We start from the raw sequence: 42,013 nt of genomic DNA, 5'->3' as shown, positions 1-42,013 counted from the left end.
TCCAACTCTACGCCGGTTTCCAGCAGCCCGTCTAGCGGGGGCTGGTCCGGCGGCCCTTCCGGGCCGCGCGGCGCAAAGAGAAAGTTACACGCCCCCCGCGGCCCCGTGCAACCCGCCCCTCCGTGACGGCCGACACTCCCCAGCCACACCCCCGAAACCTGCTGGTCATCCGGGCGACGGGGCGGTCAGGCGCCCCGGCGGACGCCGGCGATGGCGCGCCGCCCGCGCCGCAGGACCAGCCACCCGCCGGCCAGCCACGCATCCGCCGGGGGCACGGCCTCCGCGTCGGTCACCCGCTCGTTGTTGAGGTAGGCGCCGCCCTCCTTCACCGTGCGCCGGGCCTCGGAGAGGCTGGCGACCAGGCCGGTCTGCTGCAGCAGCTGCGCGACGGTGGGCACGTCGCCGTCCACCGTGATGGCCCCGGCCTCCTCGAGCGCGGCCGTCAGGGTCGCGGCGTCGAGCGAGGCGAGGTCCTCCCGGCCGAACAACGCCCGGCCGGCCGCCTCCGCCTGGCGCAGCTGGTCGGGGCCGTGCACGAGCAGGGTCAGCTCCTCGGCGAGCGCACGCTGCGCGGTCCGGGCGGCCGGGCGCTCCAGGCTCTCGGCCACCAGCGCCTCGAGCTCCTCGGCCGGGCGCTCGGAGTAGAGGGGCAGCCACATGCGGGCGTCGGCGTCATCGGCGTTCAGCCAGAACTGGAAGAAGGCGTACGGGGACGTGAGCGCCGGGTCGAGCCAGACGGCGCCGCCCTCGGACTTCCCGAACTTGGTGCCGTCGGACTTCGTCACCAGCGGGGTGGACAGCGCGTGGACGGTTGCGCCCTCGGTGCGGCGCACGAGGTCGATCCCCGCCGTCAGGTTGCCCCACTGGTCGGACCCGCCGGTCTGCAGCGTCACCCCGTGCCGGCGGTGCAGCTCGCGGAAGTCGTTGGCCTGCAGGATCTGGTAGCTGAACTCCGTGTAGCTGATGCCGGCCTCGGAGTTCAGCCTCGCGGAGACCGCCTCCTTGGCCAGCATCTTGCCGACCCGGAAGTGCTTCCCGAGCTCGCGGAGGAAGTCGATCGCCGAGACGGGCGCCGTCCAGTCCAGGTTGTTCACGTAGACCGGGCTCTTGAGGCCCGCGCTCTGGGCCGGCACGTCCAGGAACGGCGCGACCTGCTCGCGGATGCGCTGGACCCAGGTGGCGACGGTGTCGCGGTCGTTGAGCTGGCGCTCGGACGACGGCCGTGGGTCCCCGATCAGGCCGGTGGCGCCGCCGACGAGGACGACGGGCTGGTGACCGGCCCGCTGGAGCGCGCGCAGGACCATGAACTGGAGCAGGTGCCCGACGTGCAGGCTCTGCGCGGTCGGGTCGAAGCCCGCGTAGTACGCGACCGGCCCCTCGGCGAGATGGGCGCGCAGCGCGGCCTCGTCGGTGCTCTGGGCGATCAGCCCGCGGCGGTGCAGCTCGTCGATCACTCCGGGCTCGGTTGAGGGGGTCACGGGAGCCCATCCTGCCCGGCGCTCCTGCGCCGCGGCTTCCCGCCCGCCCGGAACACGCTCACCGACGGGGCGCCGGTCTCCCAGAACCGCCACGGCAGCTCTACGGCCTTGCTGATGCCGACCCGCGGACCGGCCGACACGGCGGACGGGGGGCCGCCGTGGTGCAGCCGGACGGGGCCGGCGGCGTCGAGCAGGTCCCTCCCTCGGTCCTCGGGGCCGATGCCCAGCGCCTGGGTGAGCCGGGCCGGCCCCCGCGCCAGGTCCCTGGCGACCCGGGCGGCGGGACGGCGCGACCGCGCCAGCTCCTCCCCCACGACCACCTCGCCGGCCCGCATGAGCACCGCCGAGCCACGGCCTTCCGGCCCGACGACGACGTTGGCGCACCAGTGCACGCCGTAGCTGAAGTACACGTAGAGCCGGCCGGGCGGGCCGAACATGATCTCGGCGCGCGGGGTCGGCCCCGCGTGGGCGTGCGAGGCAGGGTCCTCCCCCTGCCCGGAGTAGGCCTCGACCTCGGTGAGCCGGAGCGCGACCCGGCCCTCCGGCCGGTCGGTCACCACCCAGCACCCGAGGAGAGCCGGGGCCACGACGTCGACCGGCCCGAGCAGCTCGTCGGCGCGGACGAGCGGCCCGGGCCCCGGGGCGTCGGACGACGGCACGATCAGAGGACCGGCGCCACCGGCGAAGACGACGCCCAGCGGCCGTGCGCGGCCGCCAGGTCCGTGAGCGAGGCGATCTGCTCGGCGACCCGCTCCGGCGCGGTCCCCCCGCGGGTGCTGCGCGCGGCCAGCGCGCCGCGCACGGAGAGCACCGAGCGCACGTCCGGCGTCAGCCGCTCGTCGATGCCGGCCAGCTGGTCGTCGTCGAGCTGGTCGAGCTCCAGCCCGGCCTCCTCGCAGAAGGCGACCATCGCGCCGCTGATCTCGTGCGCCGAGCGGAAGGGCACGCCCTGCCGGACCAGCCACTCGGCGACGTCGGTCGCGAGCGCGAAGCCCTGCGGCGCGGCGGCCTCGAGCACCTCGGGGCGGAGGGTGAGCGTCGCGATCATCCCGGTGACGGCGGGGAGCAGGAGGAGCAGCTGCTCCATGGAGTCGAAGACCGGCTCCTTGTCCTCCTGCAGGTCACGGTCGTAGGCCAGCGGCAGGCCCTTGAGCATGGTGAGCAGGCCGGTCAGGTTGCCGACGAACCGGCCGGACTTGCCACGCGCGAGCTCGGCGATGTCGGGGTTCTTCTTCTGCGGCATGATCGACGACCCGGTCGCCCAGGCGTCGTCGAGACGCGCCCAGCCGAACTCCGTCGAGGTCCAGAGCACGACCTCCTCCCCCAGCCGGGAGAGGTGGACGCCGAGCAGGGCGGCGACGAAGCAGAACTCCGCCGCGAAGTCGCGGTCGCTGACCCCGTCGATGGAGTTGTCCGAGGCCCGGTCGAAGCCGAGCTCGGCGGCGACCGCGTCGGGGTCCAGCGGCAGCGACGAGCCGGCCAGCGCACCGGAACCGTAGGGGCTCACCGCGGCCCGCTTGTCCCAGTCGACCAGCCGGTCGACGTCGCGGGCGATCGAGTGGGCGTGTGCCAGCAGCTGGTGGGCGATGAGCACCGGCTGGGCGTGCTGCAGGTGGGTCATCCCCGGCGCCGGGACGTCCTGGTACCGCTCGGCCAGGCCCACCAGGGCGAACTCGAGCGAGGAGAGCTCGCCGACCAGCGCCCGCACGTGGTGGCGCAGGTAGAGCCGCAGGTCGGTGGCGATCTGGTCGTTGCGGCTGCGGCCGGCGCGCAGCTTGCCGCCCAGCGCGCCGAGCTTCTCGGTGAGACCGCGCTCCAGGGCCTCGTGCACGTCCTCGTCGGAGTCGATCGCGGTGAAGGTGCCGGCGGCGACCTCCGCGGAGAGCTCGCGCAGGGCCCCGATCATCTGGTCGAGCTCGTCGTCGGCCAGCAGGCCGGCGCGGTGCAGGACGCGGGCGTGGGCCCGCGAGCCGGCCAGGTCGAAGGGCGCCAGCTGCCAGTCGAAGTGGGTGGACTTGCTCAGCGCGGCCATCGCCGGCGACGGGCCGCCGCCGAAGCGTCCGCCCCAGAGCCGGGTCTGCGATCCAGGTGCGCTGCTGCTCACGTGCCGGGTTCCTCTTCCAGGTCGGCGCTCAGTTCGGGGTAGACGGCGGGGGTGCGCTGCGCGAGCGCCCGCAGCCGGTCGGCCAGGGCCGGCCCGCCGTCGGGGTCGCGGGAGACGACCAGCAGAGTGTCGTCCCCCGCGATCGTGCCCAGGACATCGGGGAGGCCCACCTTGTCCAGCGCCGAGGCCAGGAACTGCGCGGCGCCGGGCGGTGTGCGCAGGACGGCGAGGTTCGCGCTGCCCTCGGCGCTGGTGAGCAGGTCGGCCAGCAGCCGGGTCAGCCGCGCGGGCGCCGTCTGGGCGGGGCGCAGCGGGGCGTTCTCCGGCGGCAGCACGTAGGACGCCGGGGCGCCGTCGGAGCCGCGCATCTTGACCGCGCCGAGCTCCTCCAGGTCCCGGGAGAGGGTGGCCTGGGTGACCTCGATGCCCGACTCCGCCAGCAGCGCGGCCAGCTGGGTCTGCGAGGTCACCGGCTGGGCCTCGATCAGCTGGCGGATGCGGGCCTGCCGGGCCGACCGCGTGAGCGCCTGGGTCATACCGACCGCGGCCCAGGACGTCGGCGGCGCACCGGGTGGCCGGCCGTCACGAGTTCTTCTCCAGCAGCCAGACGAGCAGGGCCTTCTGGGCGTGCAGCCGGTTCTCCGCCTCGTCCCAGACCGCGCTCTGCGGGCCGTCGATCACCTCGGCGGCGATCTCCTTGCCGCGGTAGGCCGGCAGGCAGTGCAGCACGACGGCGTCGTCGGCGGCCCGCCCGAGCGCGGCCTCGTCGACGGCGTAGGGCAGGAAGGGGGCGACGCGGGTGTCGTACTCCCCCTCCTGGCCCATGGAGACCCAGGTGTCGGTGACCAGCACGTCGGCGCCGTCCGCGGCGGCATCGGCGTCGGCGGTCCAGCCCACCGAGCCGCCGGTGGCCGCCGCGATCGTCGCGGCCCGCTCCAGCACGGCCGGGTCGGGCCGGTAGGACTCCGGCGACCCGATCCGCACGTGCATCCCGGCCGTGGCGCCGCCGAGCAGGTAGGAGTGCGCCATGTTGTTGGCGCCGTCGCCCAGGTAGGTCATCGACCGCCCGGCCAGCGAGCCCTTGTGCTCGATCACCGTCTGCAGGTCCGCGAGGATCTGGCACGGGTGGTAGGTGTCGGTGAGGGCGTTGACCACCGGCACCCGGCTGACCGATGCCATCGCCTCGATCCGGTCCTGGCCGAAGGTGCGCCACACGATGGCGGCGGCCTGCCGGTCGAGCACCCGGGCGGTGTCCTCGATCGGCTCGCCGCGGCCCAGCTGGCTGCTGCCGGCGTCGATGACCAGCGGGTAGCCGCCGAGCTCGGCCACCCCCACGGAGAAGGACACCCGGGTGCGGGTCGAGGGCTTGTCGAAGAGCACCGCCACCGCCTGCGGCGTGCCGTTCGGGGTGCGCAGCGGGGTCGGTGCGTCGGCCGTGTGCCGGCTCGCCTTGAGCGAGGCGGCCAGCGCCAGCACCTCCGCCTGTTCCTCGGGCGTGAGGTCGTCGTCCTTGAGGAAGTGCCGGGTCACTGGTCGTTCTCCTGGAGAGCCGTGTCGAGGGCGGCGGGCAGGGCCGCGACGAAGGCGTCGACCTGCGCGTCGGTGAGGACGAGGGGCGGGGCGAGGCGCAGGACGCCGGGCGCGACGGCGTTGGTGAGGAAACCGGCGGCCCGCAGGGTGGTCTCCAGCTGCGCGGCGACGTCGGCGGTGAGGACGACGCCGAGCAGCGCACCCCTCCCCCGGACGCCGCTGATCCCGGCGTGGCCGAGCCCCTCGATGCCGGTGGTGAACCGGTGCTCGAGCTCCTTGGCCCGCTCCAGCAGCCCCTCGTCGCGGATGGTGTCCAGCACCGCCAGCGCGGCGGCGGCGGCGATCGGGTTCCCGCCGAAGGTGGAGCCGTGCGAGCCCGCCGTCAGCAGGTCCGCGGCCTCGCCGAAGGCGAGCATCGCGCCGATCGGCAGACCGCCGCCGAGCGCCTTGGCCAGCGTGATGACGTCGGGGCGCAGCCCGTCGGCCTGGTGCGCGAACCAGTGGCCGGTCCGGCCGATGCCGGTCTGCACCTCGTCGACGGCGAACAGCGCGCCGGCGCCCGACGCCGCGGACGCCGCGGCGGCGAGATAGCCGGCCGGCGCCGGCAGCACGCCCCCCTCACCCAGCATCGGCTCGAGCAGGACCATGGCGGTGTCCGCGGAGACGGCGCCGGTCAGCGCGGCCTCGTCCCCGTAGGGCACGTACTGGACGCCTCCGGGCAGCGGCGCGAACGCGGCGGCCTTGGACGGCTGTCCGGTGAGCGCCAGCGCGCCCATCGTCCGGCCGTGGAAGGCGCCCTCGGCCGTGATCACCCCTGGGCGGCCGGTGAGCCGGCTGAGCTTGAACGCCGCCTCGTTGGCCTCGGCGCCGGAGTTGCAGAAGAAGACCCGCCCGGGCCGGCCGGCGAGCTCGAGCAGCCGCTCGGCCAGCAGGACGCCCGGCTCGTGCATCGCCAGGTTCGAGACGTGGCCCAGCTTCGCCGCCTGGGTGGTGATCGCCTCGACCACCTTGGGGTGGGCGTGGCCGAGGATCGTCGTCGCGATGCCGCCGAGCAGGTCGGTGTACTCGCGCCCGTCGAGGTCGGTGACGGTCGCCCCGGAACCGGAGTCGAGCGCGACCGGCGGCGCCTTGTAGTTGTTCATCATCACGGCCGACCAGCGGCGGGCCAGCTCCTCGGTGTGCGTCGTCATGCTGTGCCCTCCTTCTGGTCCTTCGCCGGGACGACCATCGTCCCGGTGCCTTCGGTGGTGAACGTCTCCAGGAGCAGGGCGTGCGGCGTCCGGCCGTCGACGACGGTCGCCCGCTTCACCCCGCCCTCGACCGCCCGCAGGCAGGCGGCCATCTTCGGGATCATCCCGGCGTCCAGCGTGGGCAGGATCTCGGCCAGTTCCCGGGCGTCGATCTGCTGGACCAGCGAGTCGCGGTCGGGCCAGTCGGCGTAGAGGCCCTCCACGTCGGTGAGCACCACGAGCTTGACCGCGCCCAGCGCCGCGGCCAGCGCCGCCGCCGCGGTGTCCGCGTTGACGTTGTGCACGACGCCGCCGGCGTCGGGGGCGACGCTGGCCACGACCGGGATGTGGCCGGCGTCGAGCAGCGCGGTGACCGGGGTGGCGTCGACCGCGACGATGTCCCCGACCAGCCCGATGTCCACCGGCTCGCCCTCCACGACCGCGGTGGTCCGCTGCGCGGTGAACAGGCCGCCGTCCTCGCCGGAGAGGTGCACCGCCAGCGGGCCGTGCTGGTTGATCAGCCCGACGATGTCGGGGCCCACCTGGCCGGTGAGCACCATGCGGACGACGTCGATCGTCTCGGGGGTGGTCACCCGCAGGCCGCCGCGGAACTCGCTGGCGATGCCGAGCTTGGCGAGCATGGCGCTGATCTGCGGACCGCCGCCGTGGACGACGACCGGCAGGATGCCGCAGGTCCGCAGGAAGACCATGTCCTCGGCGAAGGCCCGGCGGCACTCGTCGTCGACCATCGCGTGGCCGCCGTACTTGATGACGACGACGTTGCCGTGGAACTCCTTGAGCCACGGCAGCGCACCGGTGAGCACGGCGACCTTGGCGGCGTCGCCCTCGGGGTCCTTGCGCCGCATGACCCGGCGGGTGCCGACGGTCCTCGGCCGCGGTGGGGGGACGGGCTCGTCGATCCGGACGTCGGGGGGCGTCGGGTCCTGGGGGGCGGGGTCCTGGGGTTCGGGGTGCTGGTGCTCGCTCATGTGGAGTAGGCCGAGTTCTCGTGGACGTAGGCGATCGACAGGTCGTTGGTCCAGATGGTCGCCGTCTCGTCGCCGGCCCGGAGGTCGACGTCGATGGTGATCTCCCGGCCGGTCAGGTCGACGCCCTCGCGCGGGTCGCCGATCGCGCCGCCGCGGCACACGGTGACCCCGTTGATGGTCACGTCCACCTGGTCGGGCTCGAACGCTGCGTCGGTGGTGCCGATGGCCGCGAGCACCCGGCCCCAGTTCGGGTCGTTGCCGAACAGCGCCGTCTTGAGCAGGTTGTTGCGGGCGCAGGCCCGGCCAGCGGTGAGCGCGTCCTCGACGCTGGCTGCGTTGCGGACGGTGATCGCGATGTCCTTGGTGGAGCCCTCGGCGTCGGCGAGCAGCTGCATGGCGAGGTCCGTCGCCGCGGCGGTGAGCGCCTCGGTGAACTCCTCCACGCTCGGTGTGACGCCGCTCGCCCCGCTCGACATGACCAGGACCGTGTCGTTGGTGGACAGGCACCCGTCGGAGTCGACCCGCTCGAAGGACAGGCTCGTCGCCTGCTTCAGCGCGGACGAGAGCACCGAGGCCGGGACGACGGCGTCGGTGGTGAGGACGACGAGCATCGTGGCCAGCGACGGGGCGAGCATGCCGGCGCCCTTGGCCATCCCGCCGATGCTCCAGCCGTCCCGCTCCTGCACGGTCGTCTTCGGGACGCTGTCGGTGGTCATGATGGCGCGGGCGGCGTCGGCCCCGCCGTCCTCGCTCAGGGCCTGCGCCGCGGCGCTGACCCCGGCGGTCAGCCGGTCCATGGGCAGCCGCGTGCCGATCAGGCCGGTGCTGGCCACGGCCACGTCGATCGCGCCGAGGCCCAGCTCGACGGCCGCGTGCTCGGCGGTGGCGTGGGTGTCCTGGAAGCCCTCGGGACCGGTGCAGGCGTTGGCCCCGCCGGAGTTGAGGACGACCGCGCGCGCCCGCTCGCCGGCCAGCACCTGGCGACTCCACAGCACCGGCGCGGCCGGGAAGCGGTTGGTGGTGAAGACGGCCGCGGCGGCGTCGTCCGGACCGTGGTTGAGGACGACGGCGACGTCGGGGTCGCCGGAGGACTTGAGCCCGGCGGCGACGCCGGCGGCGGAGAAGCCGTTCGGGGCGGTGACGGTCACGGTGCTACTCCAACCAGGGGAAGTCCGGTGGTCTCGGGCAGGCCCAGGGCGAGGTTGGCGCACTGGATCGCCGCTCCCCCGGTGCCCTTGGTGAGGTTGTCGACGGCGGCGACGACGACCAGCCGGTTCGCGTCGGCGTCGACCGCCACCTGCAGCGCGACGGTGTTCGCCCCCAGCACCTGCGCCGTGGTCGGCCACTGGCCCTCGGGCAGCAGGTGGACGAACGGCTCGTCGGCGTAGGCCGTCGCGTAGGCGGCGCGGGCGGCGTCGGCGTCGACCCCCGGCCGCAGCGTCGCCGAGCAGGTGGCGAGGATGCCCCGGCTCATCGGCACCAGGGTCGGGGTGAAGCTGACGGTCACCGGGGCGCCCGCCGCCTGCGACAGCCCCTGGATCATCTCGGGCGTGTGCCGGTGCGCTCCCCCGACGCCGTAGGCGCTCGCCGCGCCCATGACCTCGCTGCCGAGCAGGTGCGGCTTCGGCGCCTTGCCGGCCCCGCTGGTGCCGCTGGCGGCGACCACCACGACGTCGGGCTCCACCAGCCCGGCGGCCAGCGCCGGCGCGAGCGCGAGGGTGACCGACGTCGGGTAGCACCCGGGGACGGCGATCCGCGTGGCGCCGGACAGCTGCTCCCGCTGGCCGGGCAGCTCGGGCAGGCCGTAGGGCCAGGTGCCGGAGTGCACGCCGCCGTACCAGCGGGCCCAGGCGGCGGGGTCGTTCAGCCGGTGGTCGGCGCCGCAGTCGATGACCAGGGTCTCGGCCGGCAGCTGGTCGGCGATCGCGGCCGACTCGCCGTGCGGCAGGGCCAGGACGACGACGTCGTAGCCGGCGAGGGCCGCCGCGTCGCTGGGCTGGACGGTCAGCTCGGCGAACGGGAGCAGGTGGGGCTGCAGCTCGCCCAGGCGTCGGCCGGCGCTCGAGTTGGCGTGCACCCCGGCCAGCCGGAGATTCGGGTGCCCGGCCAGCAGCCGGCACACCTCGCCTCCCGCGTACCCGGTGGCGCCGGTGACCCCGACCGTCCACGTCTGCGCTGCGCTCACGATGCATGACCATACACGGCCATGCATGACCGTTCACTCGGATATCGGTGTCGCGCTTCGGAGGCCGGTACCTGTCGTCTGGGACGAGGCGGACGACACCCGCTGCGCTCAGCGACGCACCAGGGCCCGCGCTGCCACGAACCAGGTGCCGGCCATCAGCACCTCGCCGCCGAGCTCCGCAGCCAGCTGTTCCGGCGCCAGGTACCGCTTGTAGACCCGGTGGCGCGACCCGTCGTTGAGCTCCCGTTCCTGCCACTCCTCGGCCGGGACGCCGGGCCGGAGCGCCGAGTCGACCACGACGAGCTCGGCGGCCACGCGCCCCGCTTCGGCGAGGAAGGCCGTCCGTTCGTCCGGCGGGAGGTGGCCGTAGAAGTGCCCGGTGAACAGCCGGTCGAAAGCAGCGTCGGGAAAGGGCGACGCCAGCGCGTCGCCGACGAGCGCCGTGCCGCCCGCGAGGCGCGACCGCGTCAGCGCCGCCATGGCCGGGCTCCGGTCCAGCCCGACCACCGGACCCCGCAGGTGTCGCGTGAGGAACCCGCTGCCGCAGGCGATGTCCAGCGTGCGTGCGGGCGGGAGCCGCTGGACCAGGTGCAGGAGGTCCGCGACCTCGCCGTCCCACCCCGGACGGTCGCGGGCGGCGAAACCCCCCTGCCCGAGGTACCACTCGTCGTACTCGGGTGCCCGCTTCTCGTAGTAGTCGGAGGTGGCGGCGTCTCGGGCGAAGACCGGCTCCGGGGTCATGTCAGACATGCTTCCCGGGGGAGCCGGGCGAAGGCGACGGCGGTGAGGAGCGCCAGCACGGCCGTCGCCGCCCACGCGACCACCGGCGTCCCGGTGGTGGCGCTCGGGACGCCCGTGGTGGCTGCCGCCACCAGCAGCACGAGCGCGGTGCCGATCGCCGTCCCGAGCTGGGCGCTGGTGTTGATGACGCCGGACGAGGTCGCCCTGCGTGCCTCCGGGACGTCGGTGCCCAGCGACGTCGTCGCCACGGCGACCAGGCCGAGCCCGACCCCGGCGAGCGCCATGCCGGCCCCGACGAGGACCGGGGCGGCCGGCGATATCAGGGGCACGGCGATGCCGACCCCGATGAGGGCCAGCCCCGCCGCGGTCACCCCCTCCCGGGGCCGTCGCACGATCAGCCGGGCGGCGACGGCCGAGCCGGCGATCACGGAGACGCTCAGCGGCAGCAGCGTGGCCGCCGCCTCCAGCGGGGTGCGCCCCAGCGTGGACTGGAGGTAGAGCGTGATCAGGGTGGCGACACCACTGGTGGTGGCCGTGTTGACGAAGGATCCGGTGGTACCGCGCAGCACCTGCGGCCGGCGCAGCAACGGCACCGGCAGGAGCGGCGCGGCCGTCCGGCGGTCCACCGCCGCGAACGCACCGCCGACGACGACGGCGGCGCCGGCGGCGAGCGCTCCGGGCAACCGGGAGCCGTCCTCGCCGAGGAGCGTCGTGCCGACCACGAGGAGCATGACGGCGGCGGTGAGCAGGACCGACCCCGCGGCGTTGAGCGGCGTCCGGTCGGCGGGGCGGGCGTCGCGCGGGACGAGCGCGGCGATGGCTGCGGCCTGGGCGGCCGCCATGACCAGCAGCCCCCAGAAGATGACCCGCCAACTGGTCACCGCGGAGACGACGCCGCCCACGACGAAACCCGCCGCCCCCGCGGCCGCGCCGGCGGCGCTCCAGGCGGCCACCGCGCGCGCCCGGGCCCGGTCCCCGTCGGCGACCGTGGTCAGGATCTTCAGGGCGGAGGGAACGGCCGCGGCGGCGGCCGCTCCCTGGACGCAGCGGCCGGCGGTGAGCGCCAGCACGGAGGTCGCCGCAGCGGCCAGCAGCGAGCCGGCCGCGAAGAGCGCGAGGCTTCCCAGGATCGCGCGCCGGTGGCCGAGCCGGTCGCCGAGGCGGGCGCCGAACATCAGCAGGCCGCCGAAGAACATCGCGTAGCCGGTGGCCACCAGCGTGCTGTCGGCCGCGCTGCCGCCGACGTCGGCCAGCATCGGCGGCAGCGCGGTGACCACCACGGTGACGCCGAGCACGTCGACGAACTGGACCAGGCAGAGTGCGGCGACGACGCCGCCCAGCCGGCTGCTGGTGGGGGCGCTGCGAGGCTGCGGGCTCACGGCGGGGCAGTGTGCCGGACACCACCGACAACCCGCCCGGGTGAACGCGGTGACTGCGCACCTCGCGCGCTGGGCAGTGGCCGCAGGTGACCTCGTTCGACCGGATCGTCATCGTCTTCAACCCGCAGAGCACCGGTAACGCTCCCGAGTCGGCCGAGGAGCTCCGGAGCGAACTGGCGGACCGGCTCGCGGCCGTGCCGCTGGAGCTCTCCCCCACCCAACACGCCGGCCACGCCCGGGACCTCGCGCGGGAGGCCGCCGGCTCGGGCAGCCCCCTCATCGTCTCGGTGAGCGGGGACGGCGGCTACAACGAGGTGGTCAACGGGGTCATGGACGCCGGCAACGACCGGGCGGTCTGCGCGGTGCGCGCCGCGGGCAACGCCAACGACCACCGGCGGACGACGCGCGAGCGGCCGCTGGCGGACGCGGTCGTGGCCGGCGACGTGCGGCGGATCGACCTGCTCCGGCTGACCGTCGGCAACGGCCCCGACGCCTGGGTCCGCTACGCGCACTCCTACATCGGCGTCGGCCTGACACCCGTCGTCGCCGTCGATCTCGAGAAGGGCGGCAAGGGGTCGTGGCGCGAGATCGTGTCCGTGGTCCGGGGGTTCTCCCGCTTCCGGCCCTTCCCCATCCGGCTCGAGGACGGCCGCCGCCGCCGGATCGACAGCCTGGTGTTCGCCAACATCGCCCAGATGGCCAAGTACGCCAAGCTCAGCGACGACGGCACCCCGGACGACGGCCGCTTCGAGGTGATCACCGAGCGGCGGACCGGCAAGCTCCGCGTGCTCTCCATGGCGATCCGGGCAGCCACTCGCGGCCTCGGCCGGCAGCCCAGCGCCACCCACTACGCCTTCACGACGCTGGCGCCCATGCCGCTGCAGCTGGACGGCGAGCTGGTGGAGCTGGACGCGGACACGCTGGTGACCGTCGACATCGCGCCAGGAGCACTGGCCACGATCTTCTGATCGGCTCAGCGCTTCCGATCGGGCCGGCGGCGATGCGGTCGGCGGCGATGCGGCCGGCGAGGCTGGGACCGGAGGACGAACCGGGCTCAGGTACGCAGCGGCCGGGCGCGGTCCGGCCCGCGGTCCACCCACGAGACCGTCGCGGCGACCAGCAGGAGCAGCGACGGCAGCAGGAAGCTCCCACCGAGCCCCAGGCCGGTGATCAGCGACCACGTCACCGACACGGCCCCGAGAAGGGCGACCACCGCGGAGGCCGCCCGGGTCGTGCTCCCGCTCTCCACCCACAGGGCGAGGGCTGCGCAGATCAGCGGGATGCCGAACAGCACGAGGGCGAACGCGCCGCTGTCCTCCCACGCCGCCCGGCCGTACCAGGTCGCGAGGACGACGAGAGCCACGAGGGAGACGACGATCAGCCCGCGGGGCACGGGCGAGCGGGTCACCATGCTGGACTCCTCCTCGCTCGGCACCACCACCGCACCGTGGCACGGCGGCCCCGCGGGGTCAACGACGCCGGACCGCTCCCGCCGCAGCCGGGGCTTCAGCCGAGCGGGTCGCCGTCGCCGTAGGGGCGCAGCCGAAGCTGCCGGGCGGCGTCCCCCGGCGAGGTGGCGCGGAGGACGTCCAGGTCGTCCTTGCCGGCGCGGACGAAGCGGCCCGACCACTGGTCGAGCTCGCCGGCCGCGATCGCCGCGACGATCTCCACCACCTGCTCGGGCGGCGTCCAGTCGCTGAAGCCCTGCCACATGTGCATGGAGCGGGTCATCGGGGTGTCCACCACGCCGGGGGCGACGTCGAAGGCCCGCACGTCCGAACCCTCCAGCGCGGTCGCCAGGCTCTCGGTGAGCCGCATGAGCCCGGTCTTGGCCACCGAGTAGGCGGAGTAGTCGGGGTTGGCGCGGGTGCTCATGCCGCTGGCGATGTTGACCACCCGGCCGCGGTTGCGCAGCACCATCCACGGCACCACCGAGCGGATGGTCAGCTGCGCGCCCCGGACGTGGCTGGACACGACGTCCCACCACTGGTCGGGGTCGGCCTCCCAGACCGGGACCTCGAACTCGTCGATCAGCCCGGCGTTGTTGACCAGCAGCTCGACGGGTCCGAGCTCCTCGCGGACCCGCCCCACCGCGTCCTCCACCGACGCCCGGTCGGTGACGTCGGCGGCCACCGCCAGCGTGCGGGCCCCGGTCGCGTCGGCGACCTCGGCCATCGCCGTCCGCAGCCGGTCCTCGGTCCGGGCCAGGCCGGCCACGGCCATCCCCCGGGCGGCCAGCCCTTCGACCAGGTGCCGGCCGATGCCGGTCGACGCCCCGGTGACGAGAGCGACGCCCTCCAGCTCAGGCACGGAGGGTCGCGCCGGTCGCCGCGGCGGCGGCCGCCACGGCCGCGTCGCGCACCGCGGTGGCCTCCTCGCCGGTCAGGGTCCGGTCCGGCGCGCGCAGCGTGAGGGCGTAGGCCAGCGAGCGGGCGCCCGCCGGCACCGGTGCGCCGGTGTAGACGTCGAACAGCCGCACCGACTCCAGCAGCTCACCGGCACCTTCGCGGAGAGCGGCGTCGACGTCGGCGGACGGGACGTCGTCCCGCACCACGAGCGCGAGGTCGAGGAGCACCGGCGGGAAGGCGGAGATCGACGGGGCCTGCGGCACGGCCGGCGTGGGCAGCGCGTCGGCGTCGAGCTCCATCACGGCGGTGCGGGCGGGCAGGCCGAGCACCTCGCAGACCTTGGGGTGCAGCTCGCCCGCGTACCCGATCACCCGGTCGCCGATCAGCAGCGCGGCGCACCGGCCGGGGTGCCACGGGGCCCGCTCGGCCTGCTCGACGGTGAGCTCGGCCCCGGCGGCCGCGGCCACCACGCGGGCGGCCTGCACCGCGTCGGCCCACTCCGCCGGGCGGCCCGGCCCCCACCAGCCACGGGGCTCGCGCTGCCCGGTGAGCGCCACGGCCACGTGCCATGGCTGCGGCGGCACCGCACCCAGCAGCGCGGCGAGGGTGGCGTCGTCGGGGCGGCGGTCGACGCCCGGCAGCGGGGCGGAGGCGCGCTCCCCGCCGGGGAACACCGTCCCGTGCTCGAAGAGCGCGACGTCGCGCCGGCCACGGGCCAGGTTGCGCGCGAGGGAGGCGAGCAGGCCGGGCAGCAGCGTCGTGCGCAGCAGCGGCGCCTCGTCCGAGAGCGGGTTGCGCACGGTGTGCACCCGGCGGCGCTCGTCGTCCCCGGGGAGACCGAGCGCGTCGAGCTGCGCGGTGCCCAGGAACGGGAAGGCGGGGGCCTCGACGTAGCCGGCGTCGGCCAGGGCGCGGCCGATGCTGCGCCGCCGGCGCTGCCGCTCGGTGAGCCCGCGGCCGGGCGGGGCGGTCGGCAGGATCGAGGGGATCTCGTCGAAGCCGCGGAAGCGCACGACCTCCTCGACGAGGTCCGCGGGCTCGCGCAGGTCACCGCGCCACGAGGGCGGGGTCACCGACAGGGCGTCGCCGTCGCCGTCCACCTCGGCGCCGATGGCCGTCAGCACCTCGAGCACCTGGGCGCGGGTGTACGGCACGCCGGCGATCCGGCCGGGCAGCCCGGCGTCCAGGCCGACGACCGGCCGCGGGCCCCGGGTGTCGACGTCGACCGGCGCACCGGTCACCCGCGCACCGCCGTGCTCGACGAGCAGGGCGGCGGCGCGGGCGAGCGCGACCACCGTGACGTCGGGGTCGGTGCCGCGCTCGAAGCGCTTGCCGGCCTCGCTGGGCAGCCGGTGGCGGCGGACGCCGCGGGAGATGCCGTTCGGCTCCCAGTGCGCGGCCTCCAGCAGCACCGCGCTCGTGGCGTCGCCGATCTCGGTCGACGCCCCGCCCATGACCCCGGCGAGCCCGATCGGGCCCGACCCGTCGGTGATGAGCAGGTCGTCGTCGGTCAGTGCGCGGTCGACGTCGTCCAGGGTGGTCAGCCGCTCCCCCGCCGTCGCCCGGCGGACGGTGATCGGCCCGGTGACGGTGGCGCGGTCGAAGGCGTGCATCGGCTGGCCGAGCTCGAGCATCACGTAGTTGGTGACGTCGACGGCCAGCGAGATGCTGCGCACGCCGCACTGGGCCAGCCGCCGACGCAGCGACCACGGGCTGGGCGCGGTGGGGTCGAGCTCCTCCAGCGCCAGCATGGAGAACCGATCGCACCGGTCGGCGTCGGCGACGGTGACGTCCCACGCGGGCGCCCCGGACCACTCCGGCAGCGGCAGGTCGGCCGGGTCCCGCCAGGAGACGCCGAGCACGCCGGCCAGGTCGCGGGCGATCCCGCGCATCGACATGGCGTAGCCGCGGTCCGGCGTCACCTCCAGGTCGAAGACGACGTCGTCCAGGCCCAGCACCTCGGCGGCCGGGGTGCCCGGCACGTAACCGCCCTGCCCCAGCACCAGGATGCCGGCGTGGTCCTCGCCGATGCCCAGCTCGCGGACCGAGCAAATCATCCCGTCGGAGACGTGGTCGTAGGTCTTCCGCGCGGCGATGGCGAAGTCGCCGGGCAGCACCGCACCGGGCAGCGCGGCGACGACGAGGTCGCCGACGGCGAAGTTGCGGGCACCGCAGACGATCCCCCGCGGCTCCGCCTCACCCACCTCGACCTGGCAGTAGCGGATCGGCTTCTTGAAGCCGGTGAGCTCCTCGATCTCCAGCACCCGGCCGACGACGAGCGGGCCGGTCGTGACCGGCGGGCGGACGACGTCCTCCACCTCGAAGCCGAGCCGGACGAAGGCGGCGTCCAGCTCCTCGACGGTGATGCCCGCCGGGAGTTCGACGAGCTCGGACAGCCAGCTGACGGGGACCTTCACTGCTCAACTCCGAAAACCGTGGTGAACCGGACGTCGGCCTCGGCGATGTCGTGCATGTCCGAGACCGCGGAGCGGAACTGCAGCGCCCGCTCGATGCCCATGCCGAAGGCGAAGCCCGAGTAGACGTCGGGGTCGATGCCGCAGGCGCGCAGCACCCGCGGGTTCACCATCCCGCAGCCGCCCCACTCGACCCACTGCGGGCCGTCGCGGTGCTCGGGGAACCAGACGTCGAACTCCGCCGACGGCTCGGTGAAGGGGAAGAAGTGCGGCCGCCACCGGGTGCGGGCGTCCGGGCCGAACAGCTGGCGGGCCAGGTGGTCCAGGGTGCCGCGCAGGTGGGCCATGGTCAGGCCGCGGTCCACGGCGAGGCCCTCGACCTGGTGGAAGACCGGCAGGTGCGTCGCGTCCAGCTCGTCGGTCCGGTACACCCGGCCCGGCGCGACGACGTAGATCGGCGGCTGCCGGTCGAGCATCGTTCGCGCCTGCACCGGGCTGGTGTGCGTGCGCAGCACCAGCCCGGAGTCCTCGGGCGCGACGAAGAAGGTGTCCGACATCCACCGGGCGGGGTGGTCCGGGCCGAAGTTCAGCGCGTCGAAGTTCAGCCACTCCGCCTCGAGCTCCGGGCCCTCGGCGACCTCGTACCCCATGCCCACGAAGGTGTCGGCGATCCGGTCCATGAGCGTGGTCAGCGGGTGCCGGGCGCCCCGCGGTGCGCGGTCCCAGGGCAGGGTCACGTCGACCCGCTCCTCGGCCAGCACACGGGCGTCGCGCTCGGCCTCCAGCGCCACCTTGCGGGCCTCGTAGGCCTCGGTGACCGCGATCCGGGCCGCGTTCACCCGCTTGCCGGCGTCGGACCGGGCCGCCGGCGGCAGCGCGCCCAGCTCCCGGCGGGCCAGCAGCACCGGCGCCCGATCGCCCAGGTGCGCCGGGCGGACGGCGGCCAGGGCCGTCAGGTCGCCGGCGGCCCCGAACGCCTCGAGCGCGGCACGGACGGCCTCGTCGAGGGCCTCGGGCGAGAGCGCGGCGACCTGCTTGGGGTCGTAGGGATCGTTGGCGCCAGACACGGGAGGCCATTCTGCCCGGCGACCGCCCCGGCGCGCGCCCGGGTTCGGGTGCGAGGATCGCTCGGCGTCGCCGACCTCCGCATCCTGGCTCACCGCACCGGGTCCTGGCTCAGGGTCGACGCCGAGCCAGGACCCCTGTTGATCAGGTGACCTGATCAACAGCGAGCAACCGGAGGTACGGGTGGCGGTCGTGCTGGCGCTGGCATCGGCGGTCGTCTACGGCGCCTCGGACTTCCTCGGCGGGCTGGCCAGCCGCCGGGCGTCCGTCTTCGGCGTCGTCGCGCTCTCCCAGCTGGCCGGGCTCGCCGCGCTCCTGGTCCTGCTGCCCTGGCTCGGCGGGCCGGCGACGTCGGCGGACCTGGCGTGGGGCGCGGCGGCGGGGCTCGCGGGCGCCGCCGGGCTGCTGGTCTTCTTCCGCGCGCTCGCCGGCGGGGTGATGAGCGTGATCGCGCCGGTCACCGCGGTCACCGCGGCCGCCGTCCCGGTGCTGGTCGGGATGCTCGGCGGGGAGCGGATCGGCCCGTGGGCGCTGGCGGGCATCGTCCTCGCACTGATCGCCGTCGTCCTGGTGTCGGCCGAGGCCGGGCTCGCCGCCCTGCGCGCCGCCCGCCCGGCGAGCCTGTTCCCGGCGCTGGTCGCCGGGGCGGCCTTCGGGCTGTTCTTCGTGCTCCTGGACCGCACCTCCCAGGACGCCGGGCTCACCCCCCTGGTGACCGCCCGACTGGCCTCCGTGGCGCTGGTGACCGCCGTCGCGCTGAGCACGCGGCAGTCGCTGCGGGCGGGGCGGGCGGCGCTGCCGCTGGTGGTGGTCTCCGGCGTCGGCGACATGACCGCCAACGGCCTGTTCCTGCTCGCCACCCAGGAGGGCGGCCGGCTGGCCATCACCGGGGTGCTCGCCTCGCTGTACCCGGTCAGCACCGTCCTGCTCGCCCAGGTCGTGCTGCGCGAGCGCCTGGTGCCGGCCCAGCTGGCCGGTCTGCTCGCCGCGGCGGCCGCCGTGGTGCTCATCACGATGCCGGGCTGACTCCCCCTCTGGGGTGAGCGCGGCCGGCTCGGCTCCGGCCCGGCGCCCCTCCGGCCGATGCCTGGTCCGTGGACTCAGCGCTCCCCGAGATCGACGCTGCCCTCTCCGCGGCTCTCCGCCCCGGTGGGGTGCGCAGCGTGTTCCAGCCCATCGTCGAGCTCGACACCGGCTCCGTGGTGGCCTACGAGGCGCTCGCGCGCGGCCCCGAGGGCCCGCTGAAGCGCCCGGCCCTGCTCTTCGCCGCCGCCCGCGGGGCCGGGCTGCTCGCCGAGCTCGACGCCGCCTGCCGCGTGGCCGCGTTCAGCGGTGCGGTGCAGCACGGCCTGCCGGCGCCGCTGGCGCTGTTCGTCAACGTCGAGCCCGAGGTGCTCGACACCGCGCCGATGGACGAGCTGCTGGCCATCGCCGAGACCGCTCCGGGCGGGTTGCGGGTGGTCCTGGAGATCACCGAGCGGGCGCTCGCCACCCGGCCGGCCGAGCTGCTGCGCACGGTGGCGCGCGTGCGCGAGCTGGGCTGGGGCATCGCCCTGGACGACGTCGGGGCCGACGCGATGTCGCTGGCGTTCATGCCGATGCTGCGCCCCGACGTGGTGAAGCTCGACCTGCGGCTGGTGCAGGAGCGCCCCGGCCCGGCCATCGCGCAGATCATGAACGCGGTCAACGCCTACGCCCAGGCGACCGGCGCCGCAGTGCTCGCCGAGGGCATCGAGGACGACACGCACCTGGCCATGGCCCGGGCGCTCGGCGCCACCCTCGGGCAGGGCTGGCTGTTCGGCCGTCCCGCGCCGGAGCCGACCTGCGACCGCCCCCTGGGGTCGCTGCCGCCGCCCGTCGAGGACGGCGGGGCCGACGTCGATCCCGGCTCGCCGTTCGCCTGCCTCCCCGAGGGGACGGCGCTGCGCAGAGCACCCAAGGCGCTGCTGATCGAGCTGAGCAAGCAGCTGGAGCGGGAGGCGCTGCGGCTGGGCGAGACCTGCGTGGTGACCGCGACGTTCCAGGAGGCCCGCCACTTCACGCCGTCGACGACGCAGCGCTACCGCGACCTGGTCGAGCGCACCGGCTTCGTCTGCGCGCTCGGCGAGGGGCTGCCCGCCGAGCCCCTCCCCGGCCTGCGCGGCACCGACCTGGCCGCGGACGACCCCGTGCGCGGCGAGTGGGACGTCGTCGTCCTGGCCCCGCACTTCAGCGTCGCGCTGCTGGCCCACGACCTGGGCACCACCGGACCGGACCTGCAGCGCGAGTTCGAGTACGCCCTGACCTACGACCGCGACGTCGCCGTCCGGGCGGCCCGCAGCCTGCTCGGCCGGGTCGCGCCGCGCACCGGCGCCCCGGTGCGGCGGGCGTTCGCCGCGGCCCCGGCCCCGGAGGTCACCGCCGCGGCGGCCGCAGTGCCCGAGCTGCTCGGCGACGCCGGCCTCGTCCGGCGGGCCCTCGAGGCGACGCCGAGCGGGGTCTGCCTGGTCGACGTCCGCCTGCCCGACCAGCCGCTGGTCTACGTCAACCCCGCCTTCGAGCGCCTGGCCGGGCTGACCCGGGAGGAGCTGCTGGGACGCAACTGCCGCTTCCTCCAGGGCTCCGACACCGACCCCGGCGCGCTGGCCCGGATCCGGGCCGCCGTCGCCGCGGGCGAGGAGTGCCGCGAGGTGCTGCTCAACCACCGCGGGCCCGAGCGCACCCCCTGGTACAACGAGCTGCACCTGGCGCCGGTCACCGACGCCACCGGCGCGGTCGTGCAGTACATCGGCGTGCAGGTCGACGTCACCGAGCGGGTGGCGGCGCAGCGGGCGCTGGAGCAGGAGCGGGACCGGGCGCGCGGCTACCTCGCCCGGATCGAGGAGCTGACGGTCACCGATCCGCTCACCGGCCTGGCCACCCGCCAGCACCTGCAGGAGCAGGCGGAGACGGCGCTGTGGAACGCCCGCGCGGCCGGCGACGCCGTGGCGCTGGTCGTGGTGGCCGTCGACGACCTCGCCGCGGTCGAGGACCGGTACGGCTGCGCCGCCGCGGAGGAGCTGGTGACCGCCACGGCGCAGCGGCTCCGCGCGCGGCTGCGGCGCGGCGACCTGGTCGCGCGCTGGAGCCACGACTCGTTCGTGGTGGTGCTGCCCGGCCTCGCGACCGGCAGCGCCGCCCGGGAGGCCGACCGGGTGCGGGCCGAGCTCGCCGACGCCGCCCGCGGCCCCGCCCTCGTGGGCGGCGTGCCGGTGTCCGCCGGCGCGCGCACCGGGGCGAGCTGCTTCCCGGCCGACGCCGACGACGTCACGGGGCTGCTGGCCGTGGCCGACCGGGCCGCCGGCCGGCTGCCCGCCGCCCGCTGACCCGGGCGGCGGTCGTCCGCCCGGTCAGCTCCGCGGCGGGAGCAGGGTGCCCAGGCCGCCGTCGGCCAGGTCGGTGAGCTGGTCGACCAGGTCGGCGGCGGAGACGGTGCGCGCCCCCGACCACCAGTGCGTGGCCAGCTGGACCATGCCGACGACGCCGTAGGCCCACGTCATCGCGCCCTCGGCGGGGCGCCCGGCGTCGGTGAGCCGCTGGCGCAGCAGACCGCCCAGGGCGCCGGCGACGGCGTGCTCGGTGGCCGCCACCAGGTCGGCACGGCCCGCGCGACCCGCCTGCGCGTAGGCGAAGCGGTAGAGCGCCGGCTCGTCCTCGATCAGGGACACGAACGCGGCGATGACCGTCCGCAGCTGCTGCCGGTCGTCGCCCCGGCCGGCGGCCAGCTCGCCGAGCAGGCGGGGCAGCAGGATCGCCTGGGAGATGCGCTCCAGGACGGCGTCGATCAGCTCGTCCTTGTCGCTGAAGTACCGGTAGATCACCGTCTTGGAGACCCCCGCGCTGCGGGCGACGTCGTCGACGGAGAAGTCGGGACCGGCGAGGCGGACCGCCTCGACGGCGGCCCCGACGAGGTCCTCCCGCCGGGCGCGACGGTGCTCGGTCCAGCGGGACCGGCGCCCGTCCGTCGCGGGCGCCGCCGGCGCATCGGCGACCCGTTGCCTGTGTTCCACGGTGATAGCCACCTTCTTCCAGATCCCCGACGCCTCCACGGCATCTCTCGAATACTGCTCGATCCCGGGCGTCCGCATCCCCTCCGCGCACCGCCGGATCCGGCGAGTGCCGCGCGCCGTCCGCGGTGACGACCCGGCCGGCGGCACGGGGCGCCGGCTCAGCCCTGGGCGAGCTGGGTGGTGTAGAGGCAGATCGCGGCGGCCGCGGCGAGGTTGAGGCTCTCCGCCCGTCCCCGCATCGGGATCCGCACCCGCGCGTCGGCGAGCGCCGCCAGCTCGGCCGGCACCCCCCGGGCCTCGTTGCCGAACAGCCACAGCACCGGCCCGGCGAGCCGGCCCTCGGCGACCAGATCGGGCAGCTGCGCCGCTCCCCCGCCGTCGGCGGCGAGCACGGTCACCCCGACCGCGCGCACCGCGGGCAGCAGCTCCGCCAGCGGCGCCCCGCGGACGACGTCGACGTGGAAGAGGCTGCCGGCGCTGGCACGGACGGCCTTGCCGCCGTAGGGGTCGGCCGAGCCCGCGCCGAAGACGACCGCCCCGGCGCCGCAGGCGTCCGCCGTCCGCAGCACGGTGCCGGCGTTGCCCGGATCGGCGAGCTCGGCGAGGGCGACGGAGAGCCGGGGTGGCGCCGTCGTCAGCGTGTCGGCGGGGACGTCCCGCAGCGTGCAGACGGCGACCAGGCCCTGGGGGGTCACGGTCTCCGACAGCCCGGCCGCGGCCTTCTCGGTGACCGGCCGCACCGGCACCCGCGTCTCGGCCAGCAGGTCGCGGTGCGCGGCCGCGGCCGCCTCGGTGGCGAAGACCTCGCGGACGCCGTCGGGGTGGGCCAGCGCCTCGACCACGGCCTGGCGCCCCTCGGCGAGGAAGAGCCCGGCCGCCTCCCGCCCGGCGCGCCGGGTGAGCTTGCGCGCGGCGGCGATGCGGGCGGAGCGCTCGGTGAGCGGCTCGGTCATGCGTTCCCCCTTCTGCCCGGAACAGACGCCGACGCCGCCGGCGCCGGCCCGCGAGGGCCGGTCACCGACGGCGTCGGGACGTCGGTACCGCCGGGATCAGGCGGCGGCGTCGTTCGCCGGGGCGGCGGCGACCGCGGCGCGCGCGGTCTCCACCAGGGCGGCGAAGGCGGCCGGCTCGTTCACGGCGAGCTCGGCGAGGACGCGACGGTCCAGCTCGATGCCGGCCAGCTTGAGCCCCTGCATGAACCGGTTGTAGGTCATGTCGTTCAGGCGGGCCGCGGCGTTGATGCGGGTGATCCACAGCTTGCGGAAGTCACCCTTGCGCGCCTTGCGGTCGCGGTAGGAGTACGTCGCCGAGTGGAGCAGCTGCTCCTTGGCCTTGCGGTACAGCCGGGACCGCTGGCCGCGGTAGCCGGCCGCGGCCTCCAGGGTCGTCCGGCGCTTCTTCTGGGCGTTGACCGCCCGCTTCACGCGTGCCACGTGAGTGCTCCTGTCTTCCTAAAGGTCAGTGGAGGGGACGCTCAGATGCCCAGGAGCTTCTTGAGGTTCTTGGCGTCGGCCGGGGAGACGACCTGGTCCTGGTCGAGCCGCCGCTTGCGGGTGCCGGACTTGTGCTCGAACTTGTGCTGGTTGTTCGCCTGCTCGCGCATGAGCTTCCCGGTGCCCGTGACGCGCACCCGCTTGGCGGTGCCCTTGTGGGTCTTCTGCTTCGGCATGTCCCTCGCCTGTCCTGGTCGTCTTCATCTGGGTCGTCCGGCAGCACGGAGCTGCCGTACGCACCCGCTGGTCTCGGTGGTGCGGTCCTGCGGAACGGGGGGTCAGGCGCTGGGCGCCTGCTCCGCCTCCTGGCCCTTCTCGCCGGCCTTGGCCTCCCGGCCCTTGGCGGACTGCGCCGCCTGCTGGAGTGCCTGGGCGTTCCGGTGCGGGGCGATCACCATGACCATGTTCCGGCCGTCCTGCTTCGGGTTGGACTCGACGACGCCCAGCTCGGACACGTCGGCAGCCAGCCGCTGCAGCAGGCGGTAGCCCATCTCCGGGCGCGACTGCTCGCGGCCACGGAACATCACGGTGATCTTGACCTTGTCGCCGCCCTTGAGGAAGCGCTCGACGTGGCCCTTCTTGGTCTCGTAGTCGTGCGGGTCGATCTTCAGGCGCAGCCGCATCTCCTTGATGACGGTGAGCGCCTGGTTCCGCCGGGCCTCGCGGGCCTTCTGGGCGGACTCGTACTTGAACTTCCCGTAGTCCATGAGCTTGGCGACGGGCGGCCGGGCCATGGGAGCGACCTCGACCAGGTCGAGTTCGGAGTCCTGTGCCAGGCGCAGCGCCTCGCCGATCGACACGATGCCGACCTGCTCGCCCTCGGGTCCGACCAGGCGGACCTCGGGGACACGGATGCGGTCGTTGATGCGGGGCTCGGTGATGGCCTCTCCTTACGCTGCTGCGTGGGAGGAGTCGCTGGCCCACCCGGGCGCCGACGCAGCGAAGGCCCCGCGAGCGACTGCTCACGGGGCCCACTCGGCCGGTGCGCACGACCCTGCGGGTACGTGCGTACGCGATCACCGGCCTGTGGCCGGCTCTCGCGATCCGGGACCTGGGCGCCTGGACGGCGTCAGGTGGGAGCGGGCTCCTCTTGGATCAACGGCCCGGGGCGGGGCCGCTGGTGGTTCGCGCGCCTCGATGTAGCGGGGAGGCACGCCCACGATACAGCGTCCCTGCCGGGAGGAACATTCCCACCCCCACGGACGGGCGGATCGGCAGGGAACCGCGCCCGTTCGGTCCGTCCGCTCAGTCGTCGTAGAGCAGGGGCGGCCGGACCGGGTCCTTCGCCCGGGCGGAGGTGTGCAGGGCGCGCAGCCCTTCGACCGCCCGGACGGCGGCCTCCCCGTCGACGGCCTGGAGCGCGTGCAGGGAGACCTCGTCACCGTTCTCCAGCAGCAGCGACCCCCAGGCGGAGGTGCGCTCGAAGCGCACCGCCCGCACCGCCGTCCACGGCAGCCGGTGGTGGACCACCACGTTCACCGCGTGGATGCCGTCGGCGTCGGCGTCGAGCCGCGACCGGCCGAGGAACAGCAGCCCGGCGCCAAGGACCAGGCCGAGGCCGACCATCGCCACCTGGTCCACCACGCCGTAGTCGATCACCGTGTTGGTGGTCGAGGGCAGCGACAGGGCGACCAGCACCATCACCCCGACGACGACGGCGGCCAGGACGGCGAGGAGCAGCCGCATCCGGCGGGGCACGACGGAGACGGTGGACACGTCGGGCTGAGGACCGCTCACACCCCCATGGTGGCAGCACCGCCGCCGGAGGCGGCTGGCAGAGTGCGACGGCGTGGAGATCACCGGTACCGCGCAGCACGCGGCGTGGCAGGCGCGCACCCTGCCCCCGGTCGAGCAGCTGCAGGCCGATCTGTGGTCGGTGCCGGTCCCGATCCCCCACAACCCGCTGCGCTACGTGAGCGTGTACGCCTTCGCCCTCCACGGCGGCGGGCTGGGGCTGATCGACACCGGCTGGGAGAGCGACGCGGGCTGGCGCGCGCTCACCGACGGGCTGGCCTCCCTCGGCGCCTCGGTCGAGGACGTCCGGGGCGTGCTCGTCACCCACCTGCACTTCGACCACCTGGGCCTGGCCTCCCGGGTCCGGGAGGCCAGCGGCGCCTGGCTCGCCATGCACCCGGCCGACGCCGGCGCCGTCGAGCGGCTGACCCGCACCGAGGCGCGGGCCGCCGTGGCCGAGGAGGTGGAGTTCCTCGTCGGGCTCGGCGCCCCCCGCGAGGACGCGCAGGCCGACGTCGGTGCCGCCGAGGACCTCGCCGGCTTCATGCGCATGGCCGTCCCCGACCGGCTGCTCGAGGACGGCGACCACGCCGCCTTCCCCGGGTGGTCGCTGCGCGCGGTCCACACGCCCGGGCACACCCCCGGCCACCTGTGCTTCGCCGAGGAGCGCACCGGGCTGCTCTTCTCCGGCGACCACGTGCTGCCGCGGATCAGCCCGAACATCTCCAGCACCGCCAACGGTTCGGCCGATCCGCTGCGCGACTACCTGGACTCCCTCGCCGGGGTGCGCGACCTGGCGCCCACCGAGGTGCTGCCCGGGCACGAGTGGCGCTTCCGCGGGCTGGCCGACCGCGTCGACGCGCTGAGCGCGCACCACGAGACGCGGCTGGCCGAGCTGCTGGCCGCCATCGCGGCCCGCCCCGGCTCCACCCCGTGGGACCTGGCCGCGCACCTGACCTGGTCGCGTCCTTGGGAGCAGTACGAACGGCGGATGCGGATCTTCGCCGTGACCGAGACCGATGCCCACCTGCGGCTGCTGGCCAGCCGAGGGCTGGTGACCGGCAGCGGCGGAGCGGTGCCCACGTGGACGCTGCGGCCCCGCTGACCGTCGCCGACCTGGCCGGCCGGCTGCTCGCCGCTCCCCCGCGGCTGGGCGGCACCCGGCTGGTGTGCGTGGACGGGCCTGCCGGGTCGGGCAAGACCACGCTGGCCGCCCGGCTCGCCGCCGTCCTCCCCGACCCGGCCACCGTGCACATGGACGACCTGTACGCCGGCTGGACGCTCACCGGCGCCGCGGCCCGGTTGGCCGCCGGCGTGCTCCGCCCGCTGGCCGAGGGGCGCCCGGGGGCCTACCACCGCTACGACTGGGCGGCGGGCCGCTTCGCCGCCCGCACCACCCCGGTGCCGGTGCCCGCCGTCCTGGTCGTGGAGGGGTGCGGCAGCGCCTGCCGCGCCACCGATCCCTGGGCGAGCCTGCGGATCTGGGTCGAGGCCGACCCGGCGGTGCGGCTGGCGCGGGGCCTCGCACGGGACGGCGATCAGCTGACCGGCGAGTGGCAGCGCTGGCAGCGGAGCGAGGCCGCCCACTTCGCCGCGGACGGCACCCGGGCGCGCGCCGACGTGGTGGTCGACGGCGAGACGTGAGCCGCGTCACCCCGGCCGGTGCGGCTCCGGCCCGGGACACACGTCGGTAACGCCCGGCCGGGAAGATGGGGGCCGGACCGCATCCGAGGGGGACACGTGACCGACATCGCCGGGGACCAGCCGGCCGGGCTCCCGCTGGCCGGCTACACCGTCGCGGTGACCGCCGCCCGCCGCAAGGAGGAGCTCGGCGCGCTGCTGGACCGGCGGGGCGCCCGCGTCGTGTACGCCCCCGCCATCCGGATCGTGCCGCTCTCCGACGACGCGGAGCTGGTGGCGGCCACCCGCCGGGTGCTCGAGGCGCCGGTCGACCTCGTCGTCGCCACCACCGGCGTCGGCTTCCGCGGCTGGCTGGAGGCGGCCGACGCCTGGGACCTCCCACTGGTGGAGCACCTGAGCGGAGCCCGGGTGCTGGCGCGCGGCCCGAAGGCGCGCGGCGCCATCCGGGGCGGCGGCCTCGTCGATGCGTGGTCGCCGGAGTCGGAGTCCTCCGCGGAGGTGCTCGAGCACCTGCTCTCCGGCGCGGAGGGCCCGCTGGCCGGCCGCCGGATCGCCGTCCAGCTGCACGGCGACCCGCTGCCGGACCTGGTCGCGGGGCTGCGGGACGCCGGCGCCGACGTGCTCACCGTCCCGGTCTACCGCTGGGTGCTGCCCGAGGACGTCGCGCCGGTGCGCCGCCTCATCGGCGCGATCACGAGCGGGGGCGTCGACGCGGTCACGTTCACCAGCGCACCGGCCGCCGCGAGCCTGCTCCAGGTGGCCGGCGAGCTGGGCCGGCGCGACGACGTGGTGGCGGCCTTCGCGACCCGGGTGCTCGCCGTCGCCGTCGGCCCGGTGACCGGCGGGCCGCTGGACGCGGCGGGCATCCCCTACGCCCGTCCGGAGCGCGCGCGGCTGGGTGCGCTGGCGCGCGAGGTGGTCGCCCGGCTGCCCGAGCGCGACCCGGTGCTGCAGGTGGGGCCGCACACCCTGCAGGTCCGCGGGCACGCCGCCGTCGTCGACGGGCAACTGGTGGAGCTGGCCCCGGGGCCGCTGGCCGTCCTCCGGGAACTGGCCCGCCGGCCCGGCCACGTGGTCCCGCGGCCGGACCTGGTGACGTCGCTGCCCGGTGGCGGTGACGGGCACGCGGTGGAGATGGCGGTGACCCGGCTGCGGGCCGCGCTCGGGACGCCGCTGGTGGAGACCGTGGTCAAGCGCGGCTACCGGCTCGCGGTCTAGCCCCGACCCACCGGACCCGAACCGTGCTCAGCCGAGGTCGAGCCGCATGAGCACGCGCGGGAAGCCGTTGAGCACCGAGTCCGTGTCGGCCGCGTGCACGAACCCCGCGCGCTCGAAGAGCCGCCGCGTGCCGACGTAGGCCATCGTGAGGTCGACCTTCCGGCCGTCGTTGTCGACCGGGTACCCCTCGACGACCGGCGCGCCGTGGGCACGGGCGAACTCGACCGCACCGTCGACCAGGGAGTGGCTGATGCCCGCCCCCCGGTACCCGGGCCGCACCCGGAGGCACCACAGCGACCAGACCGGCAGGTCGTCGATCCGCGGGATCTTCCGGTTGCGCGCGAAGGTGGTGTCGGCGCGGGGGTGGATCGCCGCCCAGCCCACCGGCTCGTCCCCGTCGTAGGCGAGCACGCCGGGCGGCAGGTCCTCGCGGAGCAGCTCCCGCACGCGCTCCCCCCGGGCCGGGCCGGCCAGCGCCTGGTTCTCCCTGGACGGGATGCGGTAGCTCAGGCACCAGCACACGTTCGCGTCCGGCCGCTTCGGGCCGACCAGCGTCGCCACGTCGTCGAACACGGTCGCGGGACGCACCTCGATCGCCATGCCGCCATCGTGGCAGCGCCCTCCGACGACTCCTGCCGTCCCGCCCCGGGAGGCCGGTCGTCGTCCCGGGCCTCACAGTGGCGGGACGGTGCGGTGAGCGGACTGTTCCCGAGAGGTCATGCGCGCGCGGCGCCGGGGAAACGGCCCGTTCCTAGCGTCGCGCCATGACCTCCACCCCGACCGTCCGCCCCGACGGCGACCTGGCCGCACCCGTCGTCGCTCCGCCGTCGGGAACCGGGCCGGTGGCCCGGCTGGGCTCCCGCTGGATCGACGACTTCAACCCCGAGGACCCGGCGTTCTGGGCCTCGCCGCAGGGACGGCCGGTGGCCCGGAGGAACCTGGCGTGGTCGGTGCTGGCCGAGAACATCGGCTTCAGCGTGTGGCAGATGTTCAGCATCGCCACCGCCGTCCTGGCCTCGATCGGCTACGGCTTCACCAGCGACCAGCTGTTCTGGCTGGTGGCGACCGCCGGCCTGGTGGGCGCCATCATGCGGGTGCCCTACACGTTCATGCCGGCCCTCGTCGGCGGCCGGAACTGGACCGTCGTCAGCGCCGCCCTGCTGCTGGTGCCGGTGACCCTGCTGACCGTGGCGGCGACGACGGACCAGCCGTACTGGTTCTGGGTGCTGACCGCGATCACCTGCGGGTTCGGCGGCGGCAACTTCGCCTCCTCGATGGCGAACATCTCGTTCTTCTACCCCGACAAGGAGAAGGGCTTCGCGCTCGGGCTCAACGCCGCCGGGGGCAACATCGGGGTCGCGATCATCCAGCTGGTCGGCCCGCTCGCGGTCACGGCGGGCGCCATCGCCGTCGTCGGCGGCAGCTCGGGGACGACGGAGGCGGGCGACGCCCGCTACGTGCAGAACGTCGCGCTGATCTGGCTGCCGTTCATCGCCCTGGCGATCGCCGGCGCGTGGTTCGGCATGAACAACCTGTCGGGGGCGCGGGCCAACATCGCCGACCAGGCCGCGATCGCGCGCCGGAAGCAGACCTGGGTGATGTCCTTCCTCTACATCGGCGCGTTCGGCTCCTTCATCGGGTTCTCCGGCGCCTTCCCCCTGGTGCTGGCCAACGAGTTCGCCGCCGACACCTACCGCTACGCCTTCCTCGGTCCGCTGGTCGGCTCGCTGTCCCGGCCGTTCGGCGGGTGGCTGGCCGACCGCGTGGGCGGCGCGAAGATCACCGTCGTCACCTTCGTCGGGCAGGCGGTGGCCATCGGCACCGCCATCGCCTTCCTGCGGGTCGGCAGCTTCGGCGGCTTCCTCGCCAGCTTCCTGGTGCTGTTCGCGATCGTCGGCATGACCAACGGCTCGACCTACCGGATGATCCCGATCATCTACCGGGCCGAGGCCGCCGCCGACCACCCGGGTGACACCCCGGCGGCGGTCCTGTACCGGGCCCGGCGGGACACCGCCGCGGCCGTCGGGATCATCTCCGCGGTCGGGGCCCTGGGCGCGGTCTTCATCCCGCGGATCGTCTCGGAGTCCTACGGCGCCACCGGCGGAGTCGAGACGGCGCTGCTGTCCTTCTGCGGCTTCTACATCGCCTGCGTGGCGGTGACCTGGTTCGTCTACCTGCGCCGCGGCACGCTGATGCAGCGGGCCGGCGTCTGACCACCTTCCCGACCCGCCGGGACCGGCCCCTCGGGGTCGGTCCCGGCGGCGTGCCGTGGCCCTCGGGGGTGAGACCGCCACGTCCCGGGGTGCACGCGAGGCGCCGGAGCGACGAGGATCACCGCGTGACCGCAGCCGAGCAGACGAGCACCGGGCGCGCGCTGATCGAGGCGGGCGGCCCGGTCGCCGGATCGATGAGCACCGCCGCCGCCACCGTGGTGTTCGAGCCGGCGACGGCGCGGGTGCAGGTGGACGACCGGTTCGCCGCCGCGCTGCGCACCGCGGCCGGGGAGGCGTCCGGCATCGCCGTCGAGCGGGAGCGGGTGCGGGCGGGTGCGGCGCTGGCCTTCGCCGTCGAGTACGCCGCCACGCTGCACCGCGCCGGCCGGCCGGTGCGCTCCGACGGCTTCTTCTCCGACCGGCCGGGCAGCCGGCCGGTGGCCGACGAACTCGTGGAAGCGGTGGTGGCCGCCGCCCGGCGGTCTCCCGACGAGCGCCGGGTCCGCCACCTGGGCTACCTGCTGGCCGAGGTCAGCGTCTCCCCCGACCTCGACGCCGAGCTGGTCGGCCGCGCGCTGCGCCTGGCCGGCGAGCTGCGCTGGCGCCAGCTGGCGCTGCTGGCCGCCGTCGGCCGCCGGGACCGCGTTCCGCTGCCGATGGCGCCGCTGGAGGACGAGCCGCGGGGCTGGACGGCCTGGGGCGCCCGCGAGGACGTCGCCGACCTGCAGCGCACCGGCCTCCTCGACCCGCCGCCGGCGCTGCCGCGCCCGGGCGGCTCGGCGCTCCCCCGGCTGCGGATGGCCGACCTGCGGCTCACCCGCCGCGGCGTGCTGGTGCACCGGCTGCTGGTGCTCGAGCTGCTGCGCGACGACGCCGTCACCGCGGCCCTGGCCGACCTGGGCCTGCCCCGCAGCTGACCACCGCCGCGATCGTTACCGAGCCGTGACCTGCCGCGGTGGTCGATCTCGCCCTCCCGACGCGTCTTACGTGCAGAGGGACGGGAAGGGGAACCAGCGGTGCGCAGCAGCCACGACGAACGGCCGGAGAGCGCGTCGCTGATCGCCGCCCGGCAACTGGCCGAGGAGGCGCACCGCCGCCGGCGCCCCGGCCGCCGCCGTCTGCGCCCGCTCGTGCGGCCCCTCCCCACGGACGACGACTGGGGGCACACCTCCCGCACCGCGGACGCCGAGCGACGTCCGGCCTAGGTTCGTCGCCGGGCGACCAGCACGGTGTCCGGCACCGGGTTGCCCGTCCGCTCCGCCGCCCCGCGATCGCGCTGCCGGGTCCCGGTGACGACGTCCTGCCACTCCCCCGGCTTCAGCACGGCTGCGACGTCCTCCGCCGTGTAGAGCACGCCGGGGTCGTGCGCGTGGTGCTGCCCGTGCCCCCAGTGGTCGCCCATCAGGTGCCCGACCACCAGCAGGGTCCCGCCCGGCGCGACCGCGGCGGCCAGCCGGCGGAACAGGGTCTCGCGGTCGGTCCAGGTCGAGTGCAGGTAGTGGGCCGTCACCAGGTCGAAGCGGCCCTCCGGCGGCGCCCACACGTCCAGGTCCTCGTGCCGCCAGTCGATCCGGTCGCCGAGCCCGCGGGCCCGGGCGAGGGCGGCGCCGCGCTCCACGGCGACCGGCGAGAAGTCGACCGCGGTGACCCGCCAGCCCCGCTCGGCGAGCCAGAGGGCGTCGCCGCCCTCGCCGGAGCCGGCGTCCAGCGCGGTGCCGGGCCGCAGTCCGCTCGCCACCACGACCAGCTGCCCGTTCGGACGGCCGCTCCACACCGCCGGGGCCGAGCGGTACAGCTCGTCGTAGGACTCCCGGTCCACGGCACTCATGCCGCCACGCTCCGCGCCTCGGACACCGCGCGCGCGGTGTCCTCCTCGATGAGGTCCGCATTGATCATCGCGCCGGCCCGGAGCCCCTGCGCCGCCGCGACCATCACCTGGGCGCTCAGGTCACCGGCGTTCCCGGCCACCCACACGCCCGGGACGTCGGTGCGCCCGGTCGGGTCGGCGGGCAGGTAGGTGCCCATGACGGCGCCGTGCATCTCCATCGGCACCGGCACTGCCCCGAGGTCCGCGAGGAGTTCGCCGTTGGCGACGAACCGCGGGGCCACGACCACCGCGTCCCGGGCTACCAGCTCGCCGTCGGCCAGCCGGACGTCGGCGCCGCGCTCGAGGCCGGCCACCTCGCCGCGCACGATCCGGACGCCGCGGGCCGCCAGCTTCTCCAGGTCCTCCCCGACCGGCTCGGCGCCGGTGTGCACGAAGAGGACGACGTCCTCGGTCCACTGCCGCCACAGGAGGGCGGCGTAGGCGCCCAGCGGGCCGGTGCTCACGATGCCGACGGCGCGACCGCGCACCTCCCAGCCGTGGCAGTACGGGCAGTGCAGCACCGTGCTCCCCCACCGCTCGGCCGCGCCGGGGACGTCGGGCAGATCGTCGGTGAGGCCGGCCGCGAGCAGCACGCGCCGTGCGCGCACGTCCCCGCCGCCGTCCAGGGCCAGGAGGAAGCCGTCGTCCTCCCGGCGGACGGACACCACCCGCCCGGGCACCACCGTGCCGCCGTAGGACTCCACCTCGCCCCGACCGATGGCGTACAGCTCGGCCGGTGGGGTGCCCTCCCGGCCGAGGTAGTTGTGCACGTGCCCGGCCGGGGCGTTGCGCGGCTCCCCCGCGTCCACCACCAGCACGCTGCGCCGGGCGCGGGCCAGGGTGAGCGCACCGCTCAGCCCTGCCGCGCCGCCACCGATGACCACCACGTCGTATCGCTCGTCCATGCCGTCCACTGTCACCGCGGGCGACGACGATGGCAACGATGCTTGCCGGTATGGCAAACTCTCCCACGTGACCGACGACCACGTCCTGCAGAACGTCGGCCCGCGGCTCCGTGCTCTCCGCACCGAGCGCGGAGCCACGCTCACGGAGGTCGCCGACGCGACGGGCATCTCGGTCAGCACCCTGTCCCGGCTCGAGTCGGGCGGGCGCCGCCCCACCCTGGAGCTGCTGCTGCCGCTGGCCCGCACCTACGGCGTGGCCCTCGACGACCTCGTCGACGCCGAGGCACCGGCCGACCCCCGCGTCCACGGGCACCCGGTCGAGCGCGACGGGATGACCCTGGTGCCGCTGACCCGGCAGGCCGGCGGGCTGCAGGCCTACAAGCAGCTCTTCCCCCCGCGCTGGCAGGTCGGCAACACCGACCAGAAGGTGCACGACGGCTACGAGTGGCTCTACGTGCTCTCCGGCCGCATCCGGCTGCTGCTGGGCGCACGCGACTTCGTGCTCGGCCCGGGCGAGGTGGTCGAGTTCGACACCCGGGTGCCGCACGCGTTCTCCAACCCGTTCCCCGAGCCCGCGGAGGGGCTGATCCTCTTCGGCCCGCAGGGCGAGCGCATGCACGTCCGCGCCCGCCCCGCTCCTCAGGCCGACCGGGCGTAGGCGGCGGGCGTCGTCGCCAGCATCCGGCGGAAGTGCCGGGTCAGGTGCGCCTGGTCGTAGAAGCCCGCGGCCGTCGCCACCTCCGCGGCCGGCATCCCGTCGAGCAGCAGCCGGCGGGCGCGATCCACCCGACGGCCGGTCAGGTAGCGGTGCGGGGGGAGGCCGACCCGAGAAGTGAAGGCGCGCACCAGGTGCGTCGGGGTGACACCGAAGCGCTGAGCGGCCCCGGTCAGGTCGACGCCCTCCACCACCCGGGCGTCCAGCAGCTCCCGCAGCCTGTCGGCGACGCGGGCGTCGCGCACGGCGGCGACGGGCGCCACGGCCCGGTCCAGGTGCTGGCCCAGCCGCTCGAGGACGAACGCCAGCCGGCTCTCCGCCTCGAGCTGCTCCGAGTGCGGCGCCAGCGCCGCATGCAGCCGGGAGATCCGGTCGCGCAGCACGTCGTCGGCGAAGGCCGGGGAGTCCACCGCGGGGCCGACCCGGTCGACGCCGAGGGTGCCCAACTCCAGGTACAGCACCCGCTTGCGGAAGCCGCCGGGGAACTGCGACCGGCCGTCGTGCGGCACGCCGGGCGGCAGCAGGGTGACCGCCGCCGGGGAGGCGCCGTGGGCGTGCCGGTCGAGGTCGTAGCGCACCGCGCCGTCGTCGACGAGGAGCAGCGTCCAGGCGTCGTGGGTGTGTGCCGGGTAGGCGTGATCGGCGAAGCGGGCGTGCAGCACCTCGGTCAGCCCCGGCACCCGCGGGCGCCAGGCGACGACGTCGGCCGGGCCGGTCACGTCAGGAACGTACAAGACCGGGAGGCGCCGGCGGCCGGACGCTGACCACCGTGACGACCGCGCAGACGCTCCCCGTTCCCGAGACCTCCGAGCCCGGCCCGCCGTGGCCGACGAAGATCGTCGTCCTGCTGCGCGAGGGGCTGCTCCCGTGGCAGGAGCTCAACGTGACCGCCTTCCTCGCCGGCGCGGTCGCCGCCGCGATCCCGGAGCTGATCGGCTGCCCCTACGAGGACGCCGACGGCACCCGGTACCTGGCCACGATCCGGCAGCCGGTGCGGGTGATGACCGGCCCGGCCGACGTCCTGGCGCGGGCCCGCGAGCGGGCGGTGCAGCGGGGCCTGCCGACGTCGGTGTTCACCGCCGACCTGTTCGCCACCGGCGGCGACGTCGAGAACCGTGCCGCCGTGCGGGCGGTCCGCGCAGCCGACCTCGACCTGGTCGGGCTGGCGCTGCACGGGCCGAAGAACGCCGTCGACAAGGTGGTGAAGGGCGCCCGCATGCACCCCTAGACGGTGACGACCAGAGCGCCGTCCTCCTCCCGCACGGGGTAGACCCGGATCGGGGCGGCGCCGCTGGTCGAGGCGCCGTCGTTCCACCGGTAGGCGAACAGGTGCAGGGGGCAGACCAGGACGTCGACGTCGGTCTGCCCGTCGGCGAGCGGCCCCCCGGCGTGCGGGCAGGCCGCCTGCGTGGCATGCAGCGAGCCGTCGCGCAGCCGGAACACCGCGACCTGCACACCCCCTGCGACGAAGGCCCGGCCCTCCCCCGGCGGGACGTCCTCGATCCGGCCGACCACGTGCGGGGTCCCCCCGCCCGGCGCGGCGGTGCCGGGCTGCGTCTCCGTCGCGGGGGTGCCCAGGTCGGTGCCCGGCGTCGTGGGCCGGGCGGCCTCGAGGTGCGGCGCGCTCATCGGACCGGCACCTGCGGCAGGGCGATCAGCGGCAGCGCGGAGCGGAACTGGCCGGGTGTGGCCGGCTCGCCCGCGTCCTGGCCCCACGGGTCGGTGTAGGCGTCGATGGACTGCTGCATGCCGGCGTCGAGGTCGGCGCAGATGCCCTCGCTGTCCTCCAGCAGCACCGCCTTGATCTTCTCCAGCCCGATGCGCGGCACGAAGTCGTAGGTGCGCTCCAGCCAGTTGGCGTTCTCCCGGTAGTACTGCATGAACCGCCCGGCCAGCGTCATCACCTCGTCCGGGGAGCCGACGGTGGCCAGCAGGTCGCCCTTGCGGATGGTGGCCCCGGCGGCCCCGCCGACGTAGACCTCCCACTTGCCGTTGCCCACGGCCACGACGCCGACGTCCTTCACGTAGGCCTCGGCGCAGTTGCGCGGGCAGCCGACGACGGCGAGCTTCATCTTCGCCGGGCTCTCGATGCCCTGGAAGCGGGTCTCCAGGTCGATGCCGAGCTGGGTGGAGTCGCCCAGGCCGAAGCGGCAGAAGTCGCTGCCCACGCAGGTCTTCACCGTGCGGAAGCTCTTGCCGTAGGCGTACCCCGACGGCATGCCGAGGTCGGCCCACATGGCCGGCAGGTCCTCCTTGCGGACGCCGAGCAGGTCGATCCGCTGGCCGCCGGTCACCTTGACCATCGGCACCTCGTACTTCTCGGCGACGTCGGCGATCTTCCGGAGCTGCGCGGGCGTGGTCACCCCGCCCTTCATCTGCGGGACGACGGAGAAGGTGCCGTCGCGCTGGATGTTGGCGTGCACCCGGTCGTTGATGAACTCGCCGTCCTTCTCCGGGACGAAGTCGTGCCCCCAGACCATCTTCAGCAGCGAGGTCAGCCCCATCTTGGACTTCGCGTCGTCCTTGCCGTCGGGGGCGAGGGTCGCGAAGACCGCGGACACGCTGCGCAGGTCGTGCTCGCGGATGGCCCGGATCAGCTCCGGCTTCGGCATCGGGATGCCGGGCACGTACCAGGACGCCGCGGGGTCCTCGGTGAGGTCGCCGTCGGCGGCCCACTCGACGATCTGCTTCACCAGCGACTTGCAGGACCCGCAGCCCTTGCCGGCGCGGGTGCGGTCCATGACCTCGCCGACGTTCGAGCAGCCCCCGGAGACCGCGCCGCAGATGTCGCCCTTGGTGACCCCGTTGCAGTTGCAGACCTGGCTGTCGGCGGGCATCTCGGCGACGCCGACCTCCTCGACGCCGTCCGAGAGGTCGACCAGCAGCCGGATGCGCTCCTCGGGCAGCGGCGCGCCGCGGTCGAAGGCCTGGGTGAGGAAGGCGACCTTGCGGGTGTCGCCGAGCAGGGTGGCGCCGACCAGCTTGTCGTCGCGGATCACCACCGACAGGTGCACCCCGCGCCGGGGCTCGGAGATGACCAGGAACTCGTCGTCCTCGCGCTCGGGGGTGTTCACGCCCATGACGGCGACGTCGACCCCGGCGACCTTGAGCTTCGTCGCCGTCCGGCTGCCGTGGTACTCGGCGTCGGGGTCGGTGCCGGTCAGGACGTCGGCGAGCACCTTGGCGTGCTCCCACGCCGGGGCGACCAGCCCGTAGACCTGGTCGCGGTGCTGCGCGCACTCGCCGATGGCGTACACGTCGGGGTCGTCGGTGCGCAGCTGGTCGTCGACGACGATCCCCCGCTGCACCTCCAGCCCCGACCGGACGGCGAGGTCGCTGTGCGGCCGCACCCCGGCGGCCACGACGAGCAGGTCGCAGTCCAGCCGCCGGCCGTCCTTCAGCAGGACGCCCTCGACGTGCTCGGTGCCCAGCACCTCGGTGGCCAGGACGTCGAGGTGCACGCCGATGCCGAGGGACTCGACGCTCTTCTTGAGGATCGCGCCGGCCTCCGCGTCGAGCTGGGCGTTCATCAGCCACGGCATCGCGTGCACGAGCTCCACCTGCAGCCCGTGCCCCTGCAGCGCCCGGGCCGCCTCCAGGCCGAGCAGCCCCCCGCCCATGACCACGGCGCGCCGGCAGCGGCCGGTCGCCGCGAGCATCGCCCGGGTCTCGTCGATGGTGCGGAAGCCGTAGACGCCGGGCAGCAGCTCGCCGTCGTCGGTACGGACGCCGGTCATCGGCGGGATGAACGAGTAGCTGCCGGTGGCCAGGACCAGGTGGTCGTAGCCGGTCACGCTGCCGTCGGCGGCGTGCACCTGCTTGGCCGCGGTGTCGATCCGCTCGATCCGCACGCCGGCGCGCAGGTCGACGCCGTTGTCGGCGTACCACTCGTGGGAGTTGAGGACGATCTCGTCCTCGTGCGACTCCCCGGCCAGCACCGGCGAGAGCATGATCCGGTTGTAGTTGCCGTGCGGCTCGTCGCCGAAGACGGTGATCCGGAACTGCTCCCCGCCGCCGCGCTCGAGCACCTCCTCGACGAACCGCGCGCCGGCCATGCCGTTGCCCACGACGACCAGCCGGCCGCGGGTGTCCAGGTCGTCCTCGAGGTGCAGGGTCGTGGCGCCGGTCAGCCGGCCGCCCAGGATCGCCGTCATCAGACCTCCACCAGTCCCAGGTCGACCACGATCTCGCCGGTGACGCCCTCGGGCGCCGCCGCGTGGAGCTCCACGACCGAGCCGCCCACCAGGTCCTCGACCACGCGCAGCGGCACGTGCGTGTCGGCCTTGGCGCCGATCGGGAACCACCGCATCGGCTCGCCGTCGTGCACCAGCAGCACGTAGACCAGCTCGCCGGTGGCGTTCCCGCCGCGGAAGTAGAGCGCCTGCGCCGTCCGGCCGGCGGGGACGGTGTAGCGCAGCGCCGGGTCGACCGGGCCGGGCTTGGCCAGCCCCTCGCCGGTGATCGGGAAGACGCCCTGCAGGAAGCGGGGTGTGCTCTTCACGGGTGTTCTCCTCGGGGTGGACGTCGTGCGGGACGGCGGGTGCGGCACGGGGGCCGCGGTCGGGCGGTGCGCGGGCGAGCGGGGTTGGGTGGCGGCGGCCGGTGGCGGGATGCGTTCCTCGGGCCCGCCGACCCGGGTGACGGCGACGGCGCAGACCTTGAAGGCGGGCATCCGGCTGACCGGGTCGAGGGCGTCGGCGTCGGTGAGCGCGTTGGCGCTCGCCCCACCGCCCCAGTGGAACGGGACGAAGACGGTGTCCGGCCGGATCGTGTCGGTGACCGAGGCGTGGAAGCGCGCCCGTCCGCGGCGGGTGGCGAGCTCGACGACGTCGGTGTCACCCACGCCCAGCGCTCGCGCCAGATCCGGGTGCAGCTCCGCCCGCGGGGTCGGCGCCATCAGCTGGAGGCTGCGCGTGCGGCGGGTCTGCGTGCCCGACTGGTACTGGGCCAGCACCCGGCCGGTGGTGAGCACGTAGGGGTACTCGGCGTCGGGCCGCTCGTGCGCGTCGACGTGCTCCACGCGGAGGAACCGGGCCCGGCCGTCGGGGGTGGCGAAGCGGTCGAGGAACAGCCGGGGTGTTCCGGGGTGCGCGTCGGAGGGGCAGGGCCAGAAGACGCCCTGCTCCTCGTCCACCCGCCGGTAGCTGATGCCCGAGTAGTCCGCCGTCCCGCCGGCGCTGGCCCGGCGCAGCTCGTCGAACACCGTCTCCGGGTCGCCGCTGAACCGCTCCCCCGCACCCAGCCGGCCGGCGAGCTCGGCGAGCAGCTGCAGGTCGTCCCGGACGCCGTCCGGCGGGTCCAGCGCCCGGCGGCGGCGGATCACCCGGCCCTCGAGGTTGGTCGTCGTGCCGGCCTCCTCCGCCCACATGGCGCTGGGCAGGACGACGTCGGCGAGCTCGGCGGTCTCGGAGAGGAAGAAGTCGCTGACGGCGAGGAAGTCGAGGTCGCCCAGCCGGCTGATCACCCGCCGCGCATCGGGCGCGGAGACCGCGACGTTGGAGGCCAGGACCAGCAGCGTCCGCACCCCGCCGTCGGTGCCGAGGGCGTCGAGCAGCTCGAAGGCGCTCTTCCCCGGCAGCGGCAGGTCGTCGGGGTCGACGCCCCAGACCGCGGCCACGTGGGCGCGGGCGGCGGGGTCGGCCAGCGAGCGGTAGCCCGGGAGCTGGTCGGCCTTCTGGCCGTGCTCCCGGCCGCCCTGGCCGTTGCCCTGGCCGGTGACGGTGCCCCAGCCGCTGCCCCGCCGGCCGGGCAGGCCGAGGGCGAGGGCGAGGTTGATCCAGGCCTGGGCGGTGTCGGTGCCGCTGCGGTGCTGCTCGGCCCCCCGGGCGGTGAGGATCATCGCCTTCTCCGCGCGGGCCAGGGCGAAGACGGTGCGCCGCTGGTCGGGCACCGGCACCCCGGTCAACCGCTCGACCCGGTCGGGCCAGTAGGCGGCGACCCCGTCGCGCACCGCGTCGAACCCGGTGGTGCGCGCGGCCACGTACTCCTCGTCGACCAGCCCCTCGGCCAGCGCGATGTGCAGCAGCCCGTTGGCCAGCGCCAGGTCGGTGCCCGGCAGCGCCTGCAGGTGCAGGGCGGCGGCGCGGGCGGTGGCGGTGCGCCGCGGGTCGACGACGATGTGCTGCGCGCCGCGCTCGCGGCCGGCGTCGAACCACTGCATCGCCGGCGGCATGGTGTCGGCCGGGTTGCTGCCCACCAGGACGACGACGTCGGCCTCGGCGATGTCGCTGAGCGGGAAGGGCAGGCCGCGGTCCAGGCCGAAGGCGCGGTTGGCCGCGCCGGCCGCCGAGCTCATGCAGAACCGGCCGTTGTAGTCGATGGCGCTGGTGCGCAGCGCGACCCGGGCGAACTTGCCGAACTGGTAGGCCTGCTCGTTGGTCAGCGATCCGCCGCCGAAGCAGCCGACGGCGTCCCGGCCGTGCCGGCGCTGGGTGCGCTCGATCGCGGCGACGACCCGGTCGAGCGCCTCGTCCCAGCTGCTCTCGACCAGGGGGCTGGTGCGGTCGCCGGGGACGGCGCGCACCAGCGGCCGCAGCAGCCGTTCCGGGTGGTCGAGCAGCTCGGCCGACGACCAGCCCTTGGAGCACAGCCCGCCGCGGTTGGTCGGGAAGTCCAGCGGCACCAGCGTGGCGGGGCGGGCGCCGGCGGTGACCGCCATGCCGCACTGCAGGGAGCAGTACGGGCAGTGCGTGTTCGTCGTGCGGGAGGCGCGCACGCCCGCGACGGCGGATGCGGGCGACACGGTGGCGGACACGGGAACCAGCCTCGGGGGCGGGCGTTTCCCTTCGTGGACCCCGGCGTCAACGCTGCGTTCCGTCGGTCTCACAGGAGGGTGCCGGTCCCTGTGCGGTGCCCCGGCGAGCATGATCACCGGCAGATCGCGCCGACCGAGGGAGAGCACGATGACCGAGCCGGACCCGACCGCCGACCCCGACAGCCCCGAGGGCCGCGGTGGCGCGGCCGCGGCGGTGCCGGCCGCCCCGCCCGGTGCCGGGCGGAGCGGGCTCGACCGGCGCCGCATCCTGGGCGCCGCCATCGAGTACATCGACGCCCACGGGCTGAACGCGCTGACCATGCGCCGGCTCGGCGCGCACCTCGGCGTGGAGGCGATGGCGCTGTACCGCTACGTGCCCGGCCGCGAGCAGCTGCTCGACGGTGTCGTGGAGTCGGTCATCGACGAGCTCTACGGCGATCCCGACGTCCACCTGGCCGCGTCGCACGGCTGGCAGGACTACCTGCAGCGGCTGGCGCACGGCGTGCGGCGGATCGCGCTGGCCCACCCCGAGGTCTTCCCCCTGGTCGCCACCCGGCCGCCCGCGGCGCCGTGGGTCCGCCCACCGCTGCGCAGCCTGCGCTGGGTCGAGTCCTTCCTCGACGCGCTCATCGACAGCGGGTTCACCGAGGAGGCCGCGGTCGCCGCGTACCGGGCGTACTCGAGCTTCTTGCTGGGCCACCTGCTGCTCGAGGTGTCGCAGAAGGGCGTGAAGATCAGCCCGCTGGACCAGCCCGAGGGCGTGCCCGACGCGGCGGCGAGCACCGACCTCGGCGACTACCCCACGGTCGTCCGGCTGGAGCCGCTGCTCTCGCTCGACGAGTCGGCCGCCGAGTTCGAGGAGGCGCTGGAGAACCTGCTCGGCCGGCTGGAGATCGTGCTGACGGAGTCGCGCACCCCGCGGCGCGGGGACCCGCGGGACTGAGCCGGCCGGAGGCCCTGCCGGGGCGATTGTTTACGCCGTAAATGCGCGGGCATCGTGGTGAGGGCCTCGTCGGCGAGCACACCCCGCGACGAGGCCTCCTTTCCCCGCTTCGAGTCCCCAGGAGTTCTGCGCATGATCACCGAGCACCAGCTGAGCGACGTCATCGGCAGCACCGCCGTCGGCCCCGACGGCAAGCTGGGCACCGTCGGCGAGGTCTACCTCGACGACGAGACCGGCCGCCCCGAGTGGGCCACCGTCCGCACCGGGATGTTCGGCACCAAGGAGACCTTCGTCCCCCTGGCCGACGCCGACATCTCCGGCGAGGAGCTGCGCGTGCCCTACGCCAAGGACAAGATCAAGAACGCTCCGCACATCGACACCGACGGGCACCTCTCCCCCGCGGAGGAGACCGAGCTCTACCGGTACTACGGCCTCACCGCCGGCGGCACCGGCACCGACGTCACCGACACGACGCGCACCACGACCACCGACACGACCCGCGGGGCCGTCGGCCACGACACCTCCGGGCCCACGACCGACGACGCGATGACCCGCTCCGAGGAGCAGCTGCACGTCGGCACCCAGCGGGTGGAGACCGGCCGCGCCCGGCTCCGCAAGTACATCGTCTCGGAGAACGTCTCGCAGACGGTCCCGGTGTCGCACGAGGAGATCCGCATCGAGCGCGAGCCGATCACCGACGCCAACATCGGCGACGCCCTCGACGGCCCGGCCATCTCCGAGGAGGAGCACGAGGTCGTGCTCCACGGCGAGCGCCCGGTCGTGGAGAAGGAGGCCGTGCCGGTCGAGCGCGTCCGCCTGGACACCCACACCGTCACCGAGCAGGAGACGGTCACCGAGCAGGTCCGCAAGGAGCAGGTGGAGCTGGACACCGACGGCACGAACGGCACCGGCACCCGCCGCTGACCCCGGCCGCAGCAGTCGGGGGGGGGGGGGGGGGGGGGCGGCCCGCCCCCCCCCCCCCCCCCCCCCCCCCCCCCCCCCCCCCCCCCCCCCCCCCCCCCCCCCCCCCCCCCCCCCCC

Annotated in this window: 41 protein-coding genes; 13 read left to right on the top strand and 28 right to left on the bottom strand. The window is 75.2% G+C overall.

Features of this window, described 5'->3' with window-relative positions; all coding sequences use genetic code 11:
* Positions 1–185: 185 nt before the first annotated feature.
* From tyrS to ACI79T_RS19840, 11 genes are all read right to left on the bottom strand, one after another.
* Positions 186–1,478 (bottom strand): tyrosine--tRNA ligase, encoded by a 1,293-nt coding sequence (tyrS, locus tag ACI79T_RS19890; protein ID WP_456611818.1) that lies wholly within the window; start codon positions 1,476–1,478, stop codon positions 186–188.
* Positions 1,475–2,137, bottom strand: a complete 663-nt coding sequence (locus ACI79T_RS19885) for a DNA-3-methyladenine glycosylase (protein WP_456611817.1) — start codon at positions 2,135–2,137, stop codon at positions 1,475–1,477. The genes tyrS and ACI79T_RS19885 overlap by 4 nt, the downstream gene beginning before the upstream one ends.
* A 2-nt stretch (positions 2,138–2,139) precedes the next feature.
* On the bottom strand, positions 2,140–3,582 hold the full coding sequence (gene argH, locus ACI79T_RS19880) for an argininosuccinate lyase (RefSeq protein ID WP_456611816.1): 1,443 nt from the start codon (positions 3,580–3,582) through the stop codon (positions 2,140–2,142).
* Positions 3,579–4,118: an arginine repressor gene (locus ACI79T_RS19875; RefSeq protein WP_456611815.1), complete on the bottom strand. Its 540-nt coding sequence runs from the start codon at positions 4,116–4,118 to the stop codon at positions 3,579–3,581. Before ACI79T_RS19875 ends, argH begins: the two co-directional genes overlap by 4 nt.
* 46 nt (positions 4,119–4,164) lie before the next feature.
* The gene (gene argF / locus ACI79T_RS19870) at positions 4,165–5,112 is read right to left on the bottom strand and encodes an ornithine carbamoyltransferase (RefSeq protein ID WP_456611814.1); all 948 of its coding nucleotides are present in this window, start codon (positions 5,110–5,112) and stop codon (positions 4,165–4,167) included.
* On the bottom strand, positions 5,109–6,302 hold the full coding sequence (locus ACI79T_RS19865; protein ID WP_456611813.1) for an acetylornithine transaminase: 1,194 nt from the start codon (positions 6,300–6,302) through the stop codon (positions 5,109–5,111). The genes argF and ACI79T_RS19865 overlap by 4 nt, the downstream gene beginning before the upstream one ends.
* Positions 6,299–7,330 (bottom strand): acetylglutamate kinase, encoded by a 1,032-nt coding sequence (gene argB, locus ACI79T_RS19860; protein WP_456611812.1) that lies wholly within the window; start codon positions 7,328–7,330, stop codon positions 6,299–6,301. The genes ACI79T_RS19865 and argB overlap by 4 nt, the downstream gene beginning before the upstream one ends.
* Positions 7,327–8,478, bottom strand: a complete 1,152-nt coding sequence (gene argJ, locus ACI79T_RS19855) for a bifunctional glutamate N-acetyltransferase/amino-acid acetyltransferase ArgJ (protein ID WP_456611811.1) — start codon at positions 8,476–8,478, stop codon at positions 7,327–7,329. Before argJ ends, argB begins: the two co-directional genes overlap by 4 nt.
* Positions 8,475–9,515, bottom strand: coding sequence for an N-acetyl-gamma-glutamyl-phosphate reductase (gene argC / locus ACI79T_RS19850; RefSeq protein WP_456611810.1), 1,041 nt, complete (start codon positions 9,513–9,515; stop codon positions 8,475–8,477). The genes argJ and argC overlap by 4 nt, the downstream gene beginning before the upstream one ends.
* 108 nt (positions 9,516–9,623) lie before the next feature.
* The gene (locus tag ACI79T_RS19845) at positions 9,624–10,256 is read right to left on the bottom strand and encodes a class I SAM-dependent methyltransferase (RefSeq protein ID WP_456611809.1); all 633 of its coding nucleotides are present in this window, start codon (positions 10,254–10,256) and stop codon (positions 9,624–9,626) included.
* Positions 10,253–11,635 carry an MFS transporter gene (locus ACI79T_RS19840; protein ID WP_456611808.1) on the bottom strand — a complete coding sequence of 461 codons (1,383 nt, stop codon included), beginning with the start codon at positions 11,633–11,635 and terminating at the stop codon, positions 10,253–10,255. Before ACI79T_RS19840 ends, ACI79T_RS19845 begins: the two co-directional genes overlap by 4 nt.
* A gap of 86 nt (positions 11,636–11,721) precedes the next feature.
* Here ACI79T_RS19840 and ACI79T_RS19835 point away from each other — a divergent pair, with 86 nt between their 5' ends.
* Positions 11,722–12,603 (top strand): diacylglycerol/lipid kinase family protein, encoded by an 882-nt coding sequence (locus ACI79T_RS19835; protein WP_456611807.1) that lies wholly within the window; start codon positions 11,722–11,724, stop codon positions 12,601–12,603.
* An 86-nt stretch (positions 12,604–12,689) separates the two neighbouring features.
* Here ACI79T_RS19835 and ACI79T_RS19830 read toward each other — a convergent pair whose 3' ends face one another.
* From ACI79T_RS19830 to pheS, 4 genes are all read right to left on the bottom strand, one after another.
* Complete coding sequence (locus ACI79T_RS19830) at positions 12,690–13,073, bottom strand: hypothetical protein (protein WP_456611806.1); 384 nt, start codon at positions 13,071–13,073, stop codon at positions 12,690–12,692.
* Between the two features lie 68 nt (positions 13,074–13,141).
* Entirely contained in the window at positions 13,142–13,945 is an 804-nt protein-coding gene (locus ACI79T_RS19825) for an SDR family NAD(P)-dependent oxidoreductase (protein ID WP_456611805.1), read from the bottom strand.
* Complete coding sequence (gene pheT / locus ACI79T_RS19820; protein ID WP_456611804.1) at positions 13,938–16,400, bottom strand: phenylalanine--tRNA ligase subunit beta; 2,463 nt, start codon at positions 16,398–16,400, stop codon at positions 13,938–13,940. The genes ACI79T_RS19825 and pheT overlap by 8 nt, the downstream gene beginning before the upstream one ends.
* Positions 16,397–17,464 (bottom strand): phenylalanine--tRNA ligase subunit alpha, encoded by a 1,068-nt coding sequence (gene pheS, locus ACI79T_RS19815; protein ID WP_456611803.1) that lies wholly within the window; start codon positions 17,462–17,464, stop codon positions 16,397–16,399. Before pheS ends, pheT begins: the two co-directional genes overlap by 4 nt.
* Before the next feature lie 181 nt (positions 17,465–17,645).
* On the opposite strand from pheS, the gene ACI79T_RS19810 reads away from it, so the two are divergent.
* Together ACI79T_RS19810 and ACI79T_RS19805 are read left to right on the top strand one after the other, a co-directional pair.
* The gene (locus ACI79T_RS19810) at positions 17,646–18,488 is read left to right on the top strand and encodes an EamA family transporter (RefSeq protein WP_456611802.1); all 843 of its coding nucleotides are present in this window, start codon (positions 17,646–17,648) and stop codon (positions 18,486–18,488) included.
* Positions 18,489–18,625: 137 nt separating this feature from the next.
* On the top strand, positions 18,626–20,806 hold the full coding sequence (locus ACI79T_RS19805; RefSeq protein WP_456611801.1) for an EAL domain-containing protein: 2,181 nt from the start codon (positions 18,626–18,628) through the stop codon (positions 20,804–20,806).
* 24 nt (positions 20,807–20,830) lie between these two features.
* Here the strand turns inward: ACI79T_RS19805 and ACI79T_RS19800 are convergent, their stop codons facing one another.
* The 6 genes from ACI79T_RS19800 to ACI79T_RS19775 form a co-directional block, all read right to left on the bottom strand.
* The gene (locus ACI79T_RS19800; RefSeq protein ID WP_456611800.1) at positions 20,831–21,490 is read right to left on the bottom strand and encodes a TetR/AcrR family transcriptional regulator; all 660 of its coding nucleotides are present in this window, start codon (positions 21,488–21,490) and stop codon (positions 20,831–20,833) included.
* A 158-nt stretch (positions 21,491–21,648) separates the two neighbouring features.
* Positions 21,649–22,443, bottom strand: a complete 795-nt coding sequence (locus ACI79T_RS19795) for a TrmH family RNA methyltransferase (RefSeq protein WP_456611799.1) — start codon at positions 22,441–22,443, stop codon at positions 21,649–21,651.
* Positions 22,444–22,539: 96 nt separating this feature from the next.
* Complete coding sequence (rplT, locus tag ACI79T_RS19790; protein WP_269194638.1) at positions 22,540–22,923, bottom strand: 50S ribosomal protein L20; 384 nt, start codon at positions 22,921–22,923, stop codon at positions 22,540–22,542.
* A gap of 41 nt (positions 22,924–22,964) precedes the next feature.
* Positions 22,965–23,159: a 50S ribosomal protein L35 gene (gene rpmI / locus ACI79T_RS19785; RefSeq protein WP_269194637.1), complete on the bottom strand. Its 195-nt coding sequence runs from the start codon at positions 23,157–23,159 to the stop codon at positions 22,965–22,967.
* Positions 23,160–23,261: 102 nt separating this feature from the next.
* Complete coding sequence (gene infC, locus ACI79T_RS19780) at positions 23,262–23,849, bottom strand: translation initiation factor IF-3 (protein ID WP_456611819.1); 588 nt, start codon at positions 23,847–23,849, stop codon at positions 23,262–23,264.
* A gap of 379 nt (positions 23,850–24,228) precedes the next feature.
* Positions 24,229–24,720, bottom strand: a complete 492-nt coding sequence (locus ACI79T_RS19775) for a PH domain-containing protein (protein WP_456611798.1) — start codon at positions 24,718–24,720, stop codon at positions 24,229–24,231.
* A gap of 52 nt (positions 24,721–24,772) precedes the next feature.
* Here ACI79T_RS19775 and ACI79T_RS19770 point away from each other — a divergent pair, with 52 nt between their 5' ends.
* The 3 genes from ACI79T_RS19770 (at position 24,773) to ACI79T_RS19760 (ending at position 27,576) form a co-directional block, all read left to right on the top strand.
* Positions 24,773–25,822, top strand: coding sequence for an MBL fold metallo-hydrolase (locus ACI79T_RS19770; RefSeq protein WP_456611797.1), 1,050 nt, complete (start codon positions 24,773–24,775; stop codon positions 25,820–25,822).
* Positions 25,801–26,361 carry a uridine kinase family protein gene (locus ACI79T_RS19765; RefSeq protein WP_456611796.1) on the top strand — a complete coding sequence of 187 codons (561 nt, stop codon included), beginning with the start codon at positions 25,801–25,803 and terminating at the stop codon, positions 26,359–26,361. The genes ACI79T_RS19770 and ACI79T_RS19765 overlap by 22 nt, the downstream gene beginning before the upstream one ends.
* Positions 26,362–26,457: 96 nt before the next feature.
* Positions 26,458–27,576, top strand: coding sequence for a uroporphyrinogen-III synthase (locus ACI79T_RS19760; protein ID WP_456611795.1), 1,119 nt, complete (start codon positions 26,458–26,460; stop codon positions 27,574–27,576).
* A gap of 27 nt (positions 27,577–27,603) precedes the next feature.
* Here ACI79T_RS19760 and ACI79T_RS19755 read toward each other — a convergent pair whose 3' ends face one another.
* Entirely contained in the window at positions 27,604–28,176 is a 573-nt protein-coding gene (locus tag ACI79T_RS19755) for a GNAT family N-acetyltransferase (RefSeq protein ID WP_456611794.1), read from the bottom strand.
* Positions 28,177–28,340: 164 nt separating this feature from the next.
* Here ACI79T_RS19755 and ACI79T_RS19750 point away from each other — a divergent pair, with 164 nt between their 5' ends.
* The 3 genes from ACI79T_RS19750 to ACI79T_RS19740 all read left to right on the top strand — a co-directional run bounded on the left by ACI79T_RS19750 (position 28,341) and on the right by ACI79T_RS19740 (position 30,994).
* A complete protein-coding gene (locus tag ACI79T_RS19750) occupies positions 28,341–29,789 on the top strand; it encodes an MFS transporter (protein WP_456611793.1) in 1,449 nt (482 codons plus the stop codon).
* A 125-nt stretch (positions 29,790–29,914) separates the two neighbouring features.
* Positions 29,915–30,706, top strand: a complete 792-nt coding sequence (locus ACI79T_RS19745; protein WP_456611792.1) for a hypothetical protein — start codon at positions 29,915–29,917, stop codon at positions 30,704–30,706.
* 99 nt (positions 30,707–30,805) lie between these two features.
* A complete protein-coding gene (locus tag ACI79T_RS19740) occupies positions 30,806–30,994 on the top strand; it encodes a hypothetical protein (RefSeq protein WP_456611791.1) in 189 nt (62 codons plus the stop codon).
* On the opposite strand, the gene ACI79T_RS19735 is transcribed toward ACI79T_RS19740, so the two are convergent.
* Together ACI79T_RS19735 and ACI79T_RS19730 are read right to left on the bottom strand one after the other, a co-directional pair.
* Positions 30,991–31,617, bottom strand: a complete 627-nt coding sequence (locus ACI79T_RS19735; RefSeq protein ID WP_456611790.1) for a class I SAM-dependent methyltransferase — start codon at positions 31,615–31,617, stop codon at positions 30,991–30,993. The two genes, ACI79T_RS19740 and ACI79T_RS19735, sit on opposite strands and share 4 nt — an antisense overlap.
* Entirely contained in the window at positions 31,614–32,561 is a 948-nt protein-coding gene (locus tag ACI79T_RS19730) for an NAD(P)/FAD-dependent oxidoreductase (protein WP_456611789.1), read from the bottom strand. Before ACI79T_RS19730 ends, ACI79T_RS19735 begins: the two co-directional genes overlap by 4 nt.
* A gap of 67 nt (positions 32,562–32,628) precedes the next feature.
* On the opposite strand from ACI79T_RS19730, the gene ACI79T_RS19725 reads away from it, so the two are divergent.
* The gene (locus tag ACI79T_RS19725) at positions 32,629–33,219 is read left to right on the top strand and encodes a helix-turn-helix domain-containing protein (protein WP_456611788.1); all 591 of its coding nucleotides are present in this window, start codon (positions 32,629–32,631) and stop codon (positions 33,217–33,219) included.
* On the opposite strand, the gene ACI79T_RS19720 is transcribed toward ACI79T_RS19725, so the two are convergent.
* Complete coding sequence (locus ACI79T_RS19720) at positions 33,201–33,995, bottom strand: AraC family transcriptional regulator (RefSeq protein ID WP_456611787.1); 795 nt, start codon at positions 33,993–33,995, stop codon at positions 33,201–33,203. The genes ACI79T_RS19725 and ACI79T_RS19720 overlap by 19 nt on opposite strands.
* 50 nt (positions 33,996–34,045) lie before the next feature.
* Between ACI79T_RS19720 and ACI79T_RS19715 the strand changes: the two genes are divergently transcribed.
* Complete coding sequence (locus tag ACI79T_RS19715) at positions 34,046–34,504, top strand: DUF2000 family protein (protein WP_456611786.1); 459 nt, start codon at positions 34,046–34,048, stop codon at positions 34,502–34,504.
* On the opposite strand, the gene ACI79T_RS19710 is transcribed toward ACI79T_RS19715, so the two are convergent.
* Genes ACI79T_RS19710 through ACI79T_RS19700 form a run of 3 tightly spaced genes read right to left on the bottom strand, consistent with a single transcriptional unit; the run spans position 34,501 to position 40,030 of the window.
* The gene (locus ACI79T_RS19710) at positions 34,501–34,905 is read right to left on the bottom strand and encodes a Rieske (2Fe-2S) protein (protein ID WP_456611785.1); all 405 of its coding nucleotides are present in this window, start codon (positions 34,903–34,905) and stop codon (positions 34,501–34,503) included. The genes ACI79T_RS19715 and ACI79T_RS19710 overlap by 4 nt on opposite strands.
* Positions 34,902–37,430 carry a nitrite reductase large subunit NirB gene (gene nirB, locus ACI79T_RS19705; RefSeq protein ID WP_456611784.1) on the bottom strand — a complete coding sequence of 843 codons (2,529 nt, stop codon included), beginning with the start codon at positions 37,428–37,430 and terminating at the stop codon, positions 34,902–34,904. Before nirB ends, ACI79T_RS19710 begins: the two co-directional genes overlap by 4 nt.
* Positions 37,430–40,030, bottom strand: coding sequence for a molybdopterin oxidoreductase family protein (locus ACI79T_RS19700; RefSeq protein WP_456611783.1), 2,601 nt, complete (start codon positions 40,028–40,030; stop codon positions 37,430–37,432). Before ACI79T_RS19700 ends, nirB begins: the two co-directional genes overlap by 1 nt.
* A gap of 148 nt (positions 40,031–40,178) precedes the next feature.
* On the opposite strand from ACI79T_RS19700, the gene ACI79T_RS19695 reads away from it, so the two are divergent.
* Positions 40,179–40,973 carry a TetR/AcrR family transcriptional regulator gene (locus ACI79T_RS19695; protein WP_456611782.1) on the top strand — a complete coding sequence of 265 codons (795 nt, stop codon included), beginning with the start codon at positions 40,179–40,181 and terminating at the stop codon, positions 40,971–40,973.
* A 132-nt stretch (positions 40,974–41,105) separates the two neighbouring features.
* A complete protein-coding gene (locus tag ACI79T_RS19690; RefSeq protein WP_456611781.1) occupies positions 41,106–41,897 on the top strand; it encodes a DUF2382 domain-containing protein in 792 nt (263 codons plus the stop codon).
* The last annotated feature ends 116 nt before the right edge of the window (positions 41,898–42,013 follow it).

The organism is Blastococcus sp. SYSU DS0619 (genome assembly GCF_054051035.1).
The sequence above is the reverse complement of the archived record's forward strand: the minus strand, read 5'-3'. Positions and strand labels throughout refer to the sequence as shown.

Excerpts from the sequence above, each read along its gene's own strand:
- ACI79T_RS19750 (WP_456611793.1), top strand. The coding sequence starts at position 28,341 with ATGACCTCCACCCCGACCGTCCGCCCCGACGGCGACCTGGCCGCACCC.
- ACI79T_RS19865 (WP_456611813.1), bottom strand. The coding sequence starts at position 6,302 with ATGACGACGCACACCGAGGAGCTGGCCCGCCGCTGGTCGGCCGTGATG.
- argB (WP_456611812.1), bottom strand. The coding sequence starts at position 7,330 with ATGAGCGAGCACCAGCACCCCGAACCCCAGGACCCCGCCCCCCAGGAC.
- nirB (WP_456611784.1), bottom strand. The coding sequence starts at position 37,430 with ATGACGGCGATCCTGGGCGGCCGGCTGACCGGCGCCACGACCCTGCAC.
- rpmI (WP_269194637.1), bottom strand. The coding sequence starts at position 23,159 with ATGCCGAAGCAGAAGACCCACAAGGGCACCGCCAAGCGGGTGCGCGTC.
- ACI79T_RS19795 (WP_456611799.1), bottom strand. The coding sequence starts at position 22,443 with ATGACCGAGCCGCTCACCGAGCGCTCCGCCCGCATCGCCGCCGCGCGC.
- ACI79T_RS19845 (WP_456611809.1), bottom strand. The coding sequence starts at position 10,256 with ATGACCCCGGAGCCGGTCTTCGCCCGAGACGCCGCCACCTCCGACTAC.
- ACI79T_RS19730 (WP_456611789.1), bottom strand. The coding sequence starts at position 32,561 with ATGGACGAGCGATACGACGTGGTGGTCATCGGTGGCGGCGCGGCAGGG.
- ACI79T_RS19690 (WP_456611781.1), top strand. The coding sequence starts at position 41,106 with ATGATCACCGAGCACCAGCTGAGCGACGTCATCGGCAGCACCGCCGTC.
- ACI79T_RS19755 (WP_456611794.1), bottom strand. The coding sequence starts at position 28,176 with ATGGCGATCGAGGTGCGTCCCGCGACCGTGTTCGACGACGTGGCGACG.
- ACI79T_RS19710 (WP_456611785.1), bottom strand. The coding sequence starts at position 34,905 with ATGAGCGCGCCGCACCTCGAGGCCGCCCGGCCCACGACGCCGGGCACC.
- ACI79T_RS19735 (WP_456611790.1), bottom strand. The coding sequence starts at position 31,617 with ATGAGTGCCGTGGACCGGGAGTCCTACGACGAGCTGTACCGCTCGGCC.
- ACI79T_RS19875 (WP_456611815.1), bottom strand. The coding sequence starts at position 4,118 with ATGACCCAGGCGCTCACGCGGTCGGCCCGGCAGGCCCGCATCCGCCAG.
- ACI79T_RS19695 (WP_456611782.1), top strand. The coding sequence starts at position 40,179 with ATGACCGAGCCGGACCCGACCGCCGACCCCGACAGCCCCGAGGGCCGC.